54 protein-coding genes and 2 pseudogenes (2 of these 56 running past the window's edge) are annotated in these 54,883 nt (G+C 74.3%); 38 read left to right on the forward strand and 18 right to left on the reverse strand.

Annotated elements, in window-relative coordinates:
- From ACIP5K_RS23690 to ACIP5K_RS23720, 7 genes are all read left to right on the forward strand, one after another.
- Positions 1 to 332, forward strand: the final stretch of a protein-coding gene (locus ACIP5K_RS23690; RefSeq protein ID WP_401412398.1) for a HipA family kinase. Its footprint begins 484 nt before the window's first position; the window shows 332 of its 816 coding nt (coding positions 485-816); its start codon lies beyond the left edge, outside the window; its stop codon occupies positions 330 to 332.
- Entirely contained in the window at positions 329 to 730 is a 402-nt protein-coding gene (locus ACIP5K_RS23695) for a DUF3037 domain-containing protein (RefSeq protein ID WP_401412399.1), read from the forward strand. Before ACIP5K_RS23690 ends, ACIP5K_RS23695 begins: the two co-directional genes overlap by 4 nt.
- A 134-nt stretch (positions 731 to 864) precedes the next feature.
- The gene (gene fabG, locus ACIP5K_RS23700; RefSeq protein ID WP_401412400.1) at positions 865 to 1,626 is read left to right on the forward strand and encodes a 3-oxoacyl-ACP reductase FabG; all 762 of its coding nucleotides are present in this window, start codon (positions 865 to 867) and stop codon (positions 1,624 to 1,626) included.
- Positions 1,627 to 1,643: 17 nt separating this feature from the next.
- Positions 1,644 to 2,399 carry an SDR family oxidoreductase gene (locus ACIP5K_RS23705; protein ID WP_401412402.1) on the forward strand — a complete coding sequence of 252 codons (756 nt, stop codon included), beginning with the start codon at positions 1,644 to 1,646 and terminating at the stop codon, positions 2,397 to 2,399.
- Positions 2,400 to 2,526: 127 nt separating this feature from the next.
- Positions 2,527 to 4,110, forward strand: coding sequence for an ABC transporter substrate-binding protein (locus ACIP5K_RS23710; RefSeq protein WP_401412403.1), 1,584 nt, complete (start codon positions 2,527 to 2,529; stop codon positions 4,108 to 4,110).
- Between the two features lie 124 nt (positions 4,111 to 4,234).
- Positions 4,235 to 4,918, forward strand: coding sequence for a uracil-DNA glycosylase (locus tag ACIP5K_RS23715; RefSeq protein WP_401412404.1), 684 nt, complete (start codon positions 4,235 to 4,237; stop codon positions 4,916 to 4,918).
- A 90-nt stretch (positions 4,919 to 5,008) separates the two neighbouring features.
- Complete coding sequence (locus ACIP5K_RS23720) at positions 5,009 to 5,581, forward strand: hypothetical protein (protein ID WP_401412405.1); 573 nt, start codon at positions 5,009 to 5,011, stop codon at positions 5,579 to 5,581.
- Positions 5,582 to 5,675: 94 nt separating this feature from the next.
- Here ACIP5K_RS23720 and ACIP5K_RS23725 read toward each other — a convergent pair whose 3' ends face one another.
- Positions 5,676 to 6,146 carry a hypothetical protein gene (locus tag ACIP5K_RS23725; protein ID WP_401412406.1) on the reverse strand — a complete coding sequence of 157 codons (471 nt, stop codon included), beginning with the start codon at positions 6,144 to 6,146 and terminating at the stop codon, positions 5,676 to 5,678.
- A gap of 162 nt (positions 6,147 to 6,308) precedes the next feature.
- Here ACIP5K_RS23725 and ACIP5K_RS23730 point away from each other — a divergent pair, with 162 nt between their 5' ends.
- Complete coding sequence (locus ACIP5K_RS23730) at positions 6,309 to 7,211, forward strand: Gfo/Idh/MocA family protein (RefSeq protein ID WP_401412407.1); 903 nt, start codon at positions 6,309 to 6,311, stop codon at positions 7,209 to 7,211.
- Positions 7,212 to 7,683: 472 nt separating this feature from the next.
- Here ACIP5K_RS23730 and lnt read toward each other — a convergent pair whose 3' ends face one another.
- The gene (gene lnt, locus ACIP5K_RS23735) at positions 7,684 to 9,240 is read right to left on the reverse strand and encodes an apolipoprotein N-acyltransferase (RefSeq protein ID WP_401412409.1); all 1,557 of its coding nucleotides are present in this window, start codon (positions 9,238 to 9,240) and stop codon (positions 7,684 to 7,686) included.
- A 113-nt stretch (positions 9,241 to 9,353) separates the two neighbouring features.
- Positions 9,354 to 9,830: a nuclear transport factor 2 family protein gene (locus tag ACIP5K_RS23740; RefSeq protein ID WP_401412410.1), complete on the reverse strand. Its 477-nt coding sequence runs from the start codon at positions 9,828 to 9,830 to the stop codon at positions 9,354 to 9,356.
- Positions 9,831 to 9,957: 127 nt separating this feature from the next.
- On the opposite strand from ACIP5K_RS23740, the gene ACIP5K_RS23745 reads away from it, so the two are divergent.
- Positions 9,958 to 10,614 (forward strand): hypothetical protein, encoded by a 657-nt coding sequence (locus tag ACIP5K_RS23745; RefSeq protein WP_401412411.1) that lies wholly within the window; start codon positions 9,958 to 9,960, stop codon positions 10,612 to 10,614.
- Positions 10,615 to 10,633: 19 nt separating this feature from the next.
- A complete protein-coding gene (locus tag ACIP5K_RS23750; RefSeq protein ID WP_401412413.1) occupies positions 10,634 to 11,374 on the forward strand; it encodes an SDR family oxidoreductase in 741 nt (246 codons plus the stop codon).
- A 15-nt stretch (positions 11,375 to 11,389) separates the two neighbouring features.
- Here the strand turns inward: ACIP5K_RS23750 and ACIP5K_RS23755 are convergent, their stop codons facing one another.
- From ACIP5K_RS23755 to ACIP5K_RS23765, 3 genes are all read right to left on the reverse strand, one after another.
- Positions 11,390 to 11,566 carry a hypothetical protein gene (locus ACIP5K_RS23755; RefSeq protein WP_401412414.1) on the reverse strand — a complete coding sequence of 59 codons (177 nt, stop codon included), beginning with the start codon at positions 11,564 to 11,566 and terminating at the stop codon, positions 11,390 to 11,392.
- A 90-nt stretch (positions 11,567 to 11,656) separates the two neighbouring features.
- Positions 11,657 to 12,406: a tyrosine-protein phosphatase gene (locus tag ACIP5K_RS23760; RefSeq protein WP_401412416.1), complete on the reverse strand. Its 750-nt coding sequence runs from the start codon at positions 12,404 to 12,406 to the stop codon at positions 11,657 to 11,659.
- A gap of 5 nt (positions 12,407 to 12,411) precedes the next feature.
- Positions 12,412 to 13,251 (reverse strand): helix-turn-helix transcriptional regulator, encoded by an 840-nt coding sequence (locus ACIP5K_RS23765; protein WP_401412419.1) that lies wholly within the window; start codon positions 13,249 to 13,251, stop codon positions 12,412 to 12,414.
- Between the two features lie 101 nt (positions 13,252 to 13,352).
- On the opposite strand from ACIP5K_RS23765, the gene ACIP5K_RS23770 reads away from it, so the two are divergent.
- Entirely contained in the window at positions 13,353 to 14,066 is a 714-nt protein-coding gene (locus tag ACIP5K_RS23770) for an SDR family NAD(P)-dependent oxidoreductase (protein WP_401412421.1), read from the forward strand.
- 72 nt (positions 14,067 to 14,138) lie between these two features.
- Positions 14,139 to 14,465, forward strand: a complete 327-nt coding sequence (locus ACIP5K_RS23775; RefSeq protein WP_401412423.1) for a hypothetical protein — start codon at positions 14,139 to 14,141, stop codon at positions 14,463 to 14,465.
- 210 nt (positions 14,466 to 14,675) lie between these two features.
- Here the strand turns inward: ACIP5K_RS23775 and ACIP5K_RS23780 are convergent.
- Positions 14,676 to 15,398: pseudogene (locus ACIP5K_RS23780) on the reverse strand (MerR family transcriptional regulator); the annotation flags it as partial.
- A 69-nt stretch (positions 15,399 to 15,467) separates the two neighbouring features.
- On the opposite strand from ACIP5K_RS23780, the gene ACIP5K_RS23785 reads away from it, so the two are divergent.
- Complete coding sequence (locus ACIP5K_RS23785; protein ID WP_401412425.1) at positions 15,468 to 16,691, forward strand: erythromycin esterase family protein; 1,224 nt, start codon at positions 15,468 to 15,470, stop codon at positions 16,689 to 16,691.
- Between the two features lie 18 nt (positions 16,692 to 16,709).
- Here the strand turns inward: ACIP5K_RS23785 and ACIP5K_RS23790 are convergent, their stop codons facing one another.
- The 3 genes from ACIP5K_RS23790 to ACIP5K_RS23800 all read right to left on the reverse strand — a co-directional run bounded on the left by ACIP5K_RS23790 (position 16,710) and on the right by ACIP5K_RS23800 (position 19,038).
- Positions 16,710 to 16,898, reverse strand: coding sequence for a CsbD family protein (locus ACIP5K_RS23790; protein WP_401412426.1), 189 nt, complete (start codon positions 16,896 to 16,898; stop codon positions 16,710 to 16,712).
- A 98-nt stretch (positions 16,899 to 16,996) separates the two neighbouring features.
- Complete coding sequence (locus tag ACIP5K_RS23795) at positions 16,997 to 17,872, reverse strand: undecaprenyl-diphosphate phosphatase (protein WP_401412427.1); 876 nt, start codon at positions 17,870 to 17,872, stop codon at positions 16,997 to 16,999.
- Positions 17,873 to 18,033: 161 nt separating this feature from the next.
- A complete protein-coding gene (locus tag ACIP5K_RS23800; protein WP_401412428.1) occupies positions 18,034 to 19,038 on the reverse strand; it encodes a transcriptional regulator in 1,005 nt (334 codons plus the stop codon).
- A gap of 76 nt (positions 19,039 to 19,114) precedes the next feature.
- Between ACIP5K_RS23800 and ACIP5K_RS23805 the strand changes: the two genes are divergently transcribed.
- A complete protein-coding gene (locus ACIP5K_RS23805; RefSeq protein WP_401412430.1) occupies positions 19,115 to 20,299 on the forward strand; it encodes an MFS transporter in 1,185 nt (394 codons plus the stop codon).
- A gap of 2 nt (positions 20,300 to 20,301) precedes the next feature.
- Here ACIP5K_RS23805 and ACIP5K_RS23810 read toward each other — a convergent pair whose 3' ends face one another.
- The gene (locus ACIP5K_RS23810; RefSeq protein WP_401412432.1) at positions 20,302 to 21,066 is read right to left on the reverse strand and encodes a TVP38/TMEM64 family protein; all 765 of its coding nucleotides are present in this window, start codon (positions 21,064 to 21,066) and stop codon (positions 20,302 to 20,304) included.
- Positions 21,067 to 21,156: 90 nt separating this feature from the next.
- On the opposite strand from ACIP5K_RS23810, the pseudogene ACIP5K_RS23815 reads away from it, so the two are divergent.
- The 3 genes and pseudogenes from ACIP5K_RS23815 to ACIP5K_RS23825 all read left to right on the forward strand — a co-directional run.
- Positions 21,157 to 21,279, forward strand: a pseudogene (locus ACIP5K_RS23815) (DNA alkylation repair protein); the annotation flags it as partial.
- A 369-nt stretch (positions 21,280 to 21,648) separates the two neighbouring features.
- Positions 21,649 to 22,857, forward strand: coding sequence for an elongation factor Tu (tuf, locus tag ACIP5K_RS23820; protein ID WP_401412433.1), 1,209 nt, complete (start codon positions 21,649 to 21,651; stop codon positions 22,855 to 22,857).
- A gap of 56 nt (positions 22,858 to 22,913) precedes the next feature.
- On the forward strand, positions 22,914 to 23,774 hold the full coding sequence (locus ACIP5K_RS23825) for a spermidine synthase (RefSeq protein WP_401412435.1): 861 nt from the start codon (positions 22,914 to 22,916) through the stop codon (positions 23,772 to 23,774).
- Between the two features lie 36 nt (positions 23,775 to 23,810).
- Here the strand turns inward: ACIP5K_RS23825 and ACIP5K_RS23830 are convergent, their stop codons facing one another.
- Positions 23,811 to 25,184, reverse strand: coding sequence for an MFS transporter (locus tag ACIP5K_RS23830; protein WP_401412436.1), 1,374 nt, complete (start codon positions 25,182 to 25,184; stop codon positions 23,811 to 23,813).
- 116 nt (positions 25,185 to 25,300) lie between these two features.
- On the opposite strand from ACIP5K_RS23830, the gene ACIP5K_RS23835 reads away from it, so the two are divergent.
- Together ACIP5K_RS23835 and ACIP5K_RS23840 are read left to right on the forward strand one after the other, a co-directional pair.
- Positions 25,301 to 25,753, forward strand: a complete 453-nt coding sequence (locus tag ACIP5K_RS23835) for a DUF4442 domain-containing protein (protein WP_401412437.1) — start codon at positions 25,301 to 25,303, stop codon at positions 25,751 to 25,753.
- A 171-nt stretch (positions 25,754 to 25,924) separates the two neighbouring features.
- Positions 25,925 to 26,575: a DedA family protein gene (locus ACIP5K_RS23840; RefSeq protein WP_401412439.1), complete on the forward strand. Its 651-nt coding sequence runs from the start codon at positions 25,925 to 25,927 to the stop codon at positions 26,573 to 26,575.
- A 24-nt stretch (positions 26,576 to 26,599) separates the two neighbouring features.
- Here ACIP5K_RS23840 and ACIP5K_RS23845 read toward each other — a convergent pair whose 3' ends face one another.
- Entirely contained in the window at positions 26,600 to 27,121 is a 522-nt protein-coding gene (locus tag ACIP5K_RS23845) for a gamma carbonic anhydrase family protein (protein ID WP_401412440.1), read from the reverse strand.
- A gap of 120 nt (positions 27,122 to 27,241) precedes the next feature.
- On the opposite strand from ACIP5K_RS23845, the gene ACIP5K_RS23850 reads away from it, so the two are divergent.
- The gene (locus ACIP5K_RS23850; RefSeq protein ID WP_401412768.1) at positions 27,242 to 28,024 is read left to right on the forward strand and encodes an acyltransferase; all 783 of its coding nucleotides are present in this window, start codon (positions 27,242 to 27,244) and stop codon (positions 28,022 to 28,024) included.
- Between the two features lie 5 nt (positions 28,025 to 28,029).
- Here the strand turns inward: ACIP5K_RS23850 and ACIP5K_RS23855 are convergent, their stop codons facing one another.
- Positions 28,030 to 28,938, reverse strand: a complete 909-nt coding sequence (locus tag ACIP5K_RS23855; RefSeq protein ID WP_401412770.1) for a LysR family transcriptional regulator ArgP — start codon at positions 28,936 to 28,938, stop codon at positions 28,030 to 28,032.
- 69 nt (positions 28,939 to 29,007) lie between these two features.
- Here ACIP5K_RS23855 and ACIP5K_RS23860 point away from each other — a divergent pair, with 69 nt between their 5' ends.
- From ACIP5K_RS23860 to ACIP5K_RS23895, 8 genes are all read left to right on the forward strand, one after another.
- A complete protein-coding gene (locus ACIP5K_RS23860) occupies positions 29,008 to 29,625 on the forward strand; it encodes a LysE/ArgO family amino acid transporter (RefSeq protein ID WP_401412442.1) in 618 nt (205 codons plus the stop codon).
- Positions 29,626 to 29,703: 78 nt separating this feature from the next.
- Positions 29,704 to 31,032: an MFS transporter gene (locus tag ACIP5K_RS23865; protein ID WP_401412444.1), complete on the forward strand. Its 1,329-nt coding sequence runs from the start codon at positions 29,704 to 29,706 to the stop codon at positions 31,030 to 31,032.
- 509 nt (positions 31,033 to 31,541) lie between these two features.
- Entirely contained in the window at positions 31,542 to 32,114 is a 573-nt protein-coding gene (locus tag ACIP5K_RS23870; protein WP_401412446.1) for a helix-turn-helix domain-containing protein, read from the forward strand.
- Positions 32,115 to 32,157: 43 nt separating this feature from the next.
- Positions 32,158 to 32,715, forward strand: a complete 558-nt coding sequence (locus ACIP5K_RS23875) for a YbaK/EbsC family protein (protein ID WP_401412447.1) — start codon at positions 32,158 to 32,160, stop codon at positions 32,713 to 32,715.
- Positions 32,716 to 32,879: 164 nt separating this feature from the next.
- Positions 32,880 to 34,214, forward strand: coding sequence for an enterochelin esterase (gene fes / locus ACIP5K_RS23880; protein WP_401412449.1), 1,335 nt, complete (start codon positions 32,880 to 32,882; stop codon positions 34,212 to 34,214).
- Positions 34,215 to 34,245: 31 nt separating this feature from the next.
- Positions 34,246 to 35,166, forward strand: a complete 921-nt coding sequence (locus ACIP5K_RS23885; protein WP_401412451.1) for a class I SAM-dependent methyltransferase — start codon at positions 34,246 to 34,248, stop codon at positions 35,164 to 35,166.
- The gene (locus ACIP5K_RS23890; RefSeq protein ID WP_401412453.1) at positions 35,163 to 36,092 is read left to right on the forward strand and encodes an NAD(P)-dependent oxidoreductase; all 930 of its coding nucleotides are present in this window, start codon (positions 35,163 to 35,165) and stop codon (positions 36,090 to 36,092) included. The genes ACIP5K_RS23885 and ACIP5K_RS23890 overlap by 4 nt, the downstream gene beginning before the upstream one ends.
- Positions 36,093 to 36,168: 76 nt before the next feature.
- Entirely contained in the window at positions 36,169 to 37,407 is a 1,239-nt protein-coding gene (locus tag ACIP5K_RS23895; RefSeq protein ID WP_401412454.1) for an amidohydrolase, read from the forward strand.
- Here ACIP5K_RS23895 and ACIP5K_RS23900 read toward each other — a convergent pair.
- The gene (locus ACIP5K_RS23900) at positions 37,364 to 38,485 is read right to left on the reverse strand and encodes a hypothetical protein (RefSeq protein WP_401412456.1); all 1,122 of its coding nucleotides are present in this window, start codon (positions 38,483 to 38,485) and stop codon (positions 37,364 to 37,366) included. The two genes, ACIP5K_RS23895 and ACIP5K_RS23900, sit on opposite strands and share 44 nt — an antisense overlap.
- A gap of 203 nt (positions 38,486 to 38,688) precedes the next feature.
- Here ACIP5K_RS23900 and ACIP5K_RS23905 point away from each other — a divergent pair, with 203 nt between their 5' ends.
- Positions 38,689 to 38,904 (forward strand): hypothetical protein, encoded by a 216-nt coding sequence (locus ACIP5K_RS23905; protein ID WP_401412458.1) that lies wholly within the window; start codon positions 38,689 to 38,691, stop codon positions 38,902 to 38,904.
- A gap of 120 nt (positions 38,905 to 39,024) precedes the next feature.
- On the opposite strand, the gene ACIP5K_RS23910 is transcribed toward ACIP5K_RS23905, so the two are convergent.
- Together ACIP5K_RS23910 and ACIP5K_RS23915 are read right to left on the reverse strand one after the other, a co-directional pair.
- On the reverse strand, positions 39,025 to 39,432 hold the full coding sequence (locus ACIP5K_RS23910; RefSeq protein WP_401412461.1) for a CoA-binding protein: 408 nt from the start codon (positions 39,430 to 39,432) through the stop codon (positions 39,025 to 39,027).
- Between the two features lie 82 nt (positions 39,433 to 39,514).
- Positions 39,515 to 41,476 carry an amino acid transporter gene (locus ACIP5K_RS23915; RefSeq protein ID WP_401412462.1) on the reverse strand — a complete coding sequence of 654 codons (1,962 nt, stop codon included), beginning with the start codon at positions 41,474 to 41,476 and terminating at the stop codon, positions 39,515 to 39,517.
- Between the two features lie 172 nt (positions 41,477 to 41,648).
- On the opposite strand from ACIP5K_RS23915, the gene ACIP5K_RS23920 reads away from it, so the two are divergent.
- From ACIP5K_RS23920 to ACIP5K_RS23955, 8 genes are all read left to right on the forward strand, one after another.
- On the forward strand, positions 41,649 to 42,269 hold the full coding sequence (locus tag ACIP5K_RS23920; protein WP_401412464.1) for a YigZ family protein: 621 nt from the start codon (positions 41,649 to 41,651) through the stop codon (positions 42,267 to 42,269).
- Between the two features lie 469 nt (positions 42,270 to 42,738).
- Positions 42,739 to 43,293, forward strand: a complete 555-nt coding sequence (gene ssuE, locus ACIP5K_RS23925) for an NADPH-dependent FMN reductase (RefSeq protein WP_401412466.1) — start codon at positions 42,739 to 42,741, stop codon at positions 43,291 to 43,293.
- A gap of 28 nt (positions 43,294 to 43,321) precedes the next feature.
- Positions 43,322 to 44,422, forward strand: coding sequence for an LLM class flavin-dependent oxidoreductase (locus ACIP5K_RS23930; RefSeq protein ID WP_401412468.1), 1,101 nt, complete (start codon positions 43,322 to 43,324; stop codon positions 44,420 to 44,422).
- 236 nt (positions 44,423 to 44,658) lie between these two features.
- Complete coding sequence (locus ACIP5K_RS23935) at positions 44,659 to 46,056, forward strand: lectin (RefSeq protein ID WP_401412470.1); 1,398 nt, start codon at positions 44,659 to 44,661, stop codon at positions 46,054 to 46,056.
- Positions 46,057 to 46,188: 132 nt separating this feature from the next.
- Positions 46,189 to 48,318 (forward strand): RICIN domain-containing protein, encoded by a 2,130-nt coding sequence (locus ACIP5K_RS23940; protein ID WP_401412772.1) that lies wholly within the window; start codon positions 46,189 to 46,191, stop codon positions 48,316 to 48,318.
- Positions 48,319 to 48,344: 26 nt separating this feature from the next.
- The gene (locus ACIP5K_RS23945) at positions 48,345 to 49,637 is read left to right on the forward strand and encodes a ThuA domain-containing protein (protein WP_401412471.1); all 1,293 of its coding nucleotides are present in this window, start codon (positions 48,345 to 48,347) and stop codon (positions 49,635 to 49,637) included.
- An 83-nt stretch (positions 49,638 to 49,720) separates the two neighbouring features.
- Positions 49,721 to 50,890 carry an exonuclease SbcCD subunit D gene (locus ACIP5K_RS23950; protein WP_401412473.1) on the forward strand — a complete coding sequence of 390 codons (1,170 nt, stop codon included), beginning with the start codon at positions 49,721 to 49,723 and terminating at the stop codon, positions 50,888 to 50,890.
- Complete coding sequence (locus ACIP5K_RS23955; RefSeq protein WP_401412475.1) at positions 50,887 to 54,090, forward strand: AAA family ATPase; 3,204 nt, start codon at positions 50,887 to 50,889, stop codon at positions 54,088 to 54,090. The genes ACIP5K_RS23950 and ACIP5K_RS23955 overlap by 4 nt, the downstream gene beginning before the upstream one ends.
- 25 nt (positions 54,091 to 54,115) lie before the next feature.
- Here ACIP5K_RS23955 and ACIP5K_RS23960 read toward each other — a convergent pair whose 3' ends face one another.
- Complete coding sequence (locus ACIP5K_RS23960; RefSeq protein WP_401412477.1) at positions 54,116 to 54,586, reverse strand: Lrp/AsnC family transcriptional regulator; 471 nt, start codon at positions 54,584 to 54,586, stop codon at positions 54,116 to 54,118.
- Between the two features lie 159 nt (positions 54,587 to 54,745).
- On the opposite strand from ACIP5K_RS23960, the gene ACIP5K_RS23965 reads away from it, so the two are divergent.
- On the forward strand, positions 54,746 to 54,883 hold the start of the coding sequence (locus tag ACIP5K_RS23965; protein ID WP_401412479.1) for a rhodanese-like domain-containing protein. The gene runs 360 nt beyond the window's last position; 138 of the gene's 498 nt are visible here — the first part of the coding sequence; its start codon is at positions 54,746 to 54,748; its stop codon lies beyond the right edge, outside the window.

Consider the following 54,883-nt stretch of genomic DNA (forward strand, 5'->3'; position numbering starts at 1 on the left):
GCTGGCGCGGCGCCGCCGCCTGGGCCGCCAAGCCCTACGACGCCACCGACCACGCCCTCGCCCCCTTCGCGCCCGACCTCGCCGCGGCCGCCGCCGACCTCGCCCCGCGCGTCACCGGGGAGCTGCTCGCCGAGGCCGCCGCCGACGTGCCCGACGTCTGGCTGACCGACGAGCCCGGCTTCGACAGCCCGGACGCCGTGCGCCGCGCGTACGTCGAGACACTGCTCGAACGCGTCCCCGGCCTGCACGAGCGCATCGCCCTGCCGGACACCGCGACCGGACCCGGCTCCCGGACCACCGGCTGGATCACGCCCGAAGGAGCCGCCCGATGAACGCCCCCGGCACGCCGGAGACCCGCGACGTCTTCGAGTACGCCCTGCTGCGCGTGGTGCCCCGCGCCGAACGCGGCGAGCAGATCAACGCGGGCGTCGTCGTGTACTGCCGCGCCCGGTCCTTCGTCACCGCCCTCACCCACCTCGACGAGGCGCGCCTGCTGGCCCTCGACCCCGAGGCGGACGTGACGGGCGTACGGGCCCTGCTCGGCGCCGTCGAGCGGCACTGCGCAGGGGGAGCCGACGCCGGACAGGCCGGCGCGGACGACGCCGGACGGCGCTACCGCTGGCTCGTCGCGCCCCGCTCGACCGTGGTGCGGCCGGGGCCGGTGCACACCGGTCTGACCACCGATCCGGCGGCCGAGGCGGAGCGGCTGCTCGCCCTTCTGGTGCGCTGAGTGATCAGAGGCACCCGGTGGGTACGTTGACACCGGGTGCCAGGACTTCTAGCGTCACACGCACAGGGACTAAGCGGTTGCTCAGCGATTTCGCAGCGGAGCGGCCGACCTCTAGGGCGAGGAGACCGAAGAGCATGTCCACCACTGAGCAGCGCGTAGCGATCGTCACCGGAGCCGCGCGCGGCATCGGCGCCGCCACCGCGGTCCGTCTGGCCGAAGAAGGCCGCGCCGTCGCCGTGATCGACCTCGACGAGGCCGCCTGCAAGGACACCGTCGAGAAGATCACCGCCGCCGGTGGCAGGGCCCTCGCCGTGGGCTGCGACGTGTCCGACGAGGCCCAGGTCGAGGCCGCCGTCGCGCGCATCGCCGAGGAGCTCGGCGCCCCGACCATCCTGGTCAACAACGCGGGCGTGCTCCGCGACAACCTGCTGTTCAAGATGAGCGCCCTGGACTGGGACACCGTCATGAACGTGCACCTGCGCGGTGCGTTCCTGATGTCGAAGGCCGTCCAGAAGCACATGGTGGACGCCGCCTTCGGCCGCATCGTCAACCTGTCGTCGTCCTCGGCGCTCGGCAACCGCGGCCAGGTCAACTACTCGGCCGCCAAGGCCGGTCTCCAGGGTTTCACCAAGACGCTCGCCAAGGAGCTCGGCAAGTTCGGCGTCACCGCCAACTCCGTCGCCCCGGGCTTCATCGTCACCGAGATGACCAAGGCCACCGCCGACCGGGTCGGCATGGGCTTCGAGGAGTTCCAGGCGGCCGCCGCCACCCAGATCCCGGTGCAGCGCGTGGGCCGCCCCGAGGACATCGCCAACGCCATCGCCTTCTTCACCGGCGACGCGGCCGGCTTCGTCTCCGGCCAGGTCATGTACGTGGCCGGCGGACCGCTCAACTAAGGCTGGGGACACGGGACATGACTGCTGAACTCTCGGGCAAGGTCGCCCTCGTCACCGGTGCGAGCCGGGGCATCGGATACGGCATCGCCGAGGCGCTCGTCGCACGCGGCGACCGGGTCTGCATCACCGGCCGCGGCGAGGACGCGCTCAAGGAGGCCGTGGAGCGGCTCGGTTCGGACCGTGCCGTCTACGTGGCGGGCAAGGCGCACGACGAGGCGCACCAGGCCACCGCCGTCGAGCGCACCATGGAGGCCTTCGGCCGCGTCGACTTCCTCGTCAACAACGCGGGTACGAACCCGGTCTTCGGGCCGATCGCCGAGCTGGACCTGAACGTGGCGCGCAAGGTCTTCGAGACCAACGTCGTCTCCGCGCTCGGCTTCGCGCAGCAGACGTACCGGGCGTGGCAGAAGGAGAACGGCGGCGCGATCGTCAACATCGCCTCCGTGGCCGGGGTCTCGGCCTCGCCGTTCATCGGCGCCTACGGCATGAGCAAGGCCGCCATGGTCAACCTCACGCTCCAGCTGGCGCACGAGTTCGCGCCGAAGGTGCGGGTCAACGCGATCGCCCCCGCGGTCGTCAAGACCAAGTTCGCCCAGGCCCTGTACGAGGGCCGGGAGGCCGAGGCCGCGGCCGCCTACCCGCTGGGCCGGCTCGGCGTGCCGGAGGACATCGGCGGCGCCGCCGCGTTCCTCACCTCGCCCCAGTCGGACTGGATCACCGGGCAGACGCTCGTCGTCGACGGCGGCATCTTCCTCAACGCGGGCGTCGCCTGACACGGCAGATTGCGGGCGTCACCTGACAAACTTCCCGCAGCTCAAGTGCCCCGGCAGATCAGGTAGTTGATCTGCCGGGGCACTGCGATAAGGTCGGCCGATCCCATGGCATGGCCGATCGAGGAGCGTGCGCGTGTTCAGACGGTTGCTTGCCCCCCGCGTGTTGGCGGCGACTACGTTCATACCCCTGCTGGCCGGGTGCGGGGTGGTGAACGCGAGCGGCTCCGAGGACGAGGACCCGATCGTGGTGGGCACCACCAGCGCGCCGAGCACGCTGGATCCCGCCGCCTCCTGGGACGGCTCGTGGGAGCTGTTCCGGAACGTGTACCAGACGCTCGTCGCCTTCCCGTCCGGCGCCGCCCAGCCCGAGGCGGACGCCGCCGAGTGCTCCTTCAAGGGCACCGGCAACCGGGTCTACCACTGCCGGCTGCGGCAGGGCATGACGTTCTCCGACGGCGACACCCTGGACGCCGCCGCCGTGAAGTACTCCATCGACCGGATCCGGACCATCGGCCTCAAGGGCGGACCCGAGGGGCTGCTCGGCAGCCTCGACCGCGTCACCACGCAGGGCGACCGGGACGTGACGTTCCACCTGAAGAAGGCCGACGCCACGTTCCCGTACGTGCTCGCCACCCCGGCCATGTCGATCGTCGACCCCGACGACTACCCGGCCAAGTCGGTGCGCAAGGACCGGGAGGTGTCCGGCTCGGGCCCGTACGCGCTCAAGTCCTACAGCCCCGGCGACAAGGCCGAACTGGTCAAGAACGACTCGTACAAGGGTCTCGCGGACCGCAAGAACTCCGCCGTGACGATCCGCTACTTCACGTCGTCGGCGGACATGGTGGCCGCCCTGCGCGCGAAGAAGATCGACGTCACCTTCCGCGGGCTCGCCGCCTCCGACGCGGTCAAGCTCCAGGACAAGAAGAACGCCGGGGACCTCCAGCTCGTCGAGGGCGCGGGCATGGAGACCAGCTACCTGGTCTTCAACCCCAAGGACCCGTGGGCGGGCAAGAAGGCGGTCCGCCAGGCCGTCGCGCAGCTCGTCGACCGCGGCGCCATCGCGCACTCGGTCTACCAGGACACCGTCACCCCGCTCTACTCCATGGTCCCGGCCGGTCTCGTCGGGCACACCACCGACTTCTTCAGCGACTACGGCGACCCGAGCGCGGCCAAGGCGGCCCAGATCCTCTCCAAAGCGGGCATCCACGCGCCCGTACCGCTCACCCTCTGGTACACCACGGACCGCTACGGGTCGGCGACCAAGCCCGAGTTCGAGGAGCTGAAGCGGCAGCTGGAGGCGTCCAAGCTGTTCGAGGTGAAGCTGGAGAGCCGGCCCTGGAACACCTTCGAGGCCGGCTACCGCAAGGGCGAGTACCCGGTCTTCGGGCGCGGCTGGTTCCCCGACTTCCCCGACGCGGACAACTTCATCGCGCCCTTCGTGGGCGCGGAGAACGCGGTCGGTACGCCGTACATCTCCCCGGAGATCACCGACGAGCTGCTGCCGCAGTCCCGCCGGGAGAGCGACCGCGGGGCCGTGGTGCGGCAGTTCGCGCGGGCCCAGCAGATCATGGCCGAGGACGTGCGGCTGCTGCCGCTGTGGCAGGGCAAGCAGTACATCGCCGCGAGCGAGGAGATCGCCGGCGGCGAGCGGGCCCTCGACCCGTCGACGATCATGCTGATGTGGGAGCTGGAGCGCAAGACCAGCTGGTGATGCCGGGCCCCGGCCCGGAGTGTCAGTGGCCGCCGGTAGGTTCTCGGGTACCGATGCGGCCGCGCGCGTCAGGCAGGACGGCGCGCGCGGCCGTGCACGTGCCCGTACCCCGGAGGTTGTTGACGTGACCGACACCGCGATGCTGCCCGAGTCCTGGCGTGGCGTCCTCGGCGAGGAACTCGAGAAGCCCTACTTCAAGGAACTCACCGAGTTCGTCGAGGAGGAGCGCGCCAAGGGCCCCGTCTACCCGCCGCGCGAGCAGGTCTTCGCCGCGCTCGACGCCACGCCGTACGACCGGGTCAAGGTCCTCGTCCTCGGCCAGGACCCCTACCACGGCGAGGGCCAGGGCCACGGCCTGTGCTTCTCGGTGCGCCCCGGGGTGCGGACGCCGCCCTCGCTGCGCAACATCTACAAGGAGATGCAGGCCGAGCTGGGCACCCCCGTCCCGGACAACGGCTATCTGATGCCGTGGGCGGAGCAGGGCGTCCTGCTGCTGAACGCGGTGCTCACGGTGCGGGCCGGCGAGGCCAACTCGCACAAGGGCAAGGGCTGGGAGAAGTTCACGGACGCCGTCATCCGCTCCGTCGCCGAGCGGCCCGACCCGGCGGTCTTCGTGCTCTGGGGCAACTACGCGCAGAAGAAGCTGCCGCTCATCGACACCGACCGGCACATCGTCGTGAAGGGCGCGCACCCCTCGCCGCTGTCCGCGAAGAAGTTCTTCGGCTCGCAGCCCTTCACGCAGATCAACGAGGCGGTGGCGGCCCAGGGCCACGAGCCGATCGACTGGCGCATCCCGGACCTCGGCTGAGGCCGCGCCTGCCCTGGATAGCCGTCGGCGGCGGCTAGCGTCGGGAGCCGTGACCGGTGGGCGAGCCGGTTTCCGAGCTTGGAGGCAGCAGTGGCACAGCAGCGCGAGCAGGCGGCGGACGACGCGTTGTCCACCCGGATCGGGCAGCTGGTCATGCTGCACCACGCCGGGGACCGCGAGGAGGCGAGGGACCGGCTGCTCGGGCTGTGGTCGGAGCTGGGCGAGGACGGCGACCCGCTGCACCGCTGCACGCTCGCGCACTACCTGGCCCGCACCCACACCGACCCGTCCGACGAACTGGCGTGGGACCTGCGGGCGTTGAGCGCCGCCGACTCGTGCGCCGAGCCGCGGTCGCCGGCCCTGCGGGCCCTGTACCCGTCGCTGCACCTGAGCCTCGCGGGCGACTACGTGAAACTGACCCGGCCCGGCGCGGCCCGCAGCCATCTGTCGCGGGCGCGCGCCGCGGCCGCCGAGCTGGGCGGCGCCGCGGACCACGGGCACGCGGTCGGGGTGCGGGCCGCGCTCACGCGGCTGGAGGGGGAGGTGGCGGGGATGCCGGGGGTGCCGGGGCTGCCGGGGGAGGACGGGGACCCCGGCGAGGGCGGCGGCGGGCACGGCCGGCCCGGCGGGGAGCCGCTCGGGCCGCCGCGAAGCGGATCGTGACGGGGTCGCACCGGGCTCCGGCCGAGACCCCCGGCCCGCTGCGGGGGCGGAGCGGGCCGGGGTGCCGGGTCCCGTCTCCGCGTCGCACGTGTCCTCAACTGCCGTACGTGTCCTTGCAGATGACCGCCTGCGGGCTGTCCGGGGCCCAGCCTCCGTACTGACGGCCGAGGGCGCACACGTCGGTCCGCGGCGGCGGTGCCGGAACCGCGGGGCGTTCGGCGCGCGGCGCCGTGGGGTGCGCGGGCGCGGCCGGGTGCGGTGCGTGCCGGGGGGCCGGTACGGCGTGCCGCACCGGGGGACGGGGCGGTTCGGCCGGGCGTCGCGCGACGGGGGAGCGGTGCGGGGACGGTTCGGAGCGCTGAAGAGCCTCGCGGGCCGGGCCCTGGACGAGCGGCCGCTCGTCGGCGTGGCCCTCCGGGCTGGGCGCGGGGGCCATGGCGGGCGGGGTGGGCGCGGCCGGCGCGTACGGCGCGCCGACGTGCACGCATCCGGAGGCGGTGGCTGCGGCGACGGCCGCGGCGGCTGCCGTCAGCAGGAGCGAGGCTGAGCTGGTGGTTCGGAGCACTCGCGCCACTCTGGCCGACCCCCGGGCGCGGCGGAACCGGAATCGGCGAGGTTGCCCCGCACGGGTGAGGGGGGTGCGGCGGGGGGCCGGGTGGGGTGTGCCGCGCCCGCCGTATGCTGCCCGGACGCAGGCAACGGGGACCGAGACAGAGGAGTACGGGACGTGAAGGTCGGCTGCATCGGACTCGGCGACATCGCGCAAAAGGCCTATCTGCCCGTGCTCGCCGCACAGCCGGGCCTCGAACTGCATGTGCAGACCCGTACCGCCGCGACCCTCGCCCGGGTCGCCGAGCAGTACCGGATCCCGGCCGCCCAGCGCCACGCCGACCTGGACGGGCTGCTGGCCCAAGGGCTCGACGCCGCGTTCGTGCACGCGCCGACGGCCGTCCACCCCGAGATCGTGACACGGCTGCTGGAGGCCGGGGTGCCGACGTACGTCGACAAGCCCCTCGCCTACGAACTCGCCGACTCCACGCGGCTCGTGGAGCGTGCGGAGGAGCTCGGGGTCGGTCTCGCCGTCGGCTTCAACCGGCGTCACGCGCCCGGGTACGCGCAGTGCGTCGAGCATCCCCGCGAGCTGATCCTGATGCAGAAGAACCGGGTCGGGCTCCCCGAGGAGCCGCGCACGATGATCCTCGACGACTTCATCCACGTCGTGGACACCCTGCGCTTCCTGGTGCCCGGCACGATCGACGACGTCACCGTGCGCGCCCGCGTCGAGGACGGGCTGCTGCACCATGTCGTGCTGCAACTCGCCGGGGACGGGTTCACCGCGCTCGGGGTGATGAACCGGCTCAGCGGGTCCACCGAGGAGATCCTCGAGGTCTCCGGGCAGGACACGAAGCGGCAGGTGCTCAATCTCGCCGATGTCGTCGACCACAAGGGGCAGCCTTCGGTGCGGCGGCGCGGGGACTGGGTGCCGGTGGCGCGGCAGCGGGGCATCGAGCAGGTGGCCCTGTCGTTCCTGGACGCCGTGCGGGCCGGGGAGGCGCTCAGCGCGCGGGATGCGCTGGGCACGCATGAGCTGTGTGAGCGGGTGGTGCGGGGGGTTGTGGGGGCCGCCTGAGGCGGCCCCGCCGCCCGCGGCCCGCTGGGACGTCTCACGCAGTTCCCCGCGCCCCTGGGTCGTACTTCGTCCGCGGGCCGGTGGCCGCTTCTCGCGCAGTTCCCCGCGCCCCTGAGGCATGCGCTGCGCGCAGCCTCCCCCTGAGGCATGCGCTGCGCGCAGCCTCCCCCTGAGGCAGCGCTCCGCGCGCCTCTCCCTGGGGGAGGGGGAGACGGGACGATGACCGCCCCTCTGATGAGATGGCGCACGAAGTGCGCATCTCAGGGGCGCGGGGAACTGCGCGACCGGCCACGGCGAGAGCCGCGGACGAAGTACTGCCCAGGGGCGCGGGGAACTGCGCGACCGGCCACGACGAGAGCCGCGGACGAAGTGCTGCCCAGGGGCGCGGGGAACTGCGCGACCGGCCACGGCGAGAGCCGCACCCGGAAGAGCACCCAGGGGTGCGACCAGCCCCGCCGGGGTGGGAGGGGGCCTAGGTGTGGGGGGAGGCGTAGGCGTCCAGGGCCGGGGACCGGGTGCGGCGGCGGAGGGCGTCCGCCGCGCCGAGAACCACCAGCACGGCCCCGGCCCCCCGCACCGCCCAGTCCCCCCACCGCACGTACAAGGTCGTCCCGTGCGCGGTCGGAGCCGCGTACACCCGCACCGCACTCGACGACGTCCCGAGCCACGGGCCGACCCGCGCCCCGTCGGGCCCGTACGCGGCGGAGACCCCGGTCAGCGTGGCGTGCACCATCGGCCGCCCGGTCTCGGCGGCCCGCAACGCCGCCAGCGACGCGTGCTGCTCGGGCGCCCAGCTGTGCTGGAACGACGAGGTCGACGACTGCGCGATCAGCAGCCGCGCCCCGTCCTCGGTCAGCCGCCGGGTCATGTCGGGGAACGCCGACTCGAAGCAGACCAGAGGCCCGAACCGCAGCCCACCCGCGTCCATGACGACCTGACGGGTCCCGCGCCGCCGGTCCTCGCCGGCCGCCCTGCCCACCGACGTCGCCCAGCCGAGCAGCGAGCGCGCGGGCACGTACTCCCCGAACGGGACCAGCCGCATCTTGGCGTAGCGCGGCCCGGTCGGCCCGCCGGACCCGATCAGGACCGAACTCTTGTAGATGCCGCCCCCGGCGCCGCCCCGGGCGCCGTCCCCGTCCGGGGCGGCGCGGCGCGCGTCCACGTTGACCAGGATGTCCGCGCCGACGTACCGGGAGAGCGCGGCGAGCCGACGCGCCAGATCGGGCCGCGCGGCCAGGTCGTGGCCGACGCTGCTCTCGCCCCAGACCACGAGGTCGACGTCGCGCCCCGCGAGCCGCCGGGTGAGCGCCTCCTCCCGGTCGAAGCGCCGCTCGGCGCCGACGACGACCCCCGGCTGCACGACGGCGACGCGCGCGGTGCCGTCGGTCTGCGGGCGCGGCGCCCAGAGCGTCGCGGCGGCGGTCACCGCGACGGTCGCCACGAGCCCGGCGACGGCGGGGACGCGGGCGCCGCGCGCGACGACCAGCACGGTGACCGCGGTGTTCACCAGGACCACGAGCAGGCTCAGCAGCCACACCCCGCCCACCGAGGCGAGCCGCAGCGCGGGGCCGACCTGCCACTGGCTGGAGCCGAGCATCCCCCACGGGCCGCCCAACCCCTGCCAGGACCGCACCAGTTCGACCATCAGCCACGCCGAGGGCACCGCCACCAGCGCCGCCCCCGCCTGCCGCGGCGACGGCCGGCCGTGCAGCAGCCGGTGCAGCAGCCAGCCCCACGGCGCCCACAGCGCGCCAAGCAGCGCCGCGAGGAGGACGGTGAAGACGTGCAGGCTGGGCAGCAGCCAGTGGTGCACCGCCAGCATGAACCCGAGGCCGCCCAGCCAGCCGTCGAGGGCCGCGCGGCGCGGCGTCGGCGCGGAGCGCGCCAGGAGCATCCAGGGTACGAGGGCCGCGTACGCCCACCACCACCAGGCGGGCGCGGGGAACGCGAGCGCGGGCAGCGCGCCCGCCCCGGCCGCCGCGGCCCCGCGCCACCAGGGCGATGTCCCGAGCCGCCGCCGTCCCCGCATCCGTCGCGCCTCCCACCTCGTACGACCGCCGCCGCCGGCCGGTCACCTGCTCTCAGTGTGCGGGTCGGCGACGATCAACGACAGGGGGGCGGCGACGGGCGGCCGTGCCGTCCTCACACCGCGGCGGCCGAACTCCGGGGAGCGCGCCGCCACTTCTCGTGCACCGTCACCCGGTGCATCCGCCAGCCGGCCGGTGTACGGACGAGTCCGAACGCGTACCGGCCGCCGCACACGAAGTCCGGCGCCCCGCCGTCCTCCGCGCCCGCGAGCCGCATCGGGTTGATGTAGTCGGCCCGGACCAGGGCGGTGTCGCCGACGTCCCGGTCCAGGCGGTCGAACCGCACGCGCCGGTTGACGATGAGGTGCTGGCGCATCGGGAACAGCTCCATCGTCCGGGTCAGCCATCGGGCGATCTCCTCGGCGCCGCCCTCCTCACCGCCCGCCGCCCGGTAGTCGGCCCGGCCGTCCGGCGCGAACAGGGCGCGGTACGCGGCCCAGTCCCCGTCGTCCACGGTCACGGCGTAGTCGGTCACCAACTCGTCGACGGCGAGCCGGTCGAGGACGGTCGCGAGTTCCACACGCTGCGTCATCGAGTCAGTGTCGAGCCCCGGGAGCGCCCAGCCAAGAGGCGTGCGCCACCCGGTCCCGGCCGCCCCCCGCCGGGACCGCGTCCCCCGACCCCGGTCCCGCCCGGCCCGTCGCTGTTACGGTCGGCGCATGTCAGCCGAGCCGAGCACCTCCGCACCCGGACCCGTCACCGCCGACGACGTGGCGCACGCCGTCCGGATCACCGTCGACGCCCTGCGCCCCGCCGCCGGGGCCGACTGGCACGTCCCCGCCGGGCCGCTGGAGTGGACGTGCTGGGAGACCGGCGAACACCTCGCCGACGACCTCTTCGCGTACGCGGCCCAGATCGGCTCCACGCGGCCGATGGCCGGCGCGGACGTGGGCTTCGGCTTCTCCCGGCGCCGCCCGCAGGGCCCCGCCAACACCGTCACCGCGGACCTGGAGGCGGGCCCGGCCGGGCTGCTCGGCGTCCTGGAGGCGTGCGGCGGGCTGCTCGTCGCCGTGGTGCGGGGGACACCGGCGACGGCGCGCGGCCATCATGTCTTCGGTGCGGCCGACCCCGAGGGGTTCGCCGCGATGGGCGTCGTCGAGACGCTGCTGCACGCCCATGACATGGCGCTCGGCCTCGGTGTCCCCTTCACCCCGCCCGCGGGGCTGTGCGCCCGCGCGCTGCACCGGCTCTTCCCCGACGCCCCGGCCACCGCGGAACCGTGGCCGACGCTGCTGTGGGCGACCGGGCGCGGCGATCTGCCGGGCCGGGAGAGGGTCGGCAAGTGGCGCTGGTACGGTGCGCCTCGCGCGACCTGATCACCGCCAGGAGGCCCGTTTGAACCGCCCCATCACCCTCGTCACCGGCGGCAGCCGAGGCATCGGCGCCGCCACCTCGCTGCGGCTCGCCCGTGACGGCCACGACATCGCCCTGTCCTACGTGCACGACGAGGAGGCCGCCGCGCGCACCGCCGACGCCGTGCGTGCGGCCGGTGCGCGCTGCGCCGTCCTCCGGGGCGACACCTCGCGGGAGGCCGACGTGGAGCGGCTGTTCGACGAGGCGCGGGCCGCCCTCGGCCCGCTCACCGGCCTGGTCAACAACGCCGGTGTCACCGGCGGGTTCGGCCCGCTCGTCGACGCCCGCACCGAGGACCTGCGCCGCGTCGTCGACGTCAACGTCTTCGGTGTCCTGCTCTGCTGCCGCCGCGCGGCCCGGGACATGGCCGCGTCCGGCGGCGGCGCCGTCGTGAACCTGTCCTCGGCCGCCGCGACCCTGGGCAGCCCCGGCGACTACGTCCACTACGCCGCGTCCAAGGCGGCCGTCGACACGCTCACCGTCGGCCTGTCCAAGGAACTGGGTCCGGCCGGCATCCGCGTCAACGCGGTCGCGCCCGGCGTCATCGACACCGAGATCCACGCACGCAACGGCGACCCGGACCGGGCTCGGCGGATGGGCGGCGAGCTGCCGCTGGGCCGGGCGGGCCGGGCCGACGAGATCGCCGCGGCGATCGCCTGGCTGCTCTCGCCGGACGCCGCGTACACGACGGGCACGGTGCTGCGCGTCGCGGGCGGACGCTGAGCGGACGGGCCCGGCTCAGGCCGCTCCGACCACCTCGGCGCGCCGCATGGCCTGGGCCCACTCCGTCACCAACTGCTCGTACTCGGCGCGCTGCTCGGCCGTGAGCCGACCGCCCGCGCGCAGCCACAGACCGCGGATCTGCTCGTTCACTTCCTCGGCAGACCGCGCGGGCTGGCGTGCGGCAGATGGCATGTGCCAAGGCTAAGCGCGCCGCGACCGGATGTGAACCCTGAGCGAGCGATCGACTGCGTCAAGTGATCGTTCTTGGCGTGAAGTTGTCGATCAGTCGAGCAGTCCCCGGCGGAGCCGGTCGATCGAGTCCTCGTCCAGGCCGAGGTGTCCGGTGACGTACCCGTGGACGCTCCCGAACTGCGCGGACAGGTCGGCGAGGAACAACCGCATGATCGTCTCGGGGGCGCGGCCGAACCCCGGCCAGCTCGGCTCGCGTCCCCCGTGCGCCGCCCGCCAATCGGCGAGAAGACGATTCCGGGCGAGTCCGGTGAGCGCGAAATCGGCCGCCACCCCGTCCTCGTCCACCCCGACCAGGGTGAGGACCAGCGCGGCGAGCAGCCCGGTGCGGTCCTTGCCGGACGCGCAGTGGAAGACGAGCGGCCCGTCGGCGGCCGCGATCAGGCCGAGCGCCTCCCGCAGCTCGCCCGCCCCGTCGTGGGCGACCTCCAGATAGCGGTCGGCGAGGTGACGCCACGGGTCGACGTCCGGGTCGATCACGGCCTGGTCGTACGGGCGGTGCTCCACGCTCAGATGGACCCAGCGCTGACCGGGGACCTCCGGCGCACGGCCGTTCGCGTCGATCTCCCACGCATGGCGCAGATCGATCACGGTCCGTATGCCGAGGGCCGTGTACCTCTCCCAGTCGGCCCGCGCCGCCTCCTCGCCGGAGGCGGGGTCCAGCTTCGACAGGGCGTCGGAGCGGTACAGCCGCCCCCACCGGACGGTGCGGCCGTCGACGGTGCGACAGCCGCCCAGGTCACGGAAGTTGTGCAGGCGGGCGAAGGCGTGGTGGCGGATCATGCGCGTCATGGTACGAGCAGGTCCGGAACCTCCCGCGCCGCCAGCAGGGCCAGGGCGTCGGCGTCCGGTGTGCCCGGCTCGGCCGTGTACACCATCACCCGCAGGTCGTCGCCCGCGACGGTGAGGATGTCGCAGTCCAGCGTCAGCGGGCCGATCCGCGGGTGGTCGACCGTCTTGCGCGCCGCCTCGTGCCGGCCCACCGCCCCCGTCTCCCACAGCTCGGCGAACCGGGGACTGTCCGCCCGCAACACGGCGACCAGCGCGGACACTTCCGGATCCGCCGGATAGCGGCTCGCCGTCGCCCGCAGATCCGCGACCAGCGCCGCCTCCATCGCCCGGCGCTCCCCGGGCCCGAGCCGCACCCGGCCGGGCGGGCCGAGGAACGTCCACCACACGCCGTTGCTCCGGTGCGCGCGCCAGTCGGGGCGCTCCCCGAGCAGCGCCGTGTGCAGCGGGTTCGCGAGCAGCAGCGTCCACGCGGCGTCGAACACCGCGACCGGCGTCCCGGCCAGCCGCTCCAGCAGCCGGTGCACGCTCGGCGTGAGCGAGCCCGGCACCCGGTCCGGGCCGGGCGGCACCAGCCCCGCCAGCCGGAACAGGTGCTCCCGCTCGGCCCCGGACAGCCGCAGGGCGCGGGCCAGCGCCGCGACGACCTGGTCCGAGGGATGACTGGCCCGCCCCTGTTCGAGGCGGGTGACGTAGTCCGCGGAGATCCCCGCCAGCAGCGCGAGCTCCTCGCGGCGCAGCCCGGCGGCGCGCCGCTGCCCCACCGGGGTCAGCCCGGCCGACTCGGGCCGGACGCGGTCCCGCCAGCGCCGCACGGCGTCCCCGAAGTCGTTGCTCATCCCCCCACTCTGCCCGCTCGCGCACGGATCTTCCTGGTACCGGCGGTCCCAGGAAGACCGGACGGCTGGCACGGAGCGGCTTCCCGGCCCAGGCTCGACCCATGACCACGACACTCATCACCGGGGCCAACAAGGGCCTCGGCCGCGAAACCGCCCGCCGCCTGATCGAGGCGGGCCACACCGTCTACCTCGGCAGCCGCGACCCCGGGAAGGGCCGCCGCGCCGCCGAGGAGCTCGGCGCCCGGCACGTCGTCCTCGACGTGACCGACGAGGACTCCGTCACCGCCGCCGCGGCGACGATCGGGGCCGCCCACGACGGCGTCCTCGACGTCCTGGTCAACAACGCCGGCATCGAGGGCCGCACCGCGGGCAACGGCATCGTCGCCCCGGCCGACGAGACCGTCGACACCCTCCGCCCGCTGTTCGAGACCAACGTCTTCGGCACCCTCCGGGTCACCCACGCCTTCCTGCCGCTCCTCGACCGCTCCGCCGCGCCCGTCATCGTGAACGTGTCCAGCGGCCTCGGCTCGATGGCCCTCATCGCCACCCCGGACGCCCCGGCCGGCTTCTACCCGGGCATCGCCTATCCGGCCTCCAAGACCGCCGTGAACATGCTCACCGTCCAGTACGCGAAGGCGTTCCCCCGTATGCGGATCAACTCCGTGGAGCCCGGCTTCACCAGGACCGACCTCAACGGCAACACCGGCACCCAGACGGTCGAGGAGGGCGCCGAGATCATCGTCCGCATGGCCCGGCTCGGCCCGGACGGGCCGACCGGCGGATTCTTCACCGCGTCGGGTCCCGTCCCCTGGTGAGCGGCTGGTGAGCGGCGCGCGCGGCGGAAAACCGGCGGCGGCCGGCCGGGCCGCCGCCGTATCGTCCCGGGCGTGACAGCCTCCGCGGATCCCTCCCGTACGCCGACCAGGACGCGGCCCGCGCCGCACCTCGACCTCGGCACCGACCCCGACGAGATCGGGCACCTGGTGTGCTGCCGCGACGCGTCGTGGCGCACGGCGTTCTGCGGCGAGGAGCAGGACAGCGTGCGCCTCGACGCCACCACGGTCTGCACGCTGTGCGTCGAGGCCGTGACGGCGCTGCGCCCCGGCTTCCGCTTCGACCCGGAGCAGATCTGCCCGGTCGACGACCGGCGCTGCCCCGACCTGCACGAGGTGGCGCTGCGCGTGGCCCGGGAGACCGGACCGCCGACGCGGTGAACCGGTTCCGGCCTCGGCGGTGCCCGAGGTGCGCCGTGTCCGGTGCCGCCGCGGAACCCGACCCGGGCCACGTCATGCGGGCCGAACGCCCGGGGCGTCGGTGCGCGACCGCGTGGGCCCGTCCGCGGAGAGCCCGGCCCGCTCCGGGGCGTCCGCGGCACCGGCGGCAGCGGCATCGACGGCGTCGGCGCCCCCGGTCGGGGAGGCCGTCCGGGCGCGCAGGTACCTCTCCAGCTCGCCCGCACCCGCCAGCATCGCCCGGGCGCGGGCGGCCAGCCGGTCGTGCCAGTCGCGCAGGGTGGCCGCCAGCGGCTCGGTGCCGCCCGCCGCGCGCACCTGCTCGATCAGCGGCGCGATCCGCTCTAACAGGTAGCCCCCGCGCCGCAGTTGGTGGGCGAGCCGGGCGTCCCGCACGTCGGCCTCGTCGTACACCCGGTAGCCGGTCGCGGGATCGCGGCCCGGCCGCACGACCCCGGCCCGCTCCCACTTGCGCAGCGTCGCGGGCCGGATGCCCAGCTCCCGCGCCAGCGGCCCGATGAACCTCGGCGCCCGCCCCGGCGCCGCCGCGGGGACCGGCTCAAGACCCCGCAGCGCGCGCTCCACCGCGGCCAACGTCCGGCGGTCCTCCAGCAGTTGGGCATGGCTCTCGTCGATGAGGCGCAACGCCTCGTCGACCGTGCCCTCGTGCAACGCGCGCAGAACCGCCGCGGCCGTCGCGTGCCCGTGCCCGGGCAGCAGGGCGCGGAACGCCGTCAACGCCAGCGCGTGCAGCGGCGTATAGGCGCGGTAGCCGTGCGGGGAGCGCGCGGCCGGCGGGAGGATCCCGTCCTCCTCGTAGTTGCGGACCGCCTGCGTGGACAGGCCGTGCTCGCGCGCCAGGTCCACGGGCCGGAGCCGCACCCGCCCATCTCGCCTTTGAGAGTCCGACACCATGTCATCCCCGTTCCACGCCAACAGCCCACGGAAAGTCTCCACCGAAGGTTCAAAGATAGCGTTGACGGTATGGACATCGACGCTTTCGGCATCGAGGCCGCCGCGCTGCTGCGGCTGCTGCCGACCGGCCGCCCCCGCCTCCTGGCCCTGGGCGAGCCGACCCACGGCGAGGACGCCCTCCTCCACCTGCGCAACACCCTGTTCCGCCAGCTCGTCGAGGAGGCGGGCTACCGGACGATCGCCGTCGAGAGCGACTGCCTGCGCGGGCTCGCGGTCGACGACCACGTCACCGGAGCCACCACGGAACCGCTCGACGACCTCATGGGACGCGGCTTCGGACACGGCCTCGGCGCCTCCGCCGCCAACCGCGAACTCGTCGCCTGGATGCGGGAGTTCAACGAAGGACGGCCGTCCGCCGACCGGCTGCGGTTCGCGGGGTTCGACGGTCCGCTGGAGATCCACGCCGCCGAGAGCCCGCGACGGTCCCTCACCACGCTCCACACCTATCTCGCGGACCACGGCGACGCGGACCTGCTGCCGTGCCCGGCGCACACCCTCGACGGCCTGCTCGGCGCCGACGCGCGCTGGACCGAGCCCGCCGCGATGCGGGACCCGGCCCGCTCGGTGGGCCGCTCGGCCGACGCGTCCCGGCTCCGGCTGCTCGCCGACGACCTGCTGGCGCTGCTCGACGCCCAGGCCCCGCTCCTGATCGCCGCCCATTCGCGCGAGGCCTGGGACCGGGCCCGGCTGCACGCGCGGACCGCCGTCGGCCTGCTGCGCTACCACCACGCCATGGCGGACCCCTCGCCGCACCGGATGACCCGGCTCCTCGGCGTACGGGACTCCATGATGGCCGACACCCTGCTCGACCTCGCCGGGCGCGGCCCCACCCTGGTCTTCGCCCACAACGCCCATCTGCAACGCCCGCGCAGCTCACTGCGCATGACGGGCCTCCCGCTCCTGCACTGGTGGAGCGCCGGCGCGCTCGTGGCGGCCCGGCTGGGGGAGGAGTACGCGTTCGTGGCCACGGCCCTCGGCACGATCGGCCACCGGGGCGTCGACGCCCCGCCCCCGGACACGCTCGAAGGGATGCTGTACGCGCTCCCGGGGGACCGCTGCCTCGTCGACCCCGCCGCGCTCGCCGACCGGGCGTCGGTGCCCCGCGTCTCGCCCTGGTTCGGCTACGCGCCGCTCGACCCCTCCCACCTGGGGGACTGCGACGCACTCGTCTTCGTGAAGGACCTGCCCCCGCGCACCGGTCAGGACCCGGCGTCGACGACGCCGGGTCCTTGACGACGGGCCGGGCCGGCGTCAGTCGTCGTCGTTGCTCAGGGAGTCGCGGACGCCCTTGACCTTGTCCTCGGCCTTGTCCCGCAGGCCCGCCGTGTCGGCCTTGGCCTGGTCGACCTTGCCCTCGGTCTTCATCCGGTCGTTGCCGGTGGCCTTGCCCAGCATCTCCTTGGCCTTGCCCTTGGCCTTGTCCAGGTTGTTGTCGCTCATGACGACTCCTTGATGTGGTGGTTCGGGGTCGTCTGCGACGTTACGGGCGGCTCGCGCGGCCCGCATCCGGAGGCGCGGGCCGCTCCGGCGCACGGGCCCTATCCGGCCGACTCGGCGGCGTGCGGACTCAGCACCCCCAGGGTGACCAGCACGATCAGCGCGACGCCGAGCGCGATCCGGTAATACACGAACGGCATGAAGCTCTTGCTGGAGATGTACTTCATCAGCCACGCGATGATCGCGTAGCCGACCCCGAACGCGATCAGCGTCGCGAACACCGTCGGCCCCCACGCCACGTGCCCGCCCTCGGTCGCGTCCTTCAACTCGAAGACGCCGGAGGCCAGCACGGCCGGAATGGCCAGCAGGAAGGAGTAACGGGCCGCCGACTCGCGGGTGTAGCCGAGGAAGAGCCCGCCGCTGATCGTCGCGCCGGACCGGGAGACGCCGGGGATCAGGGCCAGGGCCTGGCACAGGCCGTAGATCAGGCCGTCCTTCACGGACAGGTCCTTCAGCTCCTTGCGCGGGCGGACGGCGCGGTGCCGTCCGCCCAGCTCGTCCCGGGCGGCGCGCCGGTCCGCGACGCCGAGCACGACCCCCATCGCGATGAGTGTCGCCGCCGTCAGCCGCAGATCACGGAACGGCCCCTCGATCTGGTCCTTGAGCGTGACGCCCAGCACGCCGATCGGGATCGAGCCGACGATCACCAGCCAGCCCATCCGGGCGTCGTGGTCCCCGCGCAGCGTCCGGTCGGTCAGCGACCTGGACCACGCCGAGACGATCCGGGCTATGTCCTTGCGGAAGTACAGCACCACGGCCGTCTCCGTGCCGAGCTGGGTGATCGCCGTGAAGGCGGCCCCCGGGTCGCTCCAGCCGGCGAAGGCGGCCGTCAGCCGCAGATGCGCGCTGGACGAGACCGGCAGGAACTCGGTGAGCCCCTGGACGAGGCCGAGAATGAGGGATTCGAACCAAGACATGGAGAAGTACGCGATCCAGGGGCCGGGGGCGGGACCGGCGGCGGGGCGCGCACCGGACAGGACGGGGACAGGGTGGGGAGGAGAGCGCTCCCGTGACCACGGGGGCACGGGCACACGCGTGGGCACGCTAACCGCCGAAAGTGACGGGCGGGCGAAGTCCGCTAGACATCCGTGTCACGCTGGGCCGACAGCAGGGTGTCCGCGGCCGGGGTGCGGAAGTACAGCACCGAGCGCCCCGCCCGGCGGCTGCCCACCAGCCGGGCCCCGGCCAGTACCTTCAGATGGCGGCCCACCGACCCCAGCCCCTGCCCGGTCAGCGCCGTCAGCTGGGTCGTCGTCAGCGGCCGGTCGAGCAGCACCAGGACGCGGGCGCGGGCCGCCCCGAGCAGTGCGGCCAGCCCGTCCGGCGGCGTCACCCGGTCCGCGTCCGCGAGCGCGCCCGCACACGGGTAGACCACCGCGTACCGGTCCGGCGGCACCGCCGAACCGGCCGGCGGCTCGGGCCAGGACACCCAGCCCTGGCGCGGGGTCACCGGCACGAACAGCAGCCGCGCCCCCGAGAGGTCACGCGGCGGGTAGTCGTGGGCGTTGATCCGCAGCCGCCCGTCGCCCTCCCAGCGCATCGTCGGCCGCAGCGCGCCGAACGCCGCGGCCCAGCCGCCGACCGACAGTTCCCTGGTCCGGGCGACGACATCGGCCTCGATGATCCGGCGCCTGCGCGGCCACTCCGGCAGCACCGTCTTTCGCCACACCCAGTCCAGCAGCCGCGCCGCCCGCTCCGCGAGGTCGTCGGCGCCCGCGAGCGACGGCGGCAGCGGGCCCGGCCACGACGCCGCGAGGTCCGCGCGCACCGCGTCCGACGAGGTGCCCGCGATCCGGGCGAGCCCGTCGTCGAGGTCCAGGTCGCACCGCCCGTGGGGGGTCGGGGTGAGGAAGTCGGCGGTCCAGAGCGCCCCGAACGCGGCGTCCAGCAGCGCCGCCGTCACCGGATCCCCCGCCAGCCGCGCGCGGTAGGCGGGCAGATGGGCGTCCAGCCAGCGCCGCTCGCCGGGGTGCGCGGCCCGCGGGTCGGCGAGCTTCTTCAGGCTCGCCGTCGCCTCCGCGAGCGACGACACCACGAACCGGCTGCCCGCGAGCGTGTCGGCGTCGACCCGCCAGATCCCCACGCCCACCCCGCCCCGCTCGTTTCGCCGTACCGCGAAACATTAACGCCGGGCCGCCGCCCCCGCGCACCCTCCGTCCATGCGTACCTACCGGGACCTGTTCGCCGCCCCCGAGTTCACCCCCTTCTTCGCCGCCTGCTCGCTCCAGGTCGCCGCCCAGACGGTCGGCGGCCTCGCCCTCGGCTCCCTCGTCTACACCCGGACGGGCTCGCCGCTGCTGTCCGCGCTCGCCATGTTCGGCCCCGCCCTCGCCCAGGTCGTCGGCGCGCTCACCCTGCTGTCGGCGGCGGACCGGCTGCCGCCGCGCGCGGTCCTGGCCGGACTCTCCCTCTTCCTGGCCCTCGCCACCCTGCTCCAGGCCGCGCCCGGCCTGCCGACGGCCGCCGCGCTCGCGCTCGTCCTGGTCCAGGGCGTGCCCGCGGCGCTCGGCGGCGGCGTCCGCTACGGCCTGCTCACCGACCTCCTCGACAAGAACGGCTACCTGCTGGGCCGTTCGCTGCTCAACCTCAGCTCCGGCGTCTGCCAGGTCCTCGGGTACGCGCTGGGCGGCGTCCTGGTCACGGCGCTCTCCGCGCGCGGCACCCTGGTGATCGCAGCCGGCCTCTGCGTCCTGGCGGCCGCGGTGGCCCGCACCGGGCTCGGCGCCCGCCCGCCCCGCGCCGCGGGCCGCCCCTCCCTGCGCGCGACCCTGCGCGGCAACGCCCTGCTGTGGTCCTCGGTCCCGCGCCGCTACGTCTACCTGGCGCTCTGGGTGCCCAACGGCCTGATCGTCGGCTGCGAGGCGCTCTTCGTCCCGTACGACACCGGGCACGCGGGCCTGCTGCTCGCGAGCGCCGCACTCGGCATGCTCGTGGGGGACGTCGTCGCGGGCCGCTTCCTGCCGCCGCGCGCACGGGCCCGCCTCGGCGCCCCGCTCCGGCTGCTGCTCGCCGCGCCCTACCTGGTGTTCGCGATGCGCCCCGCGCTGCCCGCCGCCCTCGTCGCGGTGGCCGTCGCCTCCCTCGGCTTCTCGGCGAGCCTGCTCCTCCAGGAACGCCTCGTCGCGCTCACCCCGGACGAACTCGCCGGCCACGCCCTCGGATTGCACACGGCCGGGATGCTGACGATGCAGGGGGTGGGGGCGCTCCTGGCGGGCGCGCTCGCCCAGCTCGTCCGGCCCGCACCCGCGATGGCGGTCCTCGCGGCGCTGTCGGTGGTGGTGACGCTGGCCCTCGGGCCCGGACTGCGGGAGCCGGGCGCGGCGCGGGCGGCGGCCCGCGCCTGACGTCAGCGCGCCGCCGACTCCTCCGGCTCCTCCGCGCGGGCGTCCGCGGAGGGCGGCTGCTCGCGCGGGGGGCTCCACTGGTGCCGCTTGAACCAGGCGACCACCGCGCCGCCCAGGCCCGTCACCGCGATGAACCCCATCGCGATCAGGAACACGGGAGAGGTGGGCGTGGACGCGCGGGCGCCCGCCACCACGTAGGCCGCCGTGTTCGGGACCGAGCCGAGCGCGGTGGCCAGCAGGAACGGGGCCCAGCGCATCCGGGACACCGACGCGCAGTAGTTCGCCGCCCAGAACGGCACCCCGGGGAAGAGCCGGGCCGCCAGCATCGAGCGGAAGCCGTGCCTGCTCAGCTGGCCGTCCGCGGCCTTCAGCCAGCGGCCCCGCAGCAGCGGGCGCAGCGCGTCCTGGCCGAGGACCCGGCCCAGGCCGAAGGAGACACCGGCGCCCAGGACCGTCCCGCCGATCGCCCCGAGCAGCCCCAGCTGGGAGCCGAACAGCGCGCCCGCCGCCAGATTGAGCAGCGGTCTCGGGACGAACGCCACCGTGCACAGGCCGTACGCCACGGTGAACGCCACGACCGCGAACGCACCGGTCAACTGGCGTGGCCAGCCGTCCTGGAGGAGCCGCTGCGGTTCGAAGAGCAGCACGCACGTGGCGGCCGCCGCCAGCAGCAGCATCAGGAGCGACAGCCGTGACCAGGGGGACAGCAGCACCTTGGAGCAGCGTGCCGCGAACCCGGCGGGCCGGGCGGAGACGGTGTCGAACATCCGGGGAGACTAGCCGACACTTACATAAGTTCGCCGTAGGTTGTGTCGCACTTCTCCCCCACCGCGGTTCCCCGCCGGGAAGGAACGAGCCGCCATGTCCGCGTGCTCTCCCCGGACTTCCTGCCGGTGGCCCGCCGGCTGATCACCACCGTGTCCTGGTGGGACACCGTCGACCACCTCGCCGCCCATGGGGTGGGCGGACTCGTGCGCGCCTTCGTCGCCGCCCACCGGGACGTCCTCGCACCGCTGTCCGTGCGCGAGGCCCTGAGGAACGCGGGCCCGTGAGCGGGTGGGCGACGGCCCCGCCCGGCGCGGAAAACCGGTCGACGCGCGCCGCCCGCCGGTACATGCTCTGCCTCATGTTCCGGTACGCCTTCCTCGCAGCTCCGTCCGCGGTCGCGGACACTGCTCAGGCTGCCGTTCTCCCCGCCGTCACGCTCGCGGCAGCCGACGGCGCGCGACGCTGACCCTCTCCGGACATTCCGGCGGACCCCGCAGGGGGAGGGTCGGTCCGGCTCAGGGGTCCCCGCCTCCCGCAGGAGGCCAGTACGTCTCCGCAGTTCCGGAAGGGACCACCCGGCCATGCCCAAGACGGCATACGTGCGCACCAAGCCGCACCTGAACATCGGCACCATGGGCCACGTCGACCACGGCAAGACCACCCTGACCGCCGCCATCACCAAGGTCCTCGCCGAGCGCGGCGGGGGCACGTTCGTCCCCTTCGACCGCATCGACAAGGCGCCCGAGGAGGCGCTGCGCGGCATCACCATCAACCTCGCCCACGTCGAGTACGAGACCGACACCCGGCACTACGCGCACGTGGACATGCCGGGCCACGCCGACTACGTCAAGAACATGGTCACCGGCGCCGCCCAGCTCGACGGGGCGATCCTCGTCGTCTCCGCGCTCGACGGGGTCATGCCGCAGACCGCCGAGCACGTGCTGCTCGCCCGGCAGGTCGGCGTCGATCACGTCGTCGTCGCCCTGAACAAGGCGGACGCCGGCGACGAGGAGCTGACCGACCTCGTCGAGCTCGAGGTGCGCGACCTGCTCTCCGCGCACGGCTACGGAGGCGACTCGGTGCCCGTCGTACGGGTGTCGGGGCTCGGGGCGCTGGCCGGCGACCCGCGCTGGACGGCGTCGATCGAGGCGCTGCTCGACGCCGTGGACACCTATGTCCCGATGCCCGAGCGGTACGTCGACGCGCCGTTCCTGCTGTCGGTCGAGAACGTCATGACCATCAGCGGGCGCGGCACGGTCGTGACCGGCGCCGTCGAGCGCGGCCGGATCCGGGTCGGGGACCGCGTGTGCGTCCACGGACCGCGGGACGGCCGCGACGGCGCGGGCGTCAAGGACGCCGAGACCGTCGTCACCGGCGTCGAGACCTTCGGCAGGCCGATGGACGAGGCGCAGGCCGGGGACAACGTCGCGCTGCTGCTGCGCGGGGTGGCCCGCGACGCGGTGCGGCGCGGGCACGTCGTCGCCGCACCCGGCAGCGTGCGGCCCGCGCGGCGGTTCACCGCGCGGGTGTACGTCCTGTCGGCGGCGGAGGGCGGCCGCAGCACGCCCGTCGCCACCGGCTACCGGCCGCAGTTCTACCTGCGCACCGCGGACGTCGTCGGAGACATCGACCTCGGCGGCGCGGCCGTCGCGCGGCCCGGCGAGACCGTCACCATGACGGTCGAGCTGGGCCGGGCGGTGCCGCTGGAGCCCGGCCTCGGCTTCGCGATCCGCGAGGGCGGGCGGACCGTCGGCGCGGGCACGGTGACGACCGTGGAGCCCGGCGCCTGAGGGCCGCCGGGCCCGGGGACCCCGTCGCGGGTCCCCGGGCCCGGCACAATGGCCGGGTGAGCACACCCGAACCCGAGCCGATACCCGTCGTCCGCGCCGTCGACCACGGCACGGCCAGACTGCTGCCCGACGTGGACCGGCGCCGGGCCTGGCTGCTCACGATCGACGGAGCGCCCCAGTCCTACGTCGACCTCGACGACCCGGCGTACCTGGAGTTCGAGTACGCCCGGCGCCTCGGCCACGTCCTCGACTGCGTCGCCGCGGACGGGGCGCCGCTCGACGCGCTGCACCTCGGCGGCGGCGCCCTGACGCTGCCCCGCTACGTCGCCGCCACCCGGCCCGGCTCCCGCCAGCACGTCGTCGAGGCCGACGCCGGGCTGCGCGAACTGATCGCCGAGCGGCTGCCGCTGCCGGACGGGGGAGCGGGCGTCGCCGTGCACGGCGGGGACGCGCGGGCCTGGCTGGAGGCGGCGCCCGCGGACAGCGCGGACGTGCTCGTCGCGGACGTGTTCAGCGGCTCCCGGGTCCCGGCCCACCTGGCCACCCTGGAGTACGCGCGCCAGGCGGACCGGGTCCTGCGGCCCGCCGGCACCTACGCGGCGAACCTCGCCGACGGCGCGCCCTTCGCCTTCCTGCGCTCCCAACTGGCGACCTTCCGCGCGGTGTTCCCGCACGTCGCGCTGATCGCCGAGCCCGCGGTGCTGCGCGGGCGCCGGTTCGGCAACGCCGTGCTCGTCGCCTCCCGGGCCGCCTTCGACGTGCCGGAGCTGGCCCGCCGCACCGCGCGCGACGCGTTCCCCGCCCGGGTCGAACACGGCGACGCGCTGCGCCGGTTCGTCGGCGACGCCCGGCCGGTCGCGGACGCCGAGGCGGTGCCGTCGCCGGAGCCGCCGGGGGGTTCGTTCAGCGTGGGGTGAGCGGGGGAGCGGCGCGCGGGGTGCTCCGCCCGCCGGTCAGGCGTCGCGGGCCGGCGCCGCCACCGGTTCGGTCGCGGTCACCGCCGCCGTGGCCGCGCCCGTCACCCCGACCGCCGCCGCGTCGTCCGGGCCCGTGGCCGCGACGGCGCCCGCCACCCCGGTCGAGTCCCTGCGCCGCAGGTTGCGGACGTCCGGCACGAAGAGCACCGCCGTCGTCGCGGCGACCACCAGGGCCGCGCAGCCCCACAGCGACGCCGTCCGGCCGAACGCCGTCTCGGCCGGCCCGGCCAGCGCCGTGGCCAGCGGGACCATCGCCACCGAGCCGAACCAGTCGTAGGCGGAGACCCGCGACAGCTTCTCCTCGGGGATCTCCTGGTGCAGGGCGGTGATCCAGGAGACGCCGAACACCTCGATCATGATGCCGCTGACGAACATCACGGCCACCAGCGCCGGCAGCGGCACCGGTACCGCGAGCGCCGCCGACGGCAGGGCGAGCGAGAACACCGACACGGTCGCCGCGAACAGCAGCCGCTTCGGCTTCCAGCGCATCATCAGCAGCCCGCCGAGGATGGTGCCGACCCCGAACGCGCCGAGCGCGAACCCCCACGGCCCGGCCCCGCCCAGCTCGTCGCGGGCCACCAGCGGCCCGAACACCGACTCGGCGGCGCCCACCACGGCGACCACCACCGAGAACTGGGCGACGATGCCCCACAGCCAGGGCCGCGAGACGACCTCCCGCCAGCCGTCGCGCATGTCGGCGAGGAGGCCGCCGCCCGGGGCGCGCGGGGCGATGTGGCTCACGTCGAGGAAGCAGCGCAGCGCGCCCGCGACCGCGAACGCCGCCGCGTCCACCGCGAGCACCCAGCCGGGGCCGAACGCGGCGACCAGCACGCCGCCGAGCGCGGCGCCGCCCACCGCGGCGCCCGACATCGCCATCCGGAACAGGGCGAACGCCCGGCTGGCCTGTTCGCTGGTGACCGAGGACATCAGCATGCCCTCGGCCGCCGGACTGAAGAACGCCTGGCCCGTGCCGCCCAGGGCGCTGAGCGCCATCATCTGCCACAGCCGCGGCTCGCCGGTGAGGACCAGCAGCGCGAAGGCGCCCTGGGACAGGAAGCTCAGGGCGTTGGCCGCGACCATGACGTGATGGCGCGGGAGCCGGTCGGCGACCGCGCCGCCGACCAGCAGGAAGACCACCAGGAACAGCGTGCGGGCCGCCGCCACCAGACCCACGTCGCCGCCGTCGCCGCCGGTCTCCAGCACGGCGAACGCCGAGGCGATCAGCGCGCCGTTCGCGCCGAGCGCGGTGATGAACGCCGACCCGGCGAGGAGGGTGTAGTTCCGCCCGGCCCAGGCGGGCCGGCGCGAGGGCTTCGAGGGGGTCGGCGCGGCGGCGGATGAGGAGGTCACTGAGGGACTATCGCCGTCGAACGCACATTTGCCAAACCATTCGATCGGGGGACGCACGCCCGGCCGGGCCCCGGGCGGGGATGGCCAAGCTAGCTACCCGTGGGTAACATGCGGTCATGAGCGCTGACCAGATGTCCATCGGCGAGATGCTCGCCGCCACCGTGCCGATGGCTCGCACCCTGCACCTCGACTTCCTCGAGACCAGCCCCGAGCGGGCCGTGGTCTCCCTCCCCGACCAGGCCGACTACCACAACCACGTGGGCGGCCCGCACGCCGGAGCGATGTTCACGCTCGGCGAGTCCGCGAGCGGCGCCATCGTGCTCGCCGCCTTCGGCGACCAGCTCGCGCGCGCCGTGCCACTGGCCGTGAGCGCCGAGATCGCCTACAAGAAGCTGGCCATGGGCCCGGTCACCGCGACCGCCACGCTCGGCCGCCCGGCCGCGGACGTCGTCGCGGAGCTGGACGCGGGGCAGCGCCCCGAGTTCCCGGTCACCATCGAGATCCGTCGCGAGGACGGCGCCGTCACCGGCGAGATGCAGGTCGTCTGGACCCTCCGCCCCAACGGCTGAGCGACGGCGGGGCCGGAACCGGGGATCGGGTCGCCCGCGGCGGTACGGATTCCGGCCAAACCGGCCGGACCGGCCGGACCGGGCCGAGCGGGTAGGCTTCCCGGCGTGTGTGCCCCAGGGGAGGGCGCGCCGGGTACACCGAATCTGCGGGTCTCACGGGAGGCGGCTGCTGTGCACATCCAGGAGTGGCTCGACACTGTTCCGGCGGTCGCCATCTACGCCCTCGTGGCGGGCGTCATCGGCCTGGAGAGCCTCGGCATCCCGCTGCCCGGCGAGATCGTCCTCGTCTCCGCCGCCCTGCTGTCCTCGCAGCACGGCGACGTCAACCCGATCGTGCTCGGCGCCTGCGCCAGCGCGGGCGCCGTGATCGGCGACTCCATCGGGTACGCGATCGGCCGCAAGGGCGGCCGGCCGCTGCTCGCGAAGCTGGGTGCCCGGTTCCCCCGGCACTTCGGACCCGCCCATGTCGCCACCGCGGAGCGCTCGTTCGAGAAGTGGGGCATGTGGGCCGTCTTCTTCGGCCGGTTCATCGCCCTGCTGCGCATCTTCGCCGGACCGCTCGCGGGCGTGCTGCACATGCCGTACTGGAAGTTCCTGATCGCGAACTTCCTCGGCGGCGTGGTCTGGGCCGGCGGCACCACCGCCGTCATCTACTACGTGGGCGTGGTCGCGGAGGACTGGCTGAAGCGGTTCTCGTACGTGGGTCTGGGCGTGGCCGTGCTCGTCGGGCTCGCGTCGATGCTCCTCGTCAAGCGCCGGGCCGCCAAGTCGGCCGCCGCGCACGAGGCCGCCGAGGCGGAGGCCGTCGCCGTCGCCGACTGACGGCCCGCGCCCCGGCGGGCGCCGTCACAGGGCGCGGTGCATCTTCGACAGCTCGACGTAGTGGGTGCCGTTCAGCGTGACCAGTTCGCGCTCCTCCTCCGTCAGCTCGCGCTTCACCTTCGCCGGGACCCCGGCCACCAGCGAACCGGGCGGCACCACCATGCCCTGCGGCACCAGCGCCTGGGCCGCCACCAGGGAACCCGCGCCGATCACCGCGCCGTTGAGCACCGTGGCGCCCATGCCGATCAGGCAGTCGTCCTCGATCGTGCAGCCGTGCAGCACCGCGTTGTGCCCGACCGAGACGCGCGCGCCGATCGTCACCGGGAAACCCGGGTCGACGTGGACCGTGCAGTTGTCCTGCACGTTGCTGTCGGTGCCGAGCACGATCGGCTCGAACTCCGCGCGCAGCACCGCGCCGTACCAGACGCTCGCGCCCGCGCGCAGGGTGACGTCGCCGATCAGCGTGGCCATCGGCGCCGCGAACGCCTCCTGGTCCAGCGTCGGTTCGTGGTCGCCGAACCCGGTGACGAGTGCCTCGTGGGCCATGCCTGCTCCTTGTTGACCGAGGGTGGTGTCGCGCCTGAGCGAACCGTACCTGTGGGGTGAAGATCACAGGCCGGTGAGGTGGGGGCGGACGGTACGGGTGAGTAACGTGGCGCCGTGCCGATGCATTGGAACGTGTTCTCGTCCCCGGACGTCCAGGGCGCCAAGGACGGCCGGAGCCGCCCCGGCGGCCGCGGCGGCCTCGCCCATCGGGCCGTGCAGGCGGGCTGGCGCTGGATACAGCGCAGGGGAGCGGTCACGGCGGAGCAGCGCGGCGGCCACCCGTTCGGCGCGATCGGCGAGGGCACCCGGCTCGCCTTCCCGCAGGGCACCCTGTTCGGGGAGGCGTGGATCCGGCTCGGCGCCCACTGCATCGTCGGCGAGCAGGTCACGCTGACGGCCGGCCTGATGCCCGGCCTCGACCTCGGCCCCGACCCCATCCTGACCATCGGCGACGGCGTCGTCATCGGCCGCGGCAGCCACGTCGTCGCCGACACCACGGTGACCATCGGACGCGACGTCTACATGGGCCCCCACGTCTACATCACCTCCACCAATCACTCCTACGACGACCCGGACCAGCCCATCGGGCGGCAGTGGCCGCGGATGGAGCCGGTGGAGATCGGCCCAGGCTGCTGGATCGGGACCAACGCCGTGATCCTGCCCGGCGCCCGCATCGGGCGGAACGTCGTCGTCGCGGCCGGTGCCGTCGTGCGCGGCGAGATCCCCGACCACGCGGTGGTGGCGGGGGCGCCCGCCCGGGTCGTGCGCACCTGGGACAAGGAGGCGGGCTGGCAGCCGCCGCTGCGCACGCCCGCGCCGCGGCCGATCCCGGCGGACGTGACCTCGGAGCAGCTGGTGGCGCTCGCCGCCCTGGAGGAGACCGGCCGGGACGCCACCGGCTGAGCCGGCTACGGACTCCCGCGCAGGGCGTCGGCCGCCGCCGACGTCACGGCGGCGGCGACCGCGGCGAGCGCCGGGGAGTCCAGCTTCCACTGCTGCCAGTGGAGCGGGACGTCCACCGGCAGATCCGGGGCGAGCCGCACCAGGCGTCCCGAGCGGAACAGCGGCTCGGCCTGCCCCTCGGGCAGCATGCCCCAGCCAAGGCCCAGCGCGACGGACTCCAGGAACCCCTCCGACGTGGGCACCGCGTGCCGGAGCGGTCCCGCGCCGCCGCGCCCGCGGCGCAGGCCCCGGACGAACGCGTCCTGGAGGTCGTCGCTGCGGTCGAAGGTCAGCACCGGCGCCCGGACGAGGGCGTCGGCGAGCGGGCCGTCGAGGTGGCGGCGGGCGAAATCGGGGCTGGCCGCCGCCAGATAGCGCATCCGGCCGAGCGCGCGCACCGAACAGCCCGTCACCGGCTCGGGCGACGAGGTCACCGCCGCCATCACCCGGCCCTCGCGCAGCAGCTCCGCGGTGTTCGCCTCGTCCTCGCGGTGCAGCTCGAAACAGACCTGCGGGGTCCGGTCCACCCGGTGCAGCGCGCCGAGGAACCAGGTGGCCAGCGAGTCCGCGTTCACCGCGACCGAGACCCGGGTCGGCGCCTCCTCCTCGGTGGTCAGGCCCAGTTCGGCGTACGCGTCGCGCTCCAGGCGGGCGAGCTGACGCGCGTACCGGACCACGACCGCGCCCGATTCGGTGGGCCGGACCGGCTTCGCCCGCACGAGCAGCACCCGGCCGGTGCGCTGCTCCAGGGCCTTGACGCGCTGGCTGACCGCCGACGGCGTCACGTGCAGCGCCGCCGCCGCCGCGTCGAACGTGCCCGCGTCGACCACCGCCAGCAAGGTCCTGACCTGATCGAGGGGCAATTCCGGAATCATCACGAGCACTAATGTTACGTAAGAATCTTTAGCTGTACGTGTAGTGATCGCATCCGTAGCGTCGGTGCGATGCACGCCTCTCTCTCCGCCGCGCTCGCCGGCTTCGGTACCGGTCTCTCCCTCATCGTCGCCATCGGGGCGCAGAACGCCTTCGTCCTGCGCCAGGGCGTCCGGCGCGACGCCGTGCTCGCCGTCGTCGGCATCTGCGCGGTGTCGGACGCGGCGCTCATCGCGCTGGGCGTCGGCGGGGTGGGCGCGCTCGTCGCCGCCCACCCCGCGGCGGTGACCGCGGTCGGCTGGATCGGGGGAGCGTTCCTGCTCGCGTACGGCGCGCTCGCCGTCCGGCGGGTGATCGCCCCGGCCGGCGAGGCGCTGCGCGCGGAGGGCGCGGCGAGCGGCTCGCGGCGCCGGGCCGTCCTGACCTGCCTGGCCATGACCTGGCTGAACCCGCACGTCTACCTCGACACCGTGCTCCTGCTCGGGTCGGTGGCGGCCGGGCAGGGCGCGATGCGCTGGACCTTCGGCCTCGGCGCGGTCCTGGCCAGCGTGTGCTGGTTCGCCGCGCTCGGCTTCGGCTCCCGGCTGCTCGGCCGCCTCCTGGCCAGGCCCGCCGCCTGGCGGGTGCTCGACGGGCTGGTCGCCGCCACCATGCTCACCATGGGGACCCTGCTGATCGCCGGGGGCTGAGACGCTGTTCCCGGGTGCGGCCGGTCCTGCGATAGTGGGTCCCGCAGCCGATAGATGTACCGAGCAAGCAGGAAGTACGTGGACACCAGCGAGAGCAGTACCGGCACGGAATCCGAGCCGCAGGAGCCGACCGCGCCCCGGGCCGGGGACGCCCCGCCGACGGACAGCGGCCCGCGGAGCGGCTGGCGCCGCTTCGCCATGGACACCCGGCCGCTGCGCATCCCCGCCTACCGGAGGCTGTGGACCTCCACCATCGTCACCGCCGTGGGCAGCCAGCTCACGGCCGTCGCCGTGCCGAAGCAGATCTACGACATCACCGGCTCCTCGGCCTGGGTCGGCGCCGCGAGCCTCGCCGGGCTCGTCCCGCTGATCGTCTTCGCCCTGTGGGGCGGCGCCGTCGCCGACAGCGTCGACCGCCGCAAGCTGCTCCTCATCACCAACTCGGGCATCGCCGTGACCTCGGTGCTGTTCTGGCTCCAGGCCGTCAGCGGGCTCGACTCCGTCGCCGTCCTCATGGTGCTGCTCGCCCTCCAGCAGGCGTTCTGGGGCCTCAACTCCCCGGCGCGCAACGCCTCCATCGCCCGGCTCGTGCCCGAGGGCCAGCTTCCCGCCGCCAACGCGCTCGGCTCCACCGTCATGCAGACCGGCCAGGTCGTGGGGCCGCTGCTCGCCGGTGTCCTGATACCCGTGATCGGGCTGCCCGAGCTGTACCTGATCGACGCCGTCGCGCTCTGCGTCACCGTCTGGGCCGTCTACCGGCTGCCCGCGCTGCCGCCGCTGGCCGCCGTCAAGCGGCGCGCCGGGGTGCGCGAGATCGTCGAGGGGTTCCGGTACATCTCGGCGCACAAGGTGCTGCTGCTGTCCTTCCTCGCCGACATCATCGCCATGGTGTTCGGCATGCCGCGCGCCCTGTTCCCGCAGCTCGCCGCCGAGACCTACGGGTCGTACGGGGACGGGCTCGCGCTGGGCCTGCTGTTCGCCGCCATCCCGATCGGGGCCGTGGCCGGGGGGCTCCTCTCGGGGACGTTCTCGCGGGCGCGGCGGCACGGGTGGATGGTGATCGGGGCCGTGGTCGCCTGGGGTGCGGCCATCGCCGGGTTCGGGCTGAGCGGGAGTCTGTGGCTCGCCGTGGTCTTCCTCGCCGTGGCCGGGGTCGCCGACATGGTGTCCATGGTGTTCCGCGGGGCGATTCTGCTGTCGGCGGCCACCGATGAGATGCGGGGCCGGATGCAGGGTGTCTTCACCGTGGTCGTCGCGGGTGGGCCTCGGCTGGCCGATGTGCTTCACGGGTCGGCCGGTTCGGTGTTCGGGGCGCGGCAGGCTGTCACCGGGGGTGGGGTGCTGGTCGTCGCCGCGATGCTCGTCCTGGCCTTCACCGTCCCGGCCCTGCGCCGTTACCGGATCTGATCCGAGCCCCGTCCTCCGACGGGCCGGCCTTGTGGTTCCCCGCGCTTCGGGATGGTTCTTCGCCTGCGGCCCGGTGGGGGCTGGTCGCGCAGTTCCCCGCGCCCCTGGGTGGTTCGTCGTCTGCGGGTGGGTGGCCTCTTCTCGCGCAGTTCCTCGCGCCCCTGGATGGGTGTTTGTCTGCGGGTCGGTGGGGCCTGGTCGCGCAGTTCCTCGCGCCCCTCGGGGGGTTCGTTGTCAGTCGACGGGCGGTGGTCTCTTCTCGCGCAGTCCTCGCGCCCCTGGGGGGTCTTTGCCTGCGGGGCGGTGGGGTGGGTGTTCCTGAGGAGGGCTGGTGCGGAGCCTCGGCGGGGCGGGGGGCTTTGATGAGATGGCGCACGCAGTGCGCATCTCAGGGGCGCGGGGAACTGCGCGACCAGCCACGACGGAGGCGCGCGGGACGCAGGGCGGGGCGGAGGGCGCAGTACAGTTCAGTGCACGCCGCAGTGCACCACACCAACCCTGGACGGAACGTGTCGGACCTCGAACAGCTGACCCAGTCGCTCGCCCGCAACGTCAAGCACTGGCGCACCGAGCGCGGCTTCACCCTGGACGCGCTCGCCGCCCGGGCCGGGGTCAGCCGCGGCATGCTCATCCAGATCGAGCAGGCCCGCACCAACCCGAGCATCGGCACCGTCGTCAAGATCGGCGACGCGCTCGGCGTCAGCATCACCACCCTGCTCGACTACGAACAGGGTCCGAAGGTGCGCATCGTGCCCGCGGAGCAGACGGTGCGCCTGTGGTCCACGGAGGCCGGCAGCTACCACCGGCTGCTCGCCGGGACGGAGGCCCCGGGCCCCCTGGAGATGTGGGACTGGCTGCTGCTCCCGCACGAGGGCAGCCCCTCCGACCCGCACCCGGACGGCACCGTCGAGCTCGTCCACGTGACGGCCGGCGAGCTGACCCTGGTCGTGGACGGCGTCCCGCACCGGGTCCCGGAGGGCGCGAGCGTCACCTTCGAGGCGAACACCCCGCACGAGTACCGCAACGACGGCACGGTGGAGACCCGGATGATCATGGCCGTATCGGTGCCGTTCGTCCGCTGAGACGCCCGGATCGCAGGCCCACGGCGGCTGTTAGCGTGCCGCCATGCTTGCACCCATCGGAGACTTCGCCCACGTCCGGCCGGCCCCCGAGGCCCTCGACCTGCTCGTCCCTCCCGTCGCCGACGCCGTCCGGCACTGGCGGGGCGCGGTGCCCGCGCGGGACCTGGTCCACGTCGACACCGACCCGGAGTGGGCCGACACCGCCACGTTCGTCGAGCACTACGGCCCCGACCTCCTCGACCGGTCCGCGAACTGCGTGGTCGTCGCGGGCCGGCGCGGCGGCGAGAGCACCCTCGCGGCCTGCGTCGTGCTCTCCACGACGAAGGTCGACGTCAACGGCGCGGTACGGCGCCGACTGGGCGCGCGCAAGGCGTCGTTCGCCCCGATGGACACCGCCGTCGGCGAGACCGGCATGGAATACGGCGGCATCACCCCGATCGGGCTGCCCGCCTCCTGGCCGGTCCTCGTCGACGCCGCCGTCGCCGACCTCCCGCACGTCCTGATCGGCAGCGGCGCCCGCCGCGGCAAGCTCATCGTCCCCGGCAAGGCCCTCGCCGAACTCCCCGGCGCGGTCGTCCTGGAGGGGCTCGGCATCGGCTGACCCGCACGGTCCCGGACAGTCCCGCACGGTCCCGGATAGTCAGCGGACATGTGGTTAGCTTAGGCTATCCTTACTGAATCCGCTGACACTGACGTTGACCCCTCCCGTCCGCCCCGCGCTGCCCGGGAACGCGCCGAGGGCGCGCGTCGACGGGAAGGGGAGCCATGCGCACCCAGTTCGCCGAGTCCACGGCCCCACCCGCCGCCGCCCCGCCGGACCACCGGCCGGCCCGGGTCACCGGGCCCCGGATCGCCCGGCTGACGGCGGCCCTGGCCGACGCCGGAGCGGCGCCACGGGAGCAGCTCGTCGAGGAGTTCTGGCAGGAGGCGGCCCGGCGCGGGACCCCGCTCGTCGAGGAGGCCGCCGACGCCCCCGACCACCGGGTGGTCACCTTCCTGTGGCGCGGACACCGCGCCACCCGGCAGGTGCTGCTCACGGCGAACGGCCTCGTCGACCGCGACCACCTGGCGGGCTCCCTCCTGGAACGGATACCCGGGACCGACGTCTGGCACCTCGGAGTGCGGCTGCGCGCCGACCACCGGGGCTCCTACCGGCTCGCCGCCGACATCTCGGCCAAGGAACCGCCCGCCGACCCCGGCATCCTCCAGGAACGGCTGCGCTCGCTGGCCGCCCACACCGCCGAGGACCCCTTCAACCCCCGTACCCGCCCCACGCGTTGGGGCGCCGCGAGCAGCTCCGTCTTCGCGCTGCCGCAGGCGCCCGTCGCGCCGTGGGCCCCGGCGGGGCGCGCCGCCGCCGTGCCGGCCGGCCGCGTCGAACGGCACCGTGCGCCCGCCGCGGCGCTCGACGGATTCCGCGACGTCCTCGTCTACACCCCGCCCGGCGCGCCCCCGTCCGGCACCCCGCTGCCCACGCTCGTCCTGTGCGACGGCGACCTGTGGTTCGGCCGTGCGGGACTGCACCGCACCCTCGACCTGCTCATCGCCGACCGGCGGCTGCCACCGCTCGTCGTCCTCGCGCCGGACGCCGTCGACCGGCACACCCGCGACCGCGAACTCGGCGCCCGGGACGCCTTCGTGACCTATCTCGCCGACGAACTGCTGCCCTGGGCGGCCGCCCGCGTGCCCGTCGCCGTCGGGGACCCCGCCCGTACCGTCGTCGCGGGCCAGGGCCTCGGCGGCACGGCCGCCCTGCACGCCGGCCGGCTGCGCCCCGACCGCTTCGGCCACGTCGTCGCGCAGTCGCCGTCCCTGTGGTGGCGGCCCGAACTGCCGCCCGGCGTGCGCGCCCCCGTCCTCGGCACGCCCTGGCTGGTCGCCCGGTACGCGGCCGCCGCACCGCGCCCGATCACCGTGCACCTCGACGTCGGCCTGCACGAGGGCGCCACCCTCGACCACTGCCGCTCCCTCTACGACACCCTGCACTCGGCCCGCTACCGCGTCACCCGCAACGAGTTCAACGGCGGCCACGACCAGGCCTGCTGGCACATCGCCCTGGCCGACGCCCTGATCCGCCTCCTGGGACCCGCGTCCGCCTAGGTACCCCACCCCCACTCCGTACCGTGCCCGCATGACCGACTCCGACCGAGCACGCCTGCGCCGCACCTTCACCGAGGCCGCCGAGACCTACGACCGGGCCCGCCCCGGCCACCCGCCCCAGGTCTACGCCGACCTGGCGGCCCTCGCCGGGATCCGGCCCGGCTGCCGCGTCCTGGAGGCGGGCTGCGGCACCGGCCGGGCGACCGTGCCGCTCGCCGAGCGCGGCTGCCGGATCGACGCCGTCGAACTCGGCGCCGAACTGGCCGCCGTGGCCCGCCGCAACCTGGCCGGGCACCCGGGCGCCACCGTCCACGTCGCCGCGTTCGAGGACTGGCCGCTGCCCCCCGAGCCCTACGACCTGGTCCTGGCCGCGACCTCCTTCCACTGGCTCGACCCCGCCGTGCGCGTCGCCAGGTCCGCCGCCACGCTGCGCCCCGGCGGCTTCCTCGCGATCCTCGCCACCCACCACGTCGCGGGCGGTTCCCGACAGTTCTTCGCCGACGTACAGGACCGCTACGAACGCTTCGACCCCGCCACCCCGCCCGGCCTGCACCCGACCGCCGCGGACGACATCCCGTACGACAGCCAGGAGGCGCCCGGCCGGACCGTCCCGCAGCACAACGCCACACTGCCCGGCGCCGACCTGTTCGAGCCGGCCGTTTACCGCCGCCACCTCCGCGACCTCACCTACACCACACGCCAGTACCTCGACCTGCTGCGCACCCACTCCGGCACCCGCGCGCTCGCCCCGGACGCCCGCGCCGCGCTGCTCGACAGCATCGGCCGCCTGATCGACCGGGACCACGGCGGCACCGTCACCGAGCGGTACCCGACGGAACTCCGGCTCGCCCGGCGCACGGACCGCGCCGCCCGCCCCGGCTCGACGCGATCACCCGGCGCGCGGCACAGTGAGGACGGGCACCGGACACACACCAGGGAGTCGAAGGCATGAGCGCACCGACCGACCAGCGGACCGTGGCGGTCCTCGGCACCGGCATCATGGGCGCCGCGATGGCCCGCTCCCTCGCGCGGGCCGGGCACACCGTCCGCGCCTGGAACCGCAGCAGGGACAAGGCCGAACCCCTGACCGCCGACGGCGTGCACGTCGCCGACACCCCCGCCGGGGCCGTCACCGGCGCGGACACGATCCTCACCATGCTGCACGACGGCCCCGCCGCCCTGGACGTGATGACCCGGGCCGCCGACGGGCTGCGCCCCGGGGCCGCCTGGATGCAGTCCACCACCGCCGGCGTCGAGGCGATCACCCGGCTGGCCGACTTCGCCGACCGCAACCGGCTCGTCTTCTTCGACGCCCCCGTGCTCGGCACCCGCCGCCCCGCCGAGCAGGGCGAGCTGCTCGTCCTCGCGGCGGGGCCCACCGCCCACCGCGCCGCGATCGCCCCGGTCCTCGACGCCGTCGGCACCCGCACCGTGTGGACCGGCGAGGACGGCGCCGCGGGCAGCGCCACCCGCCTCAAGCTCGTCGCCAACAGCTGGGTGCTCGCGGCGACCAACGCCGCCGGTGAGGTCCTCGCCCTCGCGGAGGCGCTCGGCGTCGACCCCGACCACTTCTTCGACGCCATCGCGGGCGGCGGCCTCGACCTGCCGTACCTGCGGATGAAGGCCGACCTGGTGCGGGAGGACCGGCTCACCCCGGCCCAGTTCGCCGTGGACACGGCCGCCAAGGACGCCCGGCTCATCGTGGAGGCGGGCCGCGCCGGCGGCGTCCGCCTCGACGTCGCGGAGGCGAGCGCGGCCCGGCTGGCCCGCGCCGCCGAGCAGGGCCACGGCGACGAGGACATGGCCGCCGCCTACTACGCCTCCTTCGACGCGGCCGACGACCGGCAGCACCGCGACCGGCACCACGACCGGCCCTGAGCGGGCCCCGCGCCCTCCGCCCCATCCGCACGCGACCCACGCGCCGGACCCCGGTCCGTCCGGCGCCGGAGGACCCATGACCCAGCAGCCCACGACCCCCGCCGTGCTCGACGGCCTCCCGGCCCTGCTCCCCGGCCTCGCGGACCTCTACCGCGATCTGCACGCCCACCCCGAACTCTCCTTCGAGGAGACCAGGACCGCCGCCGAGGTCGCCCGGCGCGCCCGCGGCCACGGCTACGAGGTCACCGAGGGCGTGGGCCGTACGGGCGTCGTCGCGACCCTCGACAACGGCGCGGGCCCCACCGTCCTGCTCCGCGCCGACTTCGACGCCCTGCCGGTCCGCGAACGCACCGGACTCGACTACGCGTCGAGGACCGACGGGGTGATGCACGCCTGCGGCCACGACATGCACGTCACCTGCCTGCTCGGCACCCTGCGGCTGCTCGCCGACGCGCGCGCCGCCTGGTCCGGCCGGATCGTCGCCGTCTTCCAGCCCGCCGAGGAGATCGCCCAGGGCGCCCGCGCCATGCTCGACGACGGGTTCCTCGACCGGTTCGGCCGCCCCGACGTGGTCCTCGGCCAGCACGTGGCACCGCTGCCCGCGGGCACGGTCGGCTGGCACGCGGGCGCGTCGTTCGCCGCCGCCGACTCGCTCCAGGTGGTCCTGCACGGCAAGGGAGCCCACGGCTCCCGGCCCGAGGCCGCGATCGACCCGGTGGTGATGGCCGCGGCGACCGTGCTGCGCCTCCAGACGGTCGTCGCCCGCGAGGTCCCCGGCGCCGAGACCGCCGTCCTGACCGTCGGCTCCCTCCAGGCGGGCACGAAGGCCAACATCATCCCCGACCGCGCCGAACTGAAGCTCAACATCCGCACCTACGGCGGTGACACCCGCACCCGCGTCCTCGCGGCCGTCGAGCGCATCGTGCGCGCCGAGGCCGCCGCGTCCGGCGCCGAACGCGACCCGGAGATCACCGCGCTGGACAGCTTCCCGGTCCTCACCAACGACGCGGCCGCGACCGACCGCACGATGACCGCCCTGCGCACCGCCCTCGGCCCGGACCGCGTCTTCGACATGGGCCCGGTCACCGGCAGCGAGGACGTCGGCCTGTTCGCCACCGACTCCGGGGCGCCGCTGTGCTACTGGATGTTCGGCGGCCTCGACCCGGAGCAGGTGGCGGCGGCCCGGAAGGCCGGCACGGCCGACCGGGACATCCCGTCCAACCACTCCCCGTTCTTCGCGCCGCTCGTCGAGCCGACCCTCACGACCGGCGTCACGGCGCTGACGACGGCCGCGCTGGAGTGGCTGGGCGATTGACCGGGAGCCCGCCCTCGCCGCCCGGCGCCAGCGAGCGGCGCCAGGCGGCCTTCTCGCGCGTCGCCTCGCGCTCCGGGGACGTCGCCCACCGGAAGGTGAGCTGCGCGACCGTCGCCTGCGGCAGCGCCCACGCGGCGCGGACCAGGTCCAGCTCCCGCTGGAGCTTGCGGGTCGACACCTGGAGCCTGCGCGCCGCCCCGTCCTGGGTCTCGCCCTCGGACAGGGCCCGCAGGATCGCCCGCTGCAACTGGCTGAGCAGCCCGCCCTCCGGGCTCTGCCCCCGCACCCGCCGCTGTCCGTGCCAGGGACTGGCCCGCCGCCACTCCTGCTCGAACGCGTGCTTGCAGAAGGCGACCATGGCCCGGTCCGTGATGATCCACGCCGCGCCCTCGGGGGCGTCCGGCACCACGTAGTCGGAGATGACCGCGACGCGTTCGTCGACGATGATGACCCGCTCGAAGGGGTCCGCCAGGGTGCGGAAGTGGACGCCGCGCGGCGCCATCGTCGACGCCCACTCGCAGGTCACCACGTCGTCGCGGACCGCGTCCTGATACAGCGTCCGGTAGTGCACCCCGCGCTCCAGGGCGGCCGTGTCGCGCGGCACGCCGAGGTCCATCTGCTCCCGGGTGCGCGGCCCGTGCGGGTGCGCGCCCAGCAGTTCCGCGCGGGCGGACGCGAGGATCGCCCCGATGCGTTCGTTGACCTCCACGCGGTCCGACAGGAACTCCGAACCGGCCGTCCCGGGGGCCCGGGTGCGGGACTGGCTGAACGCCAGGTCCAACTGCTCGACGGCGTGCGGCAGTTCCATCAGCATCCGGGACTGGTCCCGGAGGTGCGCCAGGGCGTCCCGGGCGACCGCCCAGGCGGCCGAGGTGGGCGGCAGGGGCACCGGCCGGGCCCCGTCCTCGGGCACGCCCACCATGCCCCAGGCCTGTAACTGCGCGAGCGCCTCCCCGTCCTCGGGGCCGGTGGGCCGGCCGGTCGCCAGCCGCCCGTACAGATCGACGGCCGCCGCCGACAGCGGCTGCCCCGGCAGTGCGCGCCCGCGCGCGTCCTCGGGTGCGGTGCTGTCTCCCACCCAACCCCCCGTCAGGGTCAACGCCCTTCGGCCCGCCGCCTGTTGGCGTACGTACGCCAGGCAGCAAGACGACAGCGCATTCGGTTGCAGCCGCGCCGCCGCATGGGCCACATTCTATCCGTGGGGTCCCTCCCGGTCTCCGCGAACAGTCTTCTCACAGGCGCCACCCACCTCGTGAGCCCGGAAGGACAACGATGACCCACATGGCACGCCGTATCGGAGCCCTCATCGCCCTCACCGTCGCCACCCTGGCCGGTGTGGCGCACGCGCAGTCGGCGCATGGAGCGGCTACGACGACCCGTGCCGACAGTGTGTGGCTGGCGCCCGCCGACCCCGGGTCGGCGAACGGGCCGAGCCGGCCCACCGTCCCGGCCGACGAGCCGGTCCGGGCGATCGCACCGATGGACTCCGTCTGGTAATCGCCCCAACAGAGCCACCTGTCCAGGGGCTCGGGCGGCCTGCACTTTCCGTGGGGGGAAGCACTGTGCAGGCCGCCCGAGCCCCGCACCTGTGCCCGGATCCGGGCGCGGTGCGGCGGCTCAGCCGAGCCGCGGGATCTCGATCGCCGGGCACTTGTCCATGACCATCTCCAGGCCCGCCCCGCGCGTCCGCTCGTAGGCGTCCTCGTCGACGACGCCGAGCTGGAACCACACCGCCCCCGCGCCGGCCCGTACGGCCTCGTCGGCCACCGCGCCCGCGAGGTCGCTGTTGACGAAGACGTCGACGACGTCCACGGGGAAGGGGATGTCGGCGAGCGAGGCGTACCCCTGTTCGCCGTGGACCGTCTCCGCCTTCGGGTGGACGGGGACGATCCGCTTGCCGAAGCGCTGGAGCGCGGCGGCGACGCCGTACGCCGCCCGCGACCGGTTCGAGGAGAGGCCGACGACGGCCCAGGTGTCGCCGGATGCGGTGAGGATCGTGCGGACCGTGTCCTGGTCGCCGTACATGTCTGCCTCCTGTGAGCGGGCGCCGATGGTGACGTCAACCGTCCCGCCCGCCCGGGGATTCCGCGACCGGCCGGCCCGCGGGTCAGCCCACGTGGACGCGCGGGCGCCGCTCCGGGTCGGGCTCCGCGCGGCGCAGCACCTCGCGGGTGACCGGGGCGACCTCGCCGTCGCCGAAGACGAGGAAGCGCAGCAGATGGCTGACGGGGTGGCCCTCCGTCCAGTTGAAGTAGGCGTGCGGCACCTCGCCGGTGCGGTCGCGCAGGTTCATCAGGACCGCGGCCACCGTGTTGGGCACGCCCGGGCCGTGCACGCGCAGCCGCCGCACGCCGTGCTTCTCGTCGCCGTGCACGACGAGGTCCTCGGTGAAGTCGGAGGAGTCCTGGATGAAGATCTCCAGGAAGAGCAGGACGCCGTCGTCGGGGATGTGGGTGTCGTCGCGCTGCGCGGTCTCCTTGGCGCGGTAGGCGGCGGTGCTGTGCTCCTGCGGTTCGTTGGCGATGATCCGCAGCGGGCCCCGGGCCGCCGCCGCGTCGATCAGCCGGACCGCCTCGTCGTCGTACGTCACCGCGCCCGCCCGCAGTTCGAAGGCGCGGTGCACGCGGGAGGCGAAGGAGGAGATCAGGATGGCGACGATGAAGATGAGCGCGATCTTGATGCCGTCGGGGCGCTCCACGACGTTCGTGACGAGCGTGTAGGCGAAGACGGCCGTGATGAGGCCGAAGCCGAGCGTCGCCGCGCGGTGGCCGCGCCGGTGCACCGCGGCCGTCGAGGCGAACGACGCCGAGAGCATCAGCACCAGCACGCCCGTCGCGTACGCGCCCGACTGGTCGTCGACGTTGGCGTTGAACCACAGGGTGATGACGACGGCCGTCGCCATGAAGACGAGGACCAGCGGGCGCACCGCCCGCGTCCACTCCGGCGCCATGCCGTAGCGGGGCAGGTAGCGGGGGACCAGATTGAGCAGGCCCGCCATGGCGGAGGCGCCCGCGAACCACAGGATGGCGATGGTCGAGACGTCGTAGACCGTGCCGAAGCCCTCACCGAGGTAGGTGTGCGCGAGGTAGGCGAGCGCCCGGCCGTTGGCCGAACCGCCCGCCTCGAACTCGTGCTGCGGGATCAGGATGGTCGTGGCCAGGCTGGACAGCAGCAGGAAGCAGCTCATGATCAGCGCGGCCGTGGTGAGCAGCTTGCGGGTGTCGCGGATCCGGCCGGCCGGCTTGGCGTACGTGTCGTCGGCGCCGCCCTGGATCTGCGGCATCACCGCGACGCCGGTCTCGAAGCCGGACATGCCGAGCGCCAGTTTCGGGAAGACGAGCAGGGCGACGCCGATCATCATGAACGGCGAGGAGTGCTCGGCCGTCATCGCGTCCCACCAGTTCGTGATCTTCACCGGCCGGGTCAGCACATGGGTGGCGGCGGTGACCAGCACGACCACGTTCATCGCGAGATAGGCGCCGACCAGGACGACCGCGACCCGGATGGCCTCCTGGAAGCCCTTCAGGAAGACCGCGCCGAGCGCCGCGAGCAGCACCAGGGTGATCCACAGGTTCGCGTCGTGCAGCCAGCCGGGGGCGAACGGGTTCTCCACGACGTGGGCCGCCGCGTCCGCCGCCGAGAGAGTCATCGTGATCATGAAGTCGGTCGCCGCGAAACCGAGCAGCACCAGCACGAACAGCTTCCCCGCCCACCAGGGCAGCAGCCGCTCCAGCATCGCGATCGAGCCCTCGCCGTGCGGCGACTCCTTCGCGACCCTGCGGTAGACGGGCAGCGCCCCGAGCAGGGTCAGCGCGATCAGGACCAGCGTCGCCAGCGGCGACAGCAGGCCGGCCGCCAGCGCCGCGATGCCCGGCTGGTAGCCGAGCGTGGAGAAGTAGTCGACGCCCGTCAGGCACATCACGCGCCACCACTTGTGGCCGCGGTGCTCCTGCGGGACCCGCCCGTGCGGGCCCTGGTGGCGGGCGGTCCGGTCGGTGAGCCCCTCCAGCAGCCAGGACCGCCAGCGCGGAGTGCGGGCGGGCGGGATCTCGGCCTGGATGCCGGTCATGTGGGTCTCTCTGTCGGGCGGCTCGGTGGGGTGGTGTCCTCGATCGGGTACGGGATTGCACTGCCCCGCGGCAGCCCGTTCATGACAGAGGCGACGTGCGAGTATCCATCACATCGTCACCTGCGCACCGGGCCGGGGCGACCCCGGCTGCACCTGCGCATACGCTGGCCGGATGCAGGACGAGTACCGCACGGTGGCCCGCGAGGGCGTGCACGAGACAGAGGTCAACCGCTCCCGCTTCCTGTGCGCGCTCGCGCCCGCCGCGACCGAGGAGGAGGCGCAGGCCTTCGTCGCGGGCGTCCGCAGGGAGCACCCGGCGGCCTCGCACCACTGCTACGCGTACGTCATCGGCGCCGACGCCGGCGTGCAGAGGGCGAGCGACGACGGGGAGCCGGGCGGCACCGCGGGCGTCCCCATGCTCCAGATGCTGACCCGGCGCGACATGCGGTACGTCGTCGCCGTCGTGACCCGGTACTACGGCGGGGTGAAGCTCGGCGCGGGCGGGCTCATCCGGGCGTACGGCGGCGCGGTGGGCGAGGCGCTGGACGCCCTCGGCACCGTGACGCGCCGCCGGTTCCGGCTCGCCACGGTGACCGTCGACCACGGCCGCGCCGGAAAGATGGAGAACGACCTGCGGGCCACCGGCCGCGACGTGCGCGACGTCCGGTACGCGGAGGCCGTGACCCTGGAGATCGGGCTGCCCGAGGGCGACGTGGAGCGGTTCCGGGCGTGGCTGGCCGACGTCAGCGCGGGGACCGCGGGGTTCGAGCTGGGCGGGGAGGCGTACGGCTGACCCGTCCACGGCGTGGGCGGGTCTCGACGGATGTAGGCGGCACCTGATTCAATCGGGCCCATGGACACAGGACGGCACGACCTCACGCGACGACGTCATGTCGATCTCGCACGGGTCAACAGCACCTCCTGTCGCGTCTGCGCCTGAGCCGGTCCTGAACCGTCCGGCCCGCGTCTGACCTCTGCCGCGTCCGACTGCCGTTCCCGCCCGCCCCGTTCCGGGTCGCGGACCACGCCCCGCGCCCGCCGGGCCGCGTGTGCGACGGCGCGGGCGGCCCGGCGGGGCCTCTCGCGCCGTTCCCCGCTCGCCCGCACCGGGGGAGATGCCGCCCGGAGGGCGGGCGTCCCCGGTCCCCGGGGGCGCGGCGGAGCGCGCGAGCAGCCCCGCCGGGCCGCGCCCGGCGACGCACACCCCTCCCGCGTTCCCGCGGCGACGCCTCCAGCCCCACCCACCCCGCAAAGGACCCCCCGTGGCACTCGTCCTCACCGTCACCGGCAGCGCCTCCGCCCCCGGCGCCTCCCGCACCGCCCACCTCGTGCGCGAACTCGGCTCCCAACTCGCCTCCCCCCGGCACGAGATACGCCACCTCGACGTCCGTTCCCTGCCCGCCGAGGGGCTGCTGTCCGCCGACTCCGCCGACCCGGACATCGCCGCGGCCGTCGCCCTCGTGGCCCGCGCCGACGCCCTGATCGTCGCCAGCCCCGTGTACAAGGCGGCCTACTCCGGCGTCCTGAAGACCTTCCTCGACCTGCTGCCGCAGTACGCGCTGCGCGGCAAGCCCGTGCTGCCGCTGGCCACCGGCGGCTCGCCCGCGCACGTGCTCGCCGTCGACTACGCGCTGCGGCCCGTCCTCACCTCGCTCGGCGCCGATGTCGCCCAGGGCTGGTTCGTCCTCGACCGGCACATCACCGTCGGCGCGGACGGGTCGGTCACCCTCGCCCCCGAGACGCACGAGGCGCTCGCCCCGGTCCTCGGCCGCTTCCGCGACGCGCTGCCCGCCGGCTCCCGGCTCGCCGCCGCCTGAGCACCGGACCCGGAGAGGACCACCCGTCATGTCCCTGACCTTCCACTGGTTCCTGCCCACCAACGGCGACAGCCGCTCCATCGTCGGCGGCGGCCACGGCGTGCCCACCGGCTCGGCCGGCGGCGACCGCCCCGCGTCGCTCGCCTATCTGGGCCAGGTCGCCCGCACCGCCGAGCAGTTGGGCTTCGCGGGAGCGCTCACCCCCACCGGCGCCTGGTGCGAGGACGCCTGGCTCACCACGGCGATGCTCGTCGAGCAGACCGAACGGCTGAAGTTCCTCGTCGCGTTCCGCCCCGGCCTGCTCAGCCCCGCGCTCGCCGCGCAGATGGCGACCACCTATCAGCGCCACTCCGGCGGCCGGCTGCTGCTCAACATCGTCACCGGCGGCGAGGATCCCGAGCAGCGGGCGTACGGCGACTTCCTCGACAAGGAGGCCCGCTACGCCAGGACGGACGAGTTCCTGCACGTCGTCCGGGCGCTGTGGCGCGGGGAGACCCTGGACTTCCAGGGGGCGCACGAGCACGTCGAGGGGGCCCGGCTCACCCGGCTGCCGGACCCCGTGCCGCCCGTCTACTTCGGCGGCTCGTCCGCGGCGGCGGGCCCGGTCGCGGCCCGGCACAGCGACGTCTACCTGACCTGGGGCGAACCGCCCGCCCAGGTGGCCGAGAAGATCGACTGGATCCGCACGCTCGCCAAGGCCGAGGGGCGCGAGGTCAGGTTCGGGATCCGGCTGCACGTCATCGCGCGGGACACGGCGTGGGAGGCGTGGGCGCAGGCCGAGCGGCTGCTGGCCGGGGTCGATCCCCGGACCGTCGCCGAGGTGCAGGCGGGTCTCGCCCGTTCGGGATCCGAAGGCCAGCGGCGCATGCTCGCCCTGCACGGCGGCAGCGCCGACGGGCTGGAGATCTACCCCAACCTGTGGGCCGGGGTCGGGCTCGTGCGCGGCGGCGCGGGCACGGCGCTGGTCGGCTCGCACAGCGAGATCGCCGACCGGATCGCCGAGTACCACGCCCTGGGCATCGACGAGTTCGTGCTCTCCGGCTATCCGCACGTCGAGGAGGCGTACTGGTTCGGTGAGGGCGTGCTGCCGGTGCTCGCCGCGCGCGGACTCTGGCAGCACCCTTCTTAGCAAACCTTGAATTAAGTAGTGTTGAAGCCCCCGGAGCGCTGACCGGGGGCTTTGCCGTGTTCAAGTCCTCATGGGCGCAGATCCGTTGACGGTCATCTCGGTTTCATCTCTTGACGCCTTTGGTGCAGACCTTTAGGTTCCCGTTCGCCACAGCTTCATGAATGCACCCGCTGTTCATCTCCATGAACACCCGTTTCCCCCCGTCGACGGCCTCCCATGAAGGGCTGTGAACCCCTATGTCCCCCCTGCCCAGATCTGCCCCCTCCCGCTCCACCGCCGTGCGCGCCGCACTCGCCACCGTGCTGCTGACGGTGTCGGCCGGCGCCCTCGCCACGACCCCCGCCGCGGCGGCCACCGGCACCATCACCGGACTCGGCGGCAAGTGCCTCGACGTGGCGGCGGCGAGCTCCGCCAACGGCACCGCGGTCCAGCTCTACGACTGCAACGGAACCGCCGCCCAGCAGTGGACGGTCGGCACCGACGGCACGATCCGCGCCCTCGGCAAGTGTCTCGACGTCACCGGCAACGCGACCGCCAACGGCGCCCGGCTCCAGCTGTGGGACTGCGCCGGGAGCGCCAACCAGAAGTGGACCGTCTCCGCCGCCCGCGACCTCGTCGGCCAGCAGTCCGGCAAGTGCGCCGACGTCACCGGCAACACCTCCGCGAACGGCACCCCCGTCCAGATCTGGAGCTGCACCGGCGCCGCCAACCAGAAGTGGACCGCGCCCGCCGGCGGCGGCACCACGCCGCCCGGCTCGGCGCCGATGGCCGTCGCCCCGTACCTCTACAACGGCTGGGGCAACCCGCCGAGCCCGACCACGATCATGAACGCCACCGGCGTCAAGTGGTTCACCCTCGCCTTCGTCCTGAGCAACGGCACCTGCAACCCGCAGTGGGACGGCGGCCGCCCGCTGACCGGCGGCGTCGACCAGCAGACCATCAACACGGTGCGCGCGAACGGCGGCGACGTCGTCCCGTCGTTCGGCGGCTACAGCGGCAACAAGCTGGAGAGCTCCTGCACCAGCGCCGGTGCGCTGGCGGGCGCCTACCAGAAGGTCATCGACGCGTACGGGCTCAAGGCCATCGACATCGACCTGGAGGCCGACGCGTACAGCAACGGCACCGTGCAGCAGCGCACGGTGGACGCGCTGAAGACGGTCAAGGCCGCCAACCCGGGCATCAAGGTGTATGTCACCATCGGCACCGGCCAGTCGGGCCCCGACACCAGCCTGATCAACCGCGCCGCCAACTCCGGTCTCACGGTGGACAGCTGGACCATCATGCCGTTCGACTTCGGCGGCGCGGGCCAGAACATGGGCACGCTGACCACCAGGGCGGCCGAGGGCCTCAAGACCGCCCTCAAGAACGCGTACGGCTACAGCGACGACCAGGCGTACCGGGGCATGGGCATCTCGTCCATGAACGGGATCACCGACGACAACGAGACCGTCACCCCCGCCGACTTCCAGACCATCCTGGCCTACGCGCAGCAGCACCACCTCGCGCGCCTCACCTTCTGGTCGGCCAACCGCGACCGGCCCTGCTCCGGCGGCTACCCGAACGACGACACCTGCTCGGGCGTGGCCCAGAGCGCATGGCAGTTCACCGGCATCCTCGCCAAGTACACCGGCTGACGGTCCCCCCACCCCTCGAGGACACAGGAGATCTCCGTGTTCAGATCCGTCCCCGGGTCCGCGCTCAGACGCCGGACACCCGGAGTGCTCACCGCGATCGCCCTCGTGGCGACGACCGCGACCGGAATCGAGATGGCCGCGCAGACGCCCGCGAGCGCGACGCCCCGGGCGGCCGCCGCCCTCCCGGCCGGGCCCACCACCGTCGTCAACAAGGGCAGCGGCAAGTGCGTCGACGCCCGCGCCGCCGCGAGCGCCGACGGCACCGCCGTCCAGCAGTACGGCTGCAACGGCAGCACCGCCCAGACCTGGCAGCTCGTCGCCACCAGCGGCGGCTACTACCGGGTGAACAGCGGCCTCGCCGCCACCAAGGCGTGGGACGTCACCAACGTCTCCACCGCCGACTCCGCGGCGATCCAGCTGTGGACCTACTCCGGCGGCGCCAACCAGCAGTGGCTGCCCGTCGCCGAGGCCGACGGCGCCTACCACTTCGTGAACCGCAACAGCGGCAAGTGCCTGGACGTGCCCAGCGCCTCCACCGCGGACAGCGTCCAGCTCGCGCAGTACACCTGCAACGGCACGGCCGCCCAGTCCTTCACGCTCGGCGGCGGCGCGACGAACCCGCCCGGCACGCCCGACTTCGGCCCGAACGTCACCGTCTTCGACCCGTCGATGCCGGCGTCGAGCATCCAGTCGAAGCTGAACTCGGTCTTCGCCCAGCAGCAGACCAACCAGTTCGGCTCGGCCCGCCAGGCCCTGCTCTTCAAGCCCGGCACCTACAGCGCCGACGCCAACGTCGGCTTCTACACCCAGGTCGCGGGGCTCGGCCTGTCGCCCGACGACGTGACCATCAACGGCGCCGTGCACGCCGAGGCCGACTGGTTCCAGGGCAACGCCACCCAGAACTTCTGGCGCGACGCCGAGAACCTGTCGGTCAACCCGACCGGCGGCACCGACCGCTGGGCCGTCTCGCAGGCCGCCCCCTACCGGCGCATGCACGTGCGCGGCAACCTCGCGCTCGACGACGGCGGCTGGTCCAGCGGCGGCTTCATCTCCGACACCAAGGTCGACGGCCAGATCCGCTCCGGCTCCCAGCAGCAGTTCCTCACCCGCAACTCCCAGATGGGCAGCTGGTCGGGCTCGAACTGGAACATGGTCTTCGTCGGCGACCAGGGCGCACCGGCCCAGTCCTTCCCGACGTACACCACCGTCGCGAGCACCCCGACGATCCGCGAGAAGCCGTTCCTCTACGTGGACGGGGCGGGCGCCTACAAGGTGTTCGTGCCCGCGCTGCGGGCGAACGCGGTCGGCACCACCTGGAGCGGCAGGACCCCCGCGGGCACCTCGCTGCCGCTCGACCAGTTCTTCATCGTCAAGCCCGGCGCCACCGCGGCCGACATGAACGCGGCCCTCGCCGCCGGCAAGAACCTGCTGGTCACCCCCGGCGTCTACCACCTGAGCCAGACGCTGAACATCACCCGCCCCGACACGGTCGTCCTCGGCATGGGCCTCGCCACCCTCGTACCGGACGGCGGGATCACCGCGCTCAGCACCGCCGACGTGGACGGCATTCAGCTGGCCGGCCTGCTCATCGACGCGGGGACCACCAACTCCTCGACACTGGTGCGCATCGGCCCCGACGGATCCTCCGCCAACCACGCGGCCGACCCCGTCCAGCTGACGGACTTCTTCGTCCGGATCGGCGGCGCCACCGTCGGCAGGGCCAGCAACTCCCTGGTCGTCAACAGCCCGAACACGGTCATCGACCACACCTGGATCTGGCGGGCCGACCACGGCAACGGCGGAACCGTCGGCTGGAGCGCCAACACGGCCGACACCGGGCTCGTCGTCAACGGCGCCGACGTGACCGCGTACGGCCTGTTCGTCGAGCACTTCCAGAAGACCCAGGTCGTCTGGAACGGCAACGGCGGCCGCACGTACTTCTTCCAGAACGAGATGCCCTACGACCCGCCGAACCAGGCCGCCTGGATGAACGGCGGCGGCAAGGGCTACCCCGCCTACAAGGTCGCCGACTCCGTCACCAGCCACGAGGCGTGGGGGCTCGGCAGCTACTGCTACTTCAGCGCCAACCCCGGCGTCGTCGCCGACCGCGCCTTCGAGGTGCCGAACACCTCCGGCGTCCGGTTCCACGACATGGTGACCGTCTCCCTCGGCGGCACCGGCACCATCAGCCACATCATCAACAACACCGGAGGACCGTCCAACTCCGCCGGCAACGTCGCCTACCTCACCAACTACCCGTAACACCCGGCGAGAGGACCGATCGAACGATGCCCACCATCAGATCCGGATCCACCCGCACGGCCCTGCGGATCCTCGTACTGCTCGCGGCCCTGCTCGGGCTCGCGGCGCCGCCCGCGGCCCACGCGAGCGGCGCGGCGGCCGCCCCCTTCAAGGTGCTCGGCCTCTACAGCGGCACCTGGGACGCGGCGCACATCGACTTCGAGAAGGAGGCCAACGACTGGCTGCCCGGGCAGGCCGCCGCCAACGGCTTCACCTACACCGCGAGCAGCGACTGGGACCTCCTCGCCAACGGCGGCGTCAACGCCTACCAGGTCGTCCTGTTCCTCGACGACCTGCCGCAGACCGCCGCCCAGCGGACCGGGTTCGAGCAGTACATGCGCGGCGGCGGCGCCTGGATGGGCTTCCACGTCTCCGCCTTCACCACGGACGCGGCGAGCTGGTCCTGGTACCACAACCAGTTCCTGGGCAGCGGCGACTTCGCGTCCAACACCTGGGGCCCGACGTCCGCGACGCTCAAGGTCGAGGACCGCACCCACCCCGCCACCGTGAACCTGCCCGCCACGTTCACCTCGTCGGTCAGCGAGTGGTACAGCTGGTCCAACGACCTCCGGCAGAACCCCGACATCAAGATCCTCGCCTCGGTCGACCCCAGCAGCTTCCCGCTGGGCACGGACCCGAACCAGTCCTGGTACAGCGGCTACTACCCGATCCTGTGGACCAACACGAAGTACCGGATGCTGTACGCGAACTTCGGCCACAACGCGATGAACTACGACACGAACACCCGTACGTCGTCGACGTTCGCCAGCGCGAACCAGAACCGGTTCCTGCTGGACGGGCTCAAGTGGCTCGGCGGCGCCGGCGGCACCACACCGCCGGACGACACGCTCTCCGAGACCGCCTGGTACTCCCTGAGGAACACCGGCAACGGCACCTGCGTCGACGCCCGCGCCGCCGCCACCGCCAACGGCACCGCCATCCAGCAATACACCTGCAACGGCACCCAGGCCCAGCAGTTCCGGCTCGCCGCCACCGACGGCGGACACCGGCGCATCGGGGTGCGCCCCAACCCGCAGCAGGTCATCGACGTGACCGGCGTCTCCTCCGCCGACGGCGCACCGCTCCAGCTGTGGGCGTACGGCGGCGGGCAGAACCAGCAGTGGCTCCCCGTGAAGGAGGCCGCCGGGCGCTACCACTTCGCAGCCCGGCACAGCGGCAAGTGCCTCACCGCGGCCGCCACCGCCGCGAACGGCGCGCAGCTCACCCAGCGTGCCTGTGACGGCACGGCGGCACAGAGCTTCACGGTGACCGCCGGCTGACGAGTGACACACGTCACGGTGCGGGGCGCCCGGTGCGGGCGTTCCGCACGTGATGTCCGACCCAGCGGCTAGCCTCGTGTCCCATGAGGCTCCTGCACACGTCCGACTGGCACCTGGGACGCTCGTTCCACCGGGTGAACATGCTCGGCGCCCAGGCCGCGTTCATCGCCCACCTCGTCGACACCGTGCGCGAGCGCGAGGTCGACGCGGTGGTCGTCTCGGGCGACGTGTACGACCGCGCCGTGCCCCCGCTGGCCGCCGTCGAGCTGTACGACGACGTGCTGCACCGCCTCGCCGACCTCGGCGTGCCCACCGTGATGATCTCCGGGAACCACGACTCGGCGCGCCGCCTCGGCGTCGGCGCCGGACTCATCGGCCGCGCCGGGATCCACCTGCGCACCGAGGCGGGCCGCTGCGGCGAGCCCGTCGTGCTCACCGACGACCACGGCGACGTGGCGTTCTACGGCCTGCCGTACCTGGAGCCCGCACTGGTCAAGGACGAGTTCGCCCTCGCCAGGGCGGGCCATGAACAGGTGCTCGCCGCGGCCATGGACCGGGTGCGCGCGGACCTCGCCCGGCGCCCGGCCGGAACCCGCTCCGTCGTCCTCGCGCACGCCTTCGTCACCGGCGGCGCACCGAGCGACAGCGAGCGCGACATCACGGTCGGCGGCGTCGCGGCCGTGCCCGCGGGCGTCTTCGACGGCGTCGACTACGCGGCCCTCGGGCACCTGCACGGCAGCCAGGTCATCTCCGAGCGGATCCGCTACTCCGGCTCCCCCCTCCCGTACTCCTTCTCCGAGGCCGACCACCGCAAGAGCATGTGGCTGGTCGACCTCGACGGCGCCGGCGCGGTGACCGCCGAGCGGCTGTACTGCCCGGTGCCGCGCCCGCTCGCCCGCATCCGCGGCGACCTGGCCGGCCTCCTCGCCGACCCCGCGCTCGCCGGCCACGAGGAGTCCTGGGTGGAGGCCACGCTCACCGACGCGGTCCGGCCCGACGACCCGATGGCCCGCCTCGCCGAACGCTTCCCGCACACCCTCAGCCTGCTCTTCGAACCCCGCAGGACCGAGAGCGGACCGGACGCCAGCTACGCGGAGCGCCTCAAGGGGCGCGACGACCACGAGATCGCGGAGGACTTCGTGACCCACGTCCGGGGAGCCGGGCCCGACGCGGACGAGCGGGCCGTGCTGCGCGCCGCCTTCGACGCCGTGCGCACCGACGCCGTCCAGCACGAGCGCGAGGGCGCCCGGTGAGACTGCACACCCTCCACCTCACCGCCTTCGGCCCCTTCGGCGGCAGCCAGGAAGTCGACTTCGACGCCCTGTCGGCGGCCGGCCTCTTCCTGCTGCACGGCCCGACCGGCGCCGGCAAGACCTCCGTCCTCGACGCGGTCTGCTACGCGCTGTACGGATCGGTGCCCGGCGCCCGGCAGAGCGCCGGCGGACAGGGCCTGAACCTGCGCAGCGACCACGCGGGACCCGGCGTGCGCACGGAGGTCCGCCTCGACCTGACCGTCGCCGGCCGCCGGCTCGAACTCACCCGGCAGCCGCCCTTCGCCCGCCCCAAGAAGCGCGGCACCGGATTCACCACGGAGAAGGCGCAGAGCTGGCTGCGCGAGTACGACGCCGTGGCGGGGGAGTGGAAGGACCTCAGCCGCTCCCACCAGGAGATCGGCGAGGAGATCACCCAGCTGCTCGGCATGAGCAAGGACCAGTTCTGCCAGGTCGTGCTGCTCCCGCAGGGCGACTTCGCCCGCTTCCTGCGCGCCGACGCCGAGGCCCGCGGGAAGCTGCTCGGCCGGCTCTTCGACACCCGCCGGTTCGCCGCCGTCGAGCAGCGGCTCGCCGAGGACCGGCGCGCCGCCGAGAAGCAGGTCACGGCGGGCGACGCCGAGCTGCTGGCCGACGCGCACCGGATGCAGCAGGCCGCGGGCGACGTGGTGGAGACACCGCCGGTCGACGCGGCGCCCGGCGACCCCGGCGTCGCCGACGCCGTCCTCGGCTGGGCGGCCGTCGCCCGCTCCACGGCCCGCGAGCACTACACGCACACCCATCTCGCCCTGAGCGCCGCCGAGTCGGCGGGCACGGCGGCCCGCCACGACCTCGCCGACGCCCAGGAGACGGACCGGCTCCAGCGCCGCTTCGCGCAGGCCGAGGCCCGGGCGGCGGCACTGGCCGGGCAGGAGGCCGAGCTGCGGGCGGTGCGCGAACAGATGGAGCGGGGTCGCAAGGCGGCCGCGGTCGCCCCCGCGCTCGACCTGCGCGACGCCGCCGACGCCGAGCACCGCGACGCGCTCCGCGAGGAGACCCGGGCCCGGGCGGCCCTCCGCGCGGAGACCGCCGGTGGCGGGGTGGCCGGGTACTCCGGGGCGGGCTCGGGGTCCGGGGTTTCCGGGTCGGGGCAGGGTGACGGCTGGGCAGAAGGTGACGGGTCGGACGGCTCGGCAGAAGGTGACGGGTCGGACGGCTCGGCAGAAGGTGACGGATCGGACGGGTCGGCGGAAGGCGGTGGGCCGGACGGCGGGAGGCTGGCCGAGGCGGGTCCCGGCGCACTGGCCGAGGCCACCCGGCGCGCCGCCCAGGAACTCGGCGGGCTCGACGCGGCGCGCCGGGCCGAGCGCCGGCTCACCGCACTGGGCCGGGAGCGCGCGGACCTCGACCGTGAGGAGCGGGCGGACACCGAACTGCTGGCGGAGGCCGACCAGTGGCTCGCCCGCTGGGACACCCGCCGCACCGACCTCCAGGAGCACGTCGACCGCGCCCAGGAGGCGACGACCCGCGCCGAGCACCTCGCCGGCCAGCTGGAGCCCGCGCTGCGCCAGGCCCGCGCCGCCCGCGAGCGCGACCGGCTGGCCGAGCAGGCCGACACCGCGCGGGCGGACACCCTGCGCGCCCGCGAGGAGGCGGCCCACGCCCATGAGCACTGGCTCGACCTGAAGGAACAGCGGCTGCGCGGCATCGCCGCCGAACTCGCCGAGGAGCTGCGCGACGGCGAGCCCTGCGCCGTGTGCGGCGCCACCGCGCACCCCGCGCCCCAGCGGAAGGCGGCCGGCCACGTCGACCGCGCCGCCGAGGAGGCCGCGCTCACCGCCCACCGCGCCGCCGAGGACCGGCACGCCGAGAGCGAGCGCCGCTCCGGCGTCGTCCGCGAGGAACTGGCCGCGGCGAAGGCCGCCGCGGGCGACGGCCCGGCCGCGGAACTCGCCGACGCGGCCCGCGCGTTGCAGGACCGGCACGCCGCCGCCCACGCCGAGGCGTCCGCCCTGCACGCGGCCCGCGAGCGGCTGGCCCAGGGGCAGAGCGAGCACGAGCGCCGGCTCACCATCCGGCAGGAGGCCACTACCCGGGCCGCCGCCCGCGCCTCGACCCGGGACGCGCTGGAACGTGAACAGGGCGGCCTGGAGAGCGAGTTGACGCAGGCGCGGGGCGCCGCGTCCAGCGTCGAAGCGCGCGCCGCCCAGCTGGAGCGGCTCGTGGACGTGCTCGGCGCGGCGGCCGACGCGGCCCGCGCCGTCGAGGACACCGCGCAGCGCCTCAAGGACGCCGACGCGCGGCTCGCCGACGCCGCGTTCAGGGCGGGCTTCGACACCCCGCGGGCCGCGGCCGCCGCCCAGCTCGACGACGCGCGCCACCGCGCGTTGCAGCACCGCATCGACGCCTGGCAGAACGAGGACGCGGCGGTCCGCGCGATCCTCGCCGAGGAGGACACCGCGGCCGCCGCCCGCAGGCCGCGGGCGGCCGTCGAGGCCGCCCGCGCCGCGGCCGAGGCCGCCGACGCGCGCGTGCGGGCGGCGGGCTCCGCGCGGGACGCGGCCCAGCGCCGCTGCACGGACCTGGACCGGCTGTCCCGGCGCGTCGCCACCGAGGCCCGCCGCCTCGGCCCGCTGCGCACCACCTACACGCGCGTGGCCCGGCTCGCCGCCCTCGCCGCGGGCACGGCCGCGGACAACGAACGCAAGATGCGCCTGGAGTCGTACGTCCTCGCGGCCCGGCTCGAACAGGTGGCGGCCGCCGCGACCGCCCGGCTGAGCCGCATGTCGTCCGGGCGCTACACCCTGGTGCACTCCGACTCCCTCGCCGGGCGCGGCCGGTCGGGCCTCGGCCTGCACGTCGTCGACGCGTGGACGGGCCGGGAGCGGGACACCGCGACGCTCTCCGGCGGCGAGACGTTCTTCGCGTCCCTCGCCCTGGCCCTCGGCCTCGCCGACGTCGTCACGGACGAGGCGGGCGGCGTCCGGCTCGACACCCTCTTCATCGACGAGGGCTTCGGCAGCCTCGACGACCAGACCCTCGACGACGTGCTCGACGTCCTCGACGCGCTGCGCGAGCGGGACCGCAGCGTCGGCATCGTCAGCCACGTCGGGGACCTGCGGCGCCGCGTCCACGCCCAGCTGGAGATCGTGAAGGGCCGGGACGGGTCGGAGATCCGCCGGCGCGGCACCGGCGACGGCTGACCGGCGCGCACCGTCCGGCCGCGGCTCAGCGCCCGATCGCCCGGCGCGGCAGGGGCGAGGAGTACACCACGCTCGTCGTCACCGAGCCCAGCGTGCCGATCTTCCCGGAGATCTCCTCCAGGTGCCGCATCGACCGCGCCGCGACCTTGATGACGAAGCAGTCGTCGCCCGTGACGTGGTGCGCCTCCAGGATCTCGGGGGTCACCTCGACGAGGTCGTGGAACGGCTTGTAGTTCCCGTTCGGGTAGCGCAGGCGGACGAAGGCCAGGATCGGCAGCCCGAGCCGCTCCGGAACGACCACCGCGGTGTATCCGGCGATCACCCCCGACTCCTCCAGGCGCCGCACCCGCTCCGTCACCGCGCTCGCGGACATCGACACCGCCCGCGCCAGCTCCGCGTAACTGGCGCGGCCCTCGCTCTGGAGGGCCCGCAGGATCTGCCAGTCCGTGGCATCGGGCGCGTACGACGGCGCATCGGCGGTGGAATCGTCGGTCATGGTCCCGAGCTAACCGGGGAAACGTCGGCGGAGCAAGCCGGATGCCGGGGATCGTCCCTTCAGGATGCGGGGCGACGGCCGTAGATTTCCGGTCAGGGAGAGCGCGACCGACCGCGCCCCCGCGATCCAGGACCACGTCACGGAAGGACCCGTCCCCCCATGCCCGAGACCACCACCCCCCGCTCCACCGCTGACCACCCGGTGCTGCGTGTCGCCCCCGCCCCGCCGGCCGCCGCGGCCGCCTACTTCCGGGCGAGCCTCGCCTTCCACGCCGACGTGTCCGACGTCGCCGCCGCG

Origin of the sequence: Streptomyces sp. NPDC088785 (assembly GCF_044750685.1) — a bacterium.
In the GTDB taxonomy this organism is placed as follows: Bacteria; Actinomycetota; Actinomycetes; order Streptomycetales; family Streptomycetaceae; genus Streptomyces.

Bases quoted from the DNA above. Each gene is read 5' to 3' on its own strand.
- ACIP5K_RS23850 (WP_401412768.1), top strand. From the start codon at position 27,242: ATGCATTGGAACGTGTTCTCGTCCCCGGACGTCCAGGGCGCCAAGGAC.
- ACIP5K_RS23760 (WP_401412416.1), bottom strand. From the start codon at position 12,406: ATGATCCGCCACCACGCCTTCGCCCGCCTGCACAACTTCCGTGACCTG.
- ACIP5K_RS23770 (WP_401412421.1), top strand. From the start codon at position 13,353: ATGACCACGACACTCATCACCGGGGCCAACAAGGGCCTCGGCCGCGAA.
- fabG (WP_401412400.1), top strand. From the start codon at position 865: ATGTCCACCACTGAGCAGCGCGTAGCGATCGTCACCGGAGCCGCGCGC.
- ACIP5K_RS23745 (WP_401412411.1), top strand. From the start codon at position 9,958: ATGTCAGCCGAGCCGAGCACCTCCGCACCCGGACCCGTCACCGCCGAC.
- ACIP5K_RS23950 (WP_401412473.1), top strand. From the start codon at position 49,721: ATGAGGCTCCTGCACACGTCCGACTGGCACCTGGGACGCTCGTTCCAC.
- ACIP5K_RS23740 (WP_401412410.1), bottom strand. From the start codon at position 9,830: ATGACGCAGCGTGTGGAACTCGCGACCGTCCTCGACCGGCTCGCCGTC.
- ACIP5K_RS23875 (WP_401412447.1), top strand. From the start codon at position 32,158: ATGCTTGCACCCATCGGAGACTTCGCCCACGTCCGGCCGGCCCCCGAG.
- ACIP5K_RS23920 (WP_401412464.1), top strand. From the start codon at position 41,649: ATGCAGGACGAGTACCGCACGGTGGCCCGCGAGGGCGTGCACGAGACA.
- ACIP5K_RS23915 (WP_401412462.1), bottom strand. From the start codon at position 41,476: ATGACCGGCATCCAGGCCGAGATCCCGCCCGCCCGCACTCCGCGCTGG.
- tuf (WP_401412433.1), top strand. From the start codon at position 21,649: ATGCCCAAGACGGCATACGTGCGCACCAAGCCGCACCTGAACATCGGC.
- lnt (WP_401412409.1), bottom strand. From the start codon at position 9,240: ATGCGGGGACGGCGGCGGCTCGGGACATCGCCCTGGTGGCGCGGGGCC.
- ACIP5K_RS23705 (WP_401412402.1), top strand. From the start codon at position 1,644: ATGACTGCTGAACTCTCGGGCAAGGTCGCCCTCGTCACCGGTGCGAGC.
- ACIP5K_RS23855 (WP_401412770.1), bottom strand. From the start codon at position 28,938: ATGATTCCGGAATTGCCCCTCGATCAGGTCAGGACCTTGCTGGCGGTG.
- ACIP5K_RS23765 (WP_401412419.1), bottom strand. From the start codon at position 13,251: ATGAGCAACGACTTCGGGGACGCCGTGCGGCGCTGGCGGGACCGCGTC.
- ACIP5K_RS23795 (WP_401412427.1), bottom strand. From the start codon at position 17,872: ATGTCTTGGTTCGAATCCCTCATTCTCGGCCTCGTCCAGGGGCTCACC.
- ACIP5K_RS23960 (WP_401412477.1), bottom strand. From the start codon at position 54,586: ATGACCGACGATTCCACCGCCGATGCGCCGTCGTACGCGCCCGATGCC.
- ACIP5K_RS23835 (WP_401412437.1), top strand. From the start codon at position 25,301: ATGAGCGCTGACCAGATGTCCATCGGCGAGATGCTCGCCGCCACCGTG.
- ACIP5K_RS23895 (WP_401412454.1), top strand. From the start codon at position 36,169: ATGACCCAGCAGCCCACGACCCCCGCCGTGCTCGACGGCCTCCCGGCC.
- ACIP5K_RS23940 (WP_401412772.1), top strand. From the start codon at position 46,189: ATGGCCGCGCAGACGCCCGCGAGCGCGACGCCCCGGGCGGCCGCCGCC.
- ACIP5K_RS23785 (WP_401412425.1), top strand. From the start codon at position 15,468: ATGGACATCGACGCTTTCGGCATCGAGGCCGCCGCGCTGCTGCGGCTG.
- ACIP5K_RS23890 (WP_401412453.1), top strand. From the start codon at position 35,163: ATGAGCGCACCGACCGACCAGCGGACCGTGGCGGTCCTCGGCACCGGC.
- ACIP5K_RS23945 (WP_401412471.1), top strand. From the start codon at position 48,345: ATGCCCACCATCAGATCCGGATCCACCCGCACGGCCCTGCGGATCCTC.
- ACIP5K_RS23845 (WP_401412440.1), bottom strand. From the start codon at position 27,121: ATGGCCCACGAGGCACTCGTCACCGGGTTCGGCGACCACGAACCGACG.
- ACIP5K_RS23810 (WP_401412432.1), bottom strand. From the start codon at position 21,066: ATGTTCGACACCGTCTCCGCCCGGCCCGCCGGGTTCGCGGCACGCTGC.
- ACIP5K_RS23910 (WP_401412461.1), bottom strand. From the start codon at position 39,432: ATGTACGGCGACCAGGACACGGTCCGCACGATCCTCACCGCATCCGGC.
- ACIP5K_RS23935 (WP_401412470.1), top strand. From the start codon at position 44,659: ATGTCCCCCCTGCCCAGATCTGCCCCCTCCCGCTCCACCGCCGTGCGC.
- fes (WP_401412449.1), top strand. From the start codon at position 32,880: ATGCGCACCCAGTTCGCCGAGTCCACGGCCCCACCCGCCGCCGCCCCG.
- ACIP5K_RS23805 (WP_401412430.1), top strand. From the start codon at position 19,115: ATGCGTACCTACCGGGACCTGTTCGCCGCCCCCGAGTTCACCCCCTTC.
- ACIP5K_RS23695 (WP_401412399.1), top strand. From the start codon at position 329: ATGAACGCCCCCGGCACGCCGGAGACCCGCGACGTCTTCGAGTACGCC.
- ACIP5K_RS23790 (WP_401412426.1), bottom strand. From the start codon at position 16,898: ATGAGCGACAACAACCTGGACAAGGCCAAGGGCAAGGCCAAGGAGATG.
- ACIP5K_RS23930 (WP_401412468.1), top strand. From the start codon at position 43,322: ATGTCCCTGACCTTCCACTGGTTCCTGCCCACCAACGGCGACAGCCGC.
- ACIP5K_RS23860 (WP_401412442.1), top strand. From the start codon at position 29,008: ATGCACGCCTCTCTCTCCGCCGCGCTCGCCGGCTTCGGTACCGGTCTC.
- ACIP5K_RS23905 (WP_401412458.1), top strand. From the start codon at position 38,689: ATGGCACGCCGTATCGGAGCCCTCATCGCCCTCACCGTCGCCACCCTG.
- ACIP5K_RS23885 (WP_401412451.1), top strand. From the start codon at position 34,246: ATGACCGACTCCGACCGAGCACGCCTGCGCCGCACCTTCACCGAGGCC.
- ACIP5K_RS23755 (WP_401412414.1), bottom strand. From the start codon at position 11,566: ATGCCATCTGCCGCACGCCAGCCCGCGCGGTCTGCCGAGGAAGTGAAC.